The organism is Jannaschia sp. L-14R, from assembly GCF_056857695.1.
Genome location: NZ_JBSXNP010000009.1, coordinates 1 through 56,054 on the forward strand (window position 1 = coordinate 1; position 56,054 = coordinate 56,054).

Sequence of the window (56,054 nt, forward strand, 5' to 3'; positions counted from 1 at the left end):
CGACAGCCACGATCAGCTCCGCGGCCATATCGCGGACTTCCTGGACGCTTACAACTTCGCCCGTCGTCTCAAGACTCTCAGCGGGCTCACACCCTACGAATACATCTGCAAAATCTGGACTTCAGAGCCAGACCGCTTCATCGTCGATCCGATCCACCAGATGACGGGACTAAACACCTAAGGAACATCTGAAAAACCTCGGCATGGCGGCGTGATCTGGTAGGTTCGGATCGAACGACAAAGGAACCCGCCGATGCCCAAACAGATGACATTTGCCGCCCTCGCCCGCACCACCAAGAAGAAGGTGACGCGGCGGGAGAAGTTCCTGATCGAGATGGATGCTGTGTGCCCTGGTCGCTGCTTTTGGCATTGATCGAACCGCATTACCCGATGGTGGGCAGCAAGGGTGTGCGACCGGCTATGCCTTTGGGCCGATCGGTTCCGGTCCAATCTCGCCCAAACCAGCGGAGCGTTCCTGCATCCAAGTCGCGTCCCAGTTCGCAGCAGCGACCAAAAGGAGTGTGCCTGCCCACACGGTCAATTTTGATGGAATGGAATTCCCCCGGTTTTGTGGAAACTTTTCATTAGATGAAGGAGAGTGTTTTACATGCCGAGAACAAGGAACCCGTACCCGACGGAATTCAGGGATCAGACACCGAAGAGATCTGCATCCGCATCGCTCTCCTCAACCGCTTCAACGCCCAAGGCACCGCCGAAATCGTCCGTTTGGACTGAGATCAACAGGATAAGGGAAAGGGAAAGTCATGCCTCAAGCCGGGTTCTGCAATAACGCAGATACTATCCCTCAGGCTCCATGCTGCACTCGCCCACCGGTCGGGCGACCGAATGGCGCGCGCGCCCTGCGCGCTTGGATGCGTAAAGCGCGCTGTCGGCATCCGAGACCAGCCGCTCTGCATCCAGCGTGTCATAGTAGCTGGACATAGTGATGCCGATGCTGGCCGATATCCTGCATTCCTGTCCCTGCCAGTCGATAGGTAATTCCAGCCGCTGAATAATCCGGCCAGCAATCTGCTGCAGCAAACCGACGTCGGCGCAATTCTCGAACAGCAGCATGAACTCGTCCCCCCCGACACGGGCCACCATGTCGCCGCTCCGAACCTCTTGGCGAAGGATCCGGGCAACCTCCTCCAGCACGCGGTCGCCTGCGGCATGGCCCATCGTGTCGTTGACCGATTTGAAGTAATCCAGGTCTATATTCATCAGACCGAAGGCAGGCCCCGCATCAACGGTCAGACGGCCCAGATGGTCGTCCATTGCGCGGCGATTGCGAAGGCCCGTCAGCTTGTCCGTGACGGCCGCTTCCTCCGCCGCCGTGCGGGCCTGATCCAATCGTTCGCTCAACCGCTCGAATTCTGACAGCACCATTGCATGCGCTTCGATAAGATAAAGAAAATCGACCATCGGATCGGTTGCCGTGAAATCGCGCGACGTCAGCCTGTGCCGCTTGAGCGCGACACCTGGATCGGCCCCCAGCGCCAGGTTGATAAGCCCGCGCCGATCCGAGAGCGGCACGACAGTGCCGCGCAGAGTCGACAGCCCCTCGCCCGGTGGAATGTTCGCCTCGTGCCGAAGTTCCACCCGAAGCTTGCGACCGGAATATCGAAGCACGTCTGCGCAGCTTCCTGACAATTGCGGGTGAACGAAATTCATCACCCCCGCCAAGCCTTTGCCAACGGCACCGGGTGCTATCTTCTCGAACGTCGGCCCGACATGGGTGACAGTACCGCATGCTTCGAACAGAAGCGCCATAGGCAAGGCATGGTCCAGCGTGGACGTTTCGACCGAAATCACGCTCATCGGACACCCCCGAGGGTGAATTCGCGCGGCTCATGAAAGGTGTTCTCGATCACGCGCACGGAAATCGTCTCGATCACGGTGTCACCGTCCTGCGACAGCCCGCCACGCTCAATGATCGCCAGGGTGCCGTAATCGTCGGCCATCGCCCGCAGCATGCCGGTCAAAACCGCCGCCGCCCCAGGCACCATCCATTGCGACGTCACGACGAATTCATCCGATGCCGTAAGTTCGACCCGAAACTGCGGCAGATGCAGGTTTGGAAGCGCAATGCGTGCCCGGTCTTCGATCTCCTCGAGCGAGAAGAGAAGATCAACGAAACTGGTTCCCGAAAACCGGATCAGCCGTCGGACAGGTTCCAACGGCGGATGGGTGCAGATCCAATGCCCGATATCCTCGAGCAGCGGAGACTGACGACGGTCCAATACACCGCCGGTGGCGGCGACCAGATCCATCAGGACGGCATCGTCGTAGATGCGCAACGCTTCGAACCTCTCGAACGGAAGCCTGGCCGCGCGACGAATGCGTTCCCATTGCAGATCCCCGTGCTGATCGCGCACGAATCCTTCCAGCGATTTGCAGATCAGACCCAGCATTCACGTCTCCGGACACCACCGGGCCGTTCAAACAGACAAATCTGAAGATGCGGTTAAGCTGTGCGCCAGGTTGCGAAATCAGGCGGCCGGCACTCCGATACCGCGTGTGGCCAGCCATGCGGGCAATCCGGTGATGTCCGGCAGAACGGCCTCCGCCAATGGTGACAGATCCGCGTGGCCCAGCGTACCGGTCAGCACCGCCACCGGCACCAGCCCTGCCCCCTTCGCGGCGGCCATGTCGGTCCGGCCATCCCCGACCAAGGCCACCGAGCTGCGCGGCAGCTCCAGCGCATCCGCAAAATCCGCCGCGCCGCGGGGATCGGGCTTGGCGCCGAAGCCGCTGTCGCAGCCGATCACCCGATGCAGAAGATGTCCGATCCCCATGCCGATCAGATGACGATGGGCCTCGGCTTCGTCCGCGTTTGTCAGGATGCCGATCGGCAGGCCGGCGGCGTGCAGCCGCGCCAGAACCTGTGGCACGCCGGGGACCATGACTTGCCGGACAACGTGCGACCTCGGTGCGAGCCAGCGCGACAGCCGCGCCGTCGGCCAGCCGATCACGGATGCGACGCCTGCGGTAACGACATGACCGGGGGCCGTCACGAACAGGCCGTCCGCCGGTATACGCCCGGTCGCCAGATCGAACCCGAAAGCCTTTGCGACGGTATCGGCCTCGGCCCCGCTCTCGTGCGCAAGGGCGTGTATCATGGTCGGCATCCACGCCTCCCACGTGGCGCGGAAGTCGGTCAGTGTGCCATCCTTATCGAGGAGAATCGCGCGAATCATGGAGCGGACATAGACGGCACCGGCATTCGGGGTCCAGCCGGATCAGTCCAGTTTGACCGCGCCGATGATCGGCCCCGGTCGCCCATCGACTTGCGCCTGCGCCAGAACCGCGCGATGCAGACCATTGCCCAGTTGTGGAACGTCGATCGCACCGGGCGCACCGTCCCAATCGCCCAGCACATCCCAGGAATGAACGACGTTGTAATAGGTAATGACCTTACCTGCATTTTCGCCATACAGCACTTTAACGGTCGCTTCGGACTGGTATCCGACAAGGATCAGCTGACCGCCGGTCGCATGTTCCGAAAGCGTGACCCGCCGACCCTCGCTGCCGGGTTCAATGCCCAGCACGTCCGTCGCAGAGGAAATGGCGACATTCTTCTGGACAAGGTCCCAGAGCTGCATTCCAGACGGCCCGGCCAAACGATCCGTTCCATTGACGATGAACTGGGGCGTATAGCGAACGCTGGAATTCTCCGCCTCGCTATACTGCAGCTGGCGTTCGCTGAACGCCGGGTTGCCGAAAGTATCCTTCCAGCCGATCCAGTCCCAGTAATCGACGTGCAGAGACAGGGCGAGAACATCCTCGCGTTGTGTCAGTTGTCCCAGCATCTCGTCAGCGGGGGGGCAGGCCGAGCAGCCTTGCGAGGTATAAAGCTCGACCACCGTCGGATCGGCCAGCGCGGCAGGGACGGCGGCAAGGCAGGATACGGCAAGGATCGGAGCAAAGGCAGCGCGCATCGGGAACCGTGGTCAGGAAAAGATGAGTGGTAAACGGATCGTAGACTCTTCATTAGCCTTTGAATACCGCCGCCGCCAATCACCCCTTGGTTACATCATCCCGCGGGCAAGACCCGGCGCGGACGGCCATGCCTGAAAAGGACGGCACCCGGAAAAGACACCGTCCCTTGATTTCGTCCCTTGATTTCGTCGCCTGATGCTGCCCCCGAAGGGCCGCGGCAATCAGGCCGCGACGAGGCTGCGCAGCACGTAATGCAGCACGCCGCCGTTCTTGATGTAGTCGATCTCGACTTCCGTATCGATCCGGCACTTCAACGTGACCGATTTCTCGGTGCCGTCGGCCATGATGATCGTCGCCGGAACCTCCTGCAACGGTTTTACGTCTGCCAGACCCAGGATGTTCACCGTCTCCTCGCCGGTCAGGCCCAGCGACGTGCGGGTGTCGCCGCCGGTGAATTCGAACGGTATGACCCCCATGCCGACAAGGTTGCTGCGGTGGATGCGCTCGAAGTTCTCGGCAATGACCGCCTTCACACCCAGCAATGCCGTGCCCTTGGCCGCCCAGTCGCGCGACGATCCGGCACCATATTGTTCGCCCCCGAAGACGACCAGCGGCACGCCCTTCTCCTGCCATGCCATCGCGGCATCGTAGATCGAGGTCTGCTGACCGTCCGGACCTTTGGTATAGCCGCCTTCGACCCCCGACAGCATCTCGTTCCTGATGCGGATGTTGGCGAAAGTGCCGCGCATCATGATCTCGTGGTTGCCACGGCGCGACCCGTAGGAATTGAACTCCCGCACCGGAACCTGCCGCTCGATCAGGTATTTTCCCGCGGGCGAGGTTTCCTTGAACGATCCGGCCGGAGAGATGTGGTCGGTCGTAATCATGTCGCCCAGCACGGCGAGGACGCGCGCGCCCGCGATATCCTCGATCTGACCGGGCTTCGGGTCCATGTTCTGAAAATACGGCGGATTCTGCACGTAGGTCGATGTGGCAGGCCAGTCATAGGTTTCCTGTTCGGGCACCTCGACGCTCTGCCATTTCTCGTCGCCCTTGAAGACATCGGCGTATTTGTCGAGGAATGCCTCGCGCGTCACGGTCTTTTCGACCAAATCCGCGATTTCCTTCGCGCTCGGCCAGATATCCTTCAGATAGACGTCCTGCCCATCCTTGCCCTTGCCCAGGCTGGCGGTCGAGATATCCACGTTCATGTCGCCGACCAGCGCATAGGCCACCACAAGCGGCGGCGACGCCAGATAGTTGGCACGCACGTCCGGACTGATCCGGCCTTCGAAGTTGCGGTTGCCCGACAGGACGGAAGTCGCGATCAGGTCGCAATCGTTGATCGTCTTGCTGATCTCCGGTGCCAGCGGACCGGAGTTGCCGATACACGTGGTGCAGCCATAGCCCACCAGATTGAACCCGATGGCGTCCAGATCCTCCTGAAGACCGGCGGCCTCCAGATAATGCGAGACGACCTGGCTGCCCGGCGCCAGAGATGTCTTGACCCAGGGCTTCCGGTTCAGACCCAGTTCCCGCGCCTTGCGGGCGACCAGACCGGCCCCGATCATGACGTAAGGATTAGATGTATTCGTGCATGATGTGATCGAGGCGATCACGATGGACCCGTCATGCAACTGCATCCGGTCCGCTTCACTGCCATTTACATGACCGCGCGCGTGATGCCCTTCATCGCCCGGAATATCGACCGGCTCAGGCGCACCGCCCTCGCCTTCCCAGCGCACTTCGGCTCGCGGCGATGCATCCTCGCCGGACCGGATACCCTTGACGTATTTGCCGAATGCCGACGCGGCTTCGGTCAATGCGATGAAATCCTGCGGTCGCTTCGGTCCGGAAATGGCAGGCACGATCGTCCCCATGTCCAGCGTCAGGGTGTCGGTATAGACCGGCGCATAATCGTCCCCCCGCCAGAACCCGTTCTCCCTGGCATAGGCTTCGACCAGCGCGATGCGGTCCTTGTCGCGGCCGGTGTTCTCCAGATAGCGCAGCGTCTCGCCGTCAATCGGGAAGAAGCCGCAGGTCGCGCCGTATTCCGGCGCCATGTTGGCAATCGTCGCCCGGTCCGCCAGCGGCAGGTGATCCAGCCCCGCGCCATAGAACTCGACGAACTTGGACACGACACCCTTTTCGCGCAGCATTTCCACGACCTTCAGCACCAGATCGGTGCCGGTCGTGCCCTCGACCATCTGGCCGGTCAGCTCAAAACCGACAACCTCGGGGATCAGCATTGAAATCGGCTGCCCCAGCATCGCGGCTTCGGCCTCGATTCCGCCGACGCCCCAGCCCAGAACCGCGGCACCGTTCACCATCGTCGTGTGGCTGTCCGTGCCGACCAGCGTATCCGGGTAGGCCACCAGTTCGCCGTTCTGATCCTTGTCGGTCCAGACCGTCTGCGACAGATACTCCAGGTTCACCTGGTGGCAGATGCCCGTGCCCGGCGGCACCACGCGGAAGTTGTCGAACGCGGTCTGGCCCCACTTCAGAAACTGATACCGCTCCATGTTGCGCTCATATTCGCGGTCCACGTTCAACTGGAAGGCGCGCGGGTTGCCGAACTCGTCGATCATGACCGAGTGGTCGATCACGAGGTCCACGGGGTTCAGCGGGTTGATCTTCTGCGCGTCACCGCCCAGCGCCTTGATCCCGTCGCGCATGGCGGCAAGGTCCACGACCGCCGGAACACCGGTAAAATCCTGCATCAGGACGCGGGCCGGACGATAAGCGATTTCCCGCGGGTTCTTGCCGCCCTTGGTGGCCCACTCGGCAAAAGCCTTGATGTCGTCGGTCCTGACCGTGCGGCCGCCGTCCTCGAACCGCAGCATGTTCTCCAGCACGACCTTCAACGCGGCCGGCAGCCTGGAGAAGTCACCCAGCCCCGCATCTGTCGCCGCGGCAATGGAATAATAGCTGACGCTCTGCGCGCCGACCGACAGCGTGCGCCGTGTCTTGGCGGTATCGGTTCCGACTTGGACAGTCATGAAAGGCCTCCGGGAAGTGTTACGGGATTTGCCCGCGTCATGCCCGAAAGGGGGACGAAGTTCAAGGGTATACCGTGGTATGCAATGTCGCCCGACCCTGCCATGATGCCAAGGTCGCCCTGCGCCTTGTCGCACCCGGCCAGATCGGTCCGACGTTTAGGTCAGCCCTTCCGGCATCACGGTTCGATCTTCCGTCCGACGGATCGTCGCGGTTATAGCGGAAGAGGAACAGCGCGGCCTTCGGGTCGATCACCCGATGATCCAGGTTGCCTGCATATCGCCCGAAAGGAAAGTCCGTGCCGCTCTCATCCTCCGATTACGTCGTCCTGCTGGGCACCAAGGGCGGCCCCGCGATCCGCCCCGGATCGACCATGCCGACGTCCAGCCTGCTATGCCTCGACGGGCAACTGGCGGTCATAGACTGCGGTCTGGGGGTCACACGTGCACTTTGCGACCAGAACATCGCCCTGCCGTCACTTTCGGCGATCTTCATCACCCATCTTCATTCCGATCATTATCTGGAACTGGGACCGCTTCTGCACACTGCGTGGACGGCAGGGCTGTCTGCGCCGGTGAATATCTGGGGGCCAAAGGGACTGGACCTTTACTGGAGCGGTTTCCTGACATCCATGCAGGCCGATATTGATCTGCGCATCGCCGACGAAGGACGCCCCGATCTGCGCGACCTGATCCGCGTCAACGCCATCGACGCCGGTGACGTGACAATGCTCGGACCGACCGCCGTCACCGCCATGCAGGTCGATCATCCGCCCCTCATCGACTGTTTCGCCCTGTCCTTCCGCGGCAGCAGACACCATGTCGTCTTCTCGGGCGACACCGCATATCACCCCGGGCTGGCCGATTTCGCACGCGGTGCCGACCTTCTGGTGCACGAAGCCATGCTCATGCCTGCGCTCGCGGCACTCGTGGCACGCGTCGGCAACGGCGATGACCGGTTGATGCGACACCTGCGGCGATCACACACCACCGCAGACGACGCCGCGCGGATCGCGCAAGCAGCAGACGTCGGCGCGCTGGCACTCCATCATCTGATCCCGTCTGACGATCCCGAATACGGATCCGCCGACTGGGCCGCAGCCACAGCCCCTATCTGGTCCGGGCCACTGCACATCGGGACGGACGGACTTCGGATAGACCTCTGACGCCTCTTTCCCCGCGCCCGAACGCCCCCTAAACCTGCTCCATGACATTTACCGTCACCGACCTGTCCTGCCGCCGGGGCGAAATCACCGTTCTGCGGGACGTGACGTTTTCCGTCGCGGCGGGTGAAGCGCTGGTGCTGCGCGGCCCCAACGGCGCCGGCAAAACGACGCTGCTGCGCACCCTCGCCGGATTGACACCCCCGGTCAGGGGCGCTGTCGATGCGGACGTCTGCGCCTATGCCGCCCATGCCGACGGGCTGAAATCACAACTGACCGTGGCCGAGAACCTTATCTTCTGGGCGCGTGTCTTCGGACGCCGCGATATCGCGCCCGCCGTTCATGCCTTTGACCTGCGCGCCCTGCTCGACCGCCGTGCCGCCGACCTGTCCGCCGGGCAGAAGCGCCGTGTCGCCCTTGCCCGCCTGCCGCTGACCGCCCGTCCGGTCTGGCTGATGGACGAGCCGACGGTATCGCTGGATGCCGCCAATGTCGCGTTGTTCGGTCGCGCGGTCGCCGTGCATCTGCAAACCGGAGGTTGTGCCATCCTCGCCACCCACATCGACCTTGGCCTGCCGGACACCCGCACCCTCGACGTGACACGCTTCACCGCGACGCAGACCGACGACACGACCGACCCTTTCGCCGAGGCGTTGGAATGACGGCGCTCCTGCTTCGCGACCTGCGGCTGGCGATCCGGGCGGGGGGCGGCTTCGGTCTGGGGCTGGCGTTTTTCCTGATCCTCGCCACACTGGTGCCCCTCGCCGTCGGGCCACAGCCCACCCTGCTCGGGCCGATCGCACCCGGCATCCTGTGGCTCGGTGCGCTGCTGGCCTGCCTGCTCTCACTGGACCGCATTTTCGCGCTGGACCTCGAGGACGGCTCCCTCGACCTGATCGCCACCGCGCCCTTGCCGCTGGAAGGCGTGGCGACCATCAAGGCCCTGACCCACTGGCTGACAACCGGCCTGCCCCTGACAATCATCGCCCCCGCCCTGGGTCTGCTGCTGTTCCTGCCCTCCTCCGCGACCCTCTGGCTGGTGATTGCGCTGCTGATCGGAACCCCGGCCCTGTCATGGCTGGGCACTTTCGGCGCGGCGCTGACAGTGGGCCTGAAACGCGGCTCGCTGCTTCTGTCGCTCCTTGTGCTGCCGCTCTACATTCCCACACTCGTCTTCGGGGCCGAAGTCGTGCGCCGCGGAGCCGAAGGCCTGCCCACCGCCACCCCCCTCGCCCTGCTGGGCGGCATCACGCTGGGCTGTATCGCGCTTCTGCCCTTTGCCACCGCCGCCGCGCTTCGCGTCAACCTGCGATAACGCGACGGCCAACCGGTGCGCCCCGCCGCCGCCCGGCGCGAAATGGACAGAGGCGGCCTGCGGAGGGTATCGTCCTTACATCCCGCGCAGCGGTATGCCCCAAAAAGGAAGCAAGGAAGACCATCCGATGTCCTTCCAACTCTCCGGCTCCGGTCCCGATATCTACGAAAGAACCCTTGTGCCCCTCTGGTTCGGACGCTGGGCCGAGGCGCTGCTGGCTCAGGTCTCGCTGGCACCCGGAGAGCGTGTTCTGGACGTGGCCTGCGGAACGGGCATCACCACGCGACTGGCAAAACGGGCTGTCGGCGATGACGGACATGTGACCGGGTTGGACAACAACGCCGGTATGCTGGCGATGGCGCGCACCCTTGCCGCCGAACTGGACATCACCTGGGTCGAACGCGATGCGGTGGACACCGGGCTGCCGTCAGACAGTATCGATGCCATCATATCCCAGCACGGATACCATTATTTCCCGGATCAGGCCGCAGCATTGGCGGAGTTTCACCGCATCCTTGTCCCGGGCGGCCGCATTGCTGTGTCCATCTGGGACGGACACAGCGTATATACCAAGGCACTGTGCGCGGCCCTCGAAATGCACATCTCTCCGCGGATCGCCCGAAAGCAACGCGCCCAGAGACAAACCCCGTCGGCCCGGACGCTGGAGGACAGCCTGTCAGCAGCCGGGTTCCACGATGTTTGCGTGGTGCGGCAGGAATTGTCGATCAACGTCCCGCTGGCCGCGGACTTCGTTCCGCTTCATCTGGCTTCCATGCCAATAGCGGCCGCCTTCCATGACCTTGCAGACCAGAACAGGACCGCCTTGATCGCCGATGTGTCCCGCGCGCTCCGCGACTACGTTGTGGGCGACCGGATGATTTATCCCGATGCGGTGAACGTCCTGACCGGGTTGAAACGGCATCCGATGACATCTCAGGGCGATGGCACTTTGCCGTCACAGGTATAGGTGATCGCGACGGGGCGCGCGCCCTGCGCCAGTGCCTGACCCGAATATCGTCGGTGCAGGACAGACGCCCCCGGCAGGGCCTGTTGCACGCATCCCCTGCCGCAACCGGAAAACCGGGCCTTCACCCTTGCGCGAGGTCGCTTGCGACCCCCGGCTACGCCCCATAGAACGCGCGTAATGTCGATATGGGAATACGCCAATCCGCGCCGCTTCATGGCGTTGTCCGCCAGGGTTCAGCCATGGATCTGGGGCGTGGCGATCGTGTTGTCGGGCAGCGGCCTGATCTGGGGGTTCTTCTTCACGCCCGAAGACTTCCGCATGGGCTATTCGGTCAAGATAATCTACCTCCACGTTCCCTCCGCCTTCCTTGCCATCAATGCGTGGTTCATGATGCTGGTCGCCTCGCTGATCTGGCTGATCCGCCGCCACCACGTCTCCGCACTGGCCGCCCGCGCCGCTGCACCCATCGGTCTCGTGATGACCGCCGTGGCGCTTCTGACCGGCGCGATCTGGGGCAAGCCGATGTGGGGGACATACTGGGAATGGGACCCACGCCTGACGTCTTTCCTGATCCTAGGACTGTTCTATCTTGGCTATATCGCACTCTGGTCGGCCATCGAAAACCAGGATGCCGCCGCCGACCTCACGTCGATCCTCTGCCTTGTCGGCACGGTCTTCGCAGTGCTGTCGCGCTACGCCGCGCAGTTCTGGAACCAGGGCCTGCATCAGGGCGCATCGCTGTCGCTGGATGCACAGGAGAATATCTCCGACGTCTTCTGGCTGCCGCTGGTCGTAACGATCGCCGGGTTCGTGGCCCTGTTTCTCGCGCTGGTCCTGATGCGCACCCGAACGGAGCTGCGCCGGCGCCGTCTGCATTCCCTTGCCGCAAAAGCCCGTCTCGCATGAAGGATCGCCCATGATCGACCTTGGCAAATACAGCTTCGATATCCTGCTGGCCTATGGCCTGTCGGGCATCCTGATCGCGGGCCTGATCTTGCAGTCCGTCGTCGCCTCTCGCCGTACCGCGCGCCGCCTGAAGGAGATCGAACAATGAAGATCCTCGCCCTCATCCCCCTCGCGATTTTCGCGGCGCTCGGCGGATTCTTCGCGTCCGGTCTGTTCCGCGACAACCCCAGTGCCCTGCCGTCGACCTTCATCGGCAGGCCCGCCCCGGCACTGGAATTGACCGCTCTGCCCGGAAAACCGGCGCTGACCTCCGCTGTCCTGACGGACGGAGAGGTCAAGCTGATCAACTTCTGGGCCAGCTGGTGCGTCCCCTGCCGGGTCGAACATCCCCAGATCCAGGCCCTGTCGGAGATCGTTCCGGTCTATGGCATCAACTACAAGGACCAACGCGATGCCTCGCCCGACGCGGCGCTGGGCTTCCTCGAGGAACTGGGCGACCCCTATGCGGCCATCGGGGCCGACGATACCGGCCGCATCGGTATCGAATGGGGGCTGTATGGCGTGCCCGAAACCTTCATCGTGGACGGCGCGGGTATCGTCCGCCTGCGCTATGCCGGGCCGATCACGGCGTCGGTCATGCAAGATCAGATCCTGCCCGCCATCGAGGCCGCGCGCACGCCCTGACGGCACCACAGACAGGCGATACCGCTGGTCTGCACTGTCGGGATGCGCGGCCTGCGCTCTGCCAGGTCTCTTCCCTGCGCCAGACAGGTCACGGGCGTGCAGCTTTCTTCTGCTAGTGGCCCGCTCGGCCTCTCCGTCGCCTTCACCGCAATCCGGTCCATCGGCATCCCGACCTTTACTTCAGCAAAGCGGCCGACATTGGCCAGGCTCCGGTGTCGGTTGCATGGGGCAAAGATGACGCGGCGCGCACGCGGCAATGCGGCTGGAACTTCGCTTTGCAGCCCGGAACCGACTTGGGATTGGGCACCTTCGCGCCAACGGATCCACACATGTGTCCATACCGGACCGATGCATCACACTTACCGCACACACCCTTTCCCCACCCCCGCATCTCGCCTATTCTGTCCGTGAGCACACAAGATAGAGCAGCCAATGCCCGAAGACCTTCTCAACAGCGCCGCCTCCAAGGATACCTACGACGCCTCCTCCATCGAGGTGCTGGAGGATATGGAGCATGTGCGCCTGCGCCCCGGCATGTATATCGGCGGCAAGGACGAACGGTCGCTGCACCACATGGTCGCCGAAATCGTCGACAACTCGATGGACGAAGCCGTCGCGGGCCACGCCACCTGGATCGAGATCGAGCTGCACGACAACGGCCACGTCTCCGTGCGCGACAACGGACGCGGCATTCCGACCGATCCGCACCCCAAGGACCCGTCGAAATCCGCGCTCGAAATCATCTTCTGCACCCTGAACGCGGGCGGCAAGTTCTCGGGCGACAGCTACCAGACCTCGGGCGGTCTGCACGGCGTCGGCTCGTCCGTCGTCAACGCCCTGTCCGACCACCTGCGCGTCGAAGTCGCCCGCAACCGCGAACTCTACGCCATGGAATTCTCCAAAGGTGTGCCGCAGGCCCCGCTGGCCAAGGTCGGCGCGGCCCCGAACCGACGCGGCACCGCCGTCACCTTCCACCCGGACCCCGAAATCTTCGGCGCCCTGACCTTCAAACCGTCCCGCCTGTTCCGCATGGCACGCTCCAAGGCCTACCTGTTCTCGGGCGTCGAAATCCGCTGGAAATCCGGCATCGACGACGGCGAAACCCCGACCGAGGCGACATTTCACTTCCCCGGCGGCCTGTCCGATTACCTGCGCGAAACCCTCGGCACCGCCAGCACCTATGCCGACGCCCCCTTCGCCGACACCGTGTCGTTTGAAAAGTTCGGCGTGCCGGGCAAGGTCGAATGGGCGATCAACTGGACCCCCTCGCGCGACGGCTTTATCCAGTCCTACTGCAATACCGTCCCCACCCCCGAAGGCGGCACGCACGAGGCCGGGTTCTGGGCCGCGATCCTCAAGGGCATCAAGGCCTACGGCGAACACGCCAACAACAAGAAGGCCGCGCAAATCACCCGCGACGACCTGACCACCGGGGCGGGCGCGCTGGTATCCTGCTTCATCCGCGACCCGGAATTCGTCGGCCAGACCAAGGACCGCCTCGCCACCGTCGACGCCCAGCGGATGGTCGAAAACTCCGTCCGCGACCGCTTCGACAACTGGCTGGCGGGCGACACGAAATCCGCGGGTGCGATCCTCGACTTCCTCGTCCTGCGCGCCGAGGAACGCCTGCGCCGCCGCGCCGAAAAGGAAACGGCCCGGAAATCCGCGACGAAAAAACTCCGCCTGCCCGGCAAACTCGTCGACTGCTCGCAGAACGCCCGCGACGGCACCGAATTGTTCATCGTCGAGGGCGACAGCGCGGGCGGCTCCGCCAAGATGGCCCGCAACCGCAAGACGCAGGCCCTCCTGCCCCTGCGCGGCAAGATCCTGAACGTGCTGGGCGCGGCCTCCGGCAAACTGACGTCGAACGCGGAAATCAGCGACCTGTCACAGGCCCTCGGCGTTTCGCTCGGCACCCGGTTCAACATCGATGACCTGCGCTACGACAAGGTCATCATCATGACCGACGCCGACGTCGACGGCGCGCATATCGCGGCGCTCCTGATGACGTTCTTCTTCACCCAGATGCGCCCGATGATCGACGCGGGCCACCTCTACCTCGCCTGCCCGCCCCTGTTCCGCCTGACGCAGGGCGCGAAACGTGTCTATTGCATCGACGAGGCGGAACGCGACGCCGCGCTGGCCCGCGGCCTCGGCGGCAAGGGCAAGATCGACGTCTCCCGTTTCAAGGGACTGGGCGAGATGGACGCCAAGGACCTGAAAGAGACCACCATGGACCCGGCCTCCCGCAAGCTGATCCGCATCACGATCAACGAAGAGACGCCGGGCGACACCGGCGATCTGGTCGAGCGGCTGATGGGGAAGAAGCCGGAGATGCGGTTTCAGTATATTAGTGAGAACGCGCAGTTCGCGGGGGAGTTGGATGTTTGACAACTCTAGTTTCTGGGATAGTGTTCACTAACCGTTCCAAAGGAATTATTCATGCCAGACGCTCAGTATTTCCCTCAGCTCCCTTCAACTGTCTGGTGGGGGGTGAGGGAGTTGCTTTCGGTGAAACCAACAGCAACTTTTACCGATACCTTGCTTGCGACCCACTTGGGCGTTCAGCAGACTGCGGCTAAAGCTTATCTCAAAGAACTTCGCACTCTCGGTATACTAACCGACGAAGGCAAGGCCACAGACGTAGCTTTGAAGTGGCGAACAGATCCGGCTTATTCGGAAGCAGTTTCTGAGATCGTTTCGCAGGCTTATCCGGAAGAGTTGCTTACAATTTCTCCGCCGGAAAATCCTGATAGATCTAAAGCGAAACAATGGTTCGTGATGAGCGGACTAGGCACAGGTTCGGCGGGCAATAAAGCCGCTACATATATTTTGGTGAGCAGCCCGACCCCCGGCGGTGCAACCGAAAAAACCACAATGACAAACGAGAAATTTAAACCAAAAGTGAAGGCCAAAACTAATTCTGAAAAAATCAAGAGTGACGATTCAAAAACGGTGACACAAAACAGCAATGATAATTCGTCGTCAAAGAGTGAAAAAATTACACCGCCAAATGTTCCGTTAAACGTTAATGTACAAATACATATAAGCGCTGACGCATCAGCAGATCAAATCGATGCCATATTCAAATCGATGCGAACGCATTTATACAATGACACTCTTTAATCGCGCGAAGTCAATCCAAGCAGACGCGGACGCTGCCGGCCTTGGTTCGACAAATATATTTGCCAAAAAACTTGTATCAACTATAGACCCTGCTGAGTCTGAGGAAGGCACGTTAGCCGAGGCACTATTTTCGCAACAGGTAACTGAGAACGAAATTCTCACCGCCTGCCGAGATCTATTCTTTAGTGGATTCTATAGTCAAGCCATTCAAGAGAGCTTCAAAGCTCTTGACCTTTTTGTTCAAAAGAAGTCCGGCATCTCAAACTTATCGGGAACCAAATTGATGCGAACTGTCTTCGCAGCAAACGACCCAAAGTTTACCTGGTCCAACCGTATTAGCCAAGCAGAAAAAGATGAACATGAGGGATATCAACATTTATTTGCTGGAGCAATGCTGGGAATTCGTAATCCAACTACACATGAGTTCAACTGGAATGATGATGCAGAAAGGTCATTGGAAATAATTCTGTTCGCCCAGCATCTAATAAGAAGAGCTAAGGAAGCCGAGCTATCAAACAGCAAATTGTAAATAGCAGGTATGACATAGTTCATTCTGTAGCCGCCCTATTCCCCTGCTAGTCAGGCCTCGTTCACACCTCTAACCTGCCGGCATGCGCGCCCTCTTCCTCCTCGCCCTCCTCGCCGCCTGCACCCGCCCGCTGACCCCGGCGGAAACGGCCCTCCTCGCCCCGATCCACGGCCCGTCCCTCGACACGTCGCAGGTCCGCCTGACTCGCGCGCCCATCGTCGGGGCCTTTCCGATCACCTATGACGCCCGTCCGCGTGCCACCTGCCGCGAACGCATCGGCCCGCCCGAGGTCGGGCGCGTCATCGCGCGCACCGGCGGCATCGTCCTGTTCGAAAATCTGTTCCTGAGCGGCGAGGCCTGGCGCGACGATTATGCTGCAGACAAGCCGCTCGACCTCGCCTACGCGATGTTCCTCGTCCACGAGACGACGCATGTCTGGCAATGGCAGAACCGCGCGTGGACCGGGTATAGCCCGATCAAGGCCTTCACCGAACAGGTGACATTCGACGACCCGTATCTGCTGGACCCCGATCCCACACGCGCCTTCCTGGATTACGGATACGAGCAGCAGGCGTCATTGGTCGAGGAGTATCTGTGCTGTGCCACCCTCGACCCGGCTGGCGGGCGCACAGACGCTCTCCGCAACCTGCTGTCGCAGGTCATGCCGGTGGCCGGGCCCGAAGCATTCGCCCGCCCGGTCGTTGTCCCCTACGCCGAAGATCTGAACGGCATCTGCGCCTGAGCCAGTGCAGAAACCGGTATGTACGGGGGGTGTACAGGGGGTGCACGGGGGGTGACACCCGCCTGCCCGCCCGTCAGACAAGTTTTCCTTAACCGGCGGCAGCGTCGGATTCGGCCCGTTCCGACAACGTCAGCCACTCTTCCTCGACAGCCGCCAATCTGGCATGCCGCGCGACGAGTGCATCGGTCGCCTTCTGAAATTTCGCGGGCTGGCTGGTGAACAGCTCGGGGTCGGACATCAACTCTTCCAGCTTGGCGATCTCCGCTTCCAGCCGGGCGATCTCGGCGGGCAATTCGTCCAGCCGGTGCTGTTCGGTATAGGTCAGGCTGTCGGTCTTTTTCGACACTGATGCAGACCCGCCACCCCTTGCGGACTGCTTCGCCGTTTTTTCTTTTACCGTGTTATTTTCGATAGTTGCGCCGCGTTGTTCAACCATGTCGGTCCAGCCGCCGGGATAGACCTGCGCCCGCCCGTTGCCTTCCATCGCGATGGTCTGCGTCGCCACACGGTCCAGAAAATCCCGATCGTGACTGACCAGAAGGACGGTGCCGTCATAATCGCCCAGCACGTCCTGCAACAGGTCCAGCGTCTCGATATCCAGGTCGTTCGTCGGTTCATCCAGAACCAGAAGGTTCGATGGCATCGCCATGATCCGAGCCAACAAAAGCCGCGCCTTCTCGCCCCCTGAAAGCGACTTCACCGGCGCCTTGAACTGCTTGTCATCAAACAGAAAATCCTTCAGGTATCCCGCCACATGCTTCGGCGTCCCGCGAACCATCACCTGGTCACTCGCCCCCGAAACCCCGAGGAGCGGATCAAGTGTCAGCGAGTCCCAAAGCGTCGCATCCGGGTCCAGTTTGGCCCGCGCCTGATCGAACACCGCGACTTCCAGATTGGTGCCCAGCTTGACGCTGCCCGCATCCGGTTTCACTTCGCCCAGAAGCATCTTCAGAACGGTCGTCTTGCCAACGCCGTTCGGACCGACGAACGCAACCCGATCGCCCCGCAGCACCCGCAGGTTGAAGTCGCGCACGATCAGCTGTTCGCCAAAAGACTTCGTTATATCAAGGGCCTCTATGACACGCTTACCGCTGGCCTGCCCCGCATCCAGTTCCAGAGCCGCGGTTCCCGCGCGGCGAATCTGGGACGATCGCTCGGCGCGCAGTTCGGACAGTGCACGCACCCGGCCCTGATTGCGTTTACGGCGGGCCGAAATGCCTTCGACGGCCCAGCGCGCCTCGGATTTGATCTTGCGGTCCAGCTTGTGCCGCTGCTGGTCCTCCTCTTCCCAGGTCTTGTCGCGCCACGCCTCGAAGCTTTCGAAACCTTTCTCTTGACGGCGGGTCATGCCACGGTCGATCCAGAGGGTTGCGCGGGTCAGCGACCGAAGGAATGCACGGTCGTGCGAGATCAGGACAAAGGCCGCGCGGGTCGATTTCAGCTCTGTCTCCAGCCAGGCGATGGCTTCGATATCAAGATGATTCGTCGGCTCGTCCAACAGCATCAGCTCCGGCGCCTCGGCCAGCAATTTCGCCAGGGCCGCACGACGACATTCGCCGCCCGATGCGGCTTCGGGGTCGGCTTCAAGGTTCAGCTTCAACCCTTCGGCCACTGCCTCCACACGCCATGATTCCGATGGATCGAGGTTCGACGTGGCATAGTCGCCCAGGGTCGCAAAACCCGACAGGTCCGGCTCCTGCTCCATGTATCCGACCGATGTTCCGGGGGATAACACTCGCGTACCCTTGTCGGATTCGACCAGACCGGCCATGACCTTCATCAGGGTCGATTTGCCCGACCCGTTGCGGCCCACCAGGGCAACGCGGTCGCCTTGCTGGACGACGAGGCCAAGCTCGGAAAATACCGGTGCACCCCCGAACGTGAGGGAAATGTCGGAGAGTTGAAGAAGGGGTGCGCGTGCCATGTCGCGCCGCCTATCGCTGCGGGCGCGCAGGGTCAATCGCCCGTGGCCCGGCGCCGATCAAACGGCGTCCAGCATCCCAGTCAGCAGCCGGGCACGCCCGGGAGAGATTGCTTCGATGGGCAGCGCGGTGAAGACATGAAGGGTTCCCAGGTCGCGGTCGACAACGGCATGATCGGACACCACAGCGCCAAATGACAGGTAAGACCGGAGCAGCGACGGCAGCGGGCCGGGAACCCGCGACAGCGATTGTGTCAGGAGAGCTTTGCGGCGGGGGGCCCATGCATCTGGGGCCTGCCGGTCGGCCAGTCGCGCCATGCCTGCACCATTCGCCGGAAAGGACGAACACCCATAAAGAACGGCGGTCCCTTCGACCCCGACAATCCGGGCGAGCGATGCCAGTAAAAGGCGCGGCACGTCCAGGTCACGGCACTCGGGCGCAAGACAGACCCGTCCGACCTCGAGCGCCGAGGCGAAACCTGCCGAAAAGGCTGACAGATCATAATGTTGTGCCGTATATCCGGTCAGGACATCCGCGCCCCGCTGAACGGTCAGCCGGGCGCAGGCGGCGATACCGGTCGCATCCTCGATCAAAAGATGCCTGGCCTGCGCATCGTAAGCATCGGCATCGCAGGCCCCTGACCGAAAAACCCGCGCCCGAAGGTCCAATGCAGCCTCTGCCTGTGCCAAAGACACGATACGCGCCCGCCAGCGTCCTGCCTTGATGTTCACCGTAGCCTCCGGGCTTGGCGCAAGGGTGTCGCGCGCCTAGATCAAGTCTCGCACCGCACCTTCGCGGTGTCCACGGAAAGGCATGCACAATGGACAAGGTCGTCAAGTCGGACGCGGAGTGGAAAGAGCAACTGGGACCCGAGGCCTTCAAGGTCCTGCGCGGTCACGGGACCGAGCGTGCCGGCACGCACGAGGATTTCCCAAAGGGTGCCGGGACCTATCGCTGCAAGGGGTGTGGTGCACCGCTGTTCGATCAGGCGCACAAGTTCGAGAGCGGGACCGGATGGCCGTCATTCTGGCAGCCGGTCGATGGCCTGCAATCCGAAACCGTGGACGAAAGCGTGGACAATTCGTGGTTCATGAAGCGGACCGAAGTGCATTGCGCCCGCTGCGACGGCCATCTGGGGCATGTGTTCCCCGACGGGCCGCAGCCGACCGGCCTGCGCTATTGCATCAACGGTGTCGCCCTGGCGTTCGAGGCAGAGGACTAGATCGCGTTCTGAACGGGGCGTCGCAAGGGCGTCCTGGACGACAGGAACCGGTGCCAGACCTGCCCTGTCCGTGTCACATAACGATAGGACGGGTCGCCATGTCAGGGACTGTCGTCCAGCGTCTGACCGACATTGATGCGGCCGAAGTTACGGATGATCTGCTGGATCAGGCCAAAGTCGCGAATCGAGGTTTCGGTCACGCGCCGCGACAGCGGGACGACCCGGCCCCGCTCCAGCCCGAAGCGTTCGATATTGGCCAGTGTGCCGTTTTCGGAAAAGCTGATCGCGACCAGTTCCCGGCTTTCTACCTTGGGTGCCCGATAGGCAAAATTCTTGACCCGGCTCTGGATATAATACCAGGAATCGTCCCGCTCTACCCCGTTGGTGGACGGTCGACCGATGGTCTGCTCGACAGTGGCGCGGGTGTCCCGTCCTACGACAAGCGACTGAAGATCGACCTCTGTCGGGACATATCCATGATTGCGATACGTCGCGGCGCAGGCAGACAGGCCCACCATAAGAAGGGCCGCGCACAGCGCCTTTACGATCTTGCCCATTGCCAGCCCCTTATCGCCCATGTCCCGCAGCCCACCGTTGCCCGGAGGAACCATTCGGAATATGGCTTAACCGTCCACGCCTGCTCCATCAAGGGTGGGTGCGTGTCGCCATCAAACTGGTCTGCCTGTTATGAAACCCGTTCTGTCCCATCCCGTCCGCTTTGCCGACATGCCGCAACGCAAGGTTTCGCGTATACGCCTTGTCCCCGATGTAGGACAGCTTGAGGCGTTGGCCGATCGTCTGGACGTCGATGCGTTTCGCAAGGTTCTGCTGGATGTTGAGCTTTCGCCCGGACCGGGACGCGACTGGACGCTGACCGGCAAGCTGGGCGCGACGGTGGTGCAACCGTGCCGCGTCACCACGGAACCCGTTGTCACCCGCATCGATGAGCCGGTCGTCCGCCGCTATACTCCCGACCTGACGACGCCTGAAGGCGAAGAGGTCGAGATGCCGGAAGACGACAGTCTGGAGCCTCTGCCGAAGGTTCTGGATCTGGGAGATGTACTGGAGGAGGCGCTGGCGTTGATGATCCCGGAATTTCCCCGCGCCGAAGGAGCAGAAGACATTGATCTGACTGTCCAGCCACCTGGAGCCGAGCCGTTGAGCGACGAAGCCGTCAAGCCGTTCGCGGGTCTGGCCGCATTGAAGGCGCGAATGGAAGGCGGCGAATGACGCAGCCTTCGGGATCGCCGACTTAGCTGGCGACCGTCAGCATCGCTTCTATTTCGATCATGCGGTCGGGTGTGAAATGCGTATTGAAGTCGCGGTTCGGCGTGACGTCTGCAGTTGCCAGCCCGAGGATCAGAACAGGGGCAGCGATGAGGGTAAGTATAAGCGGGATGTGGCGCATCTTTGCGCTCCTTCACGGGTGGGTGGCCAGTTGGCCGGGCCGCTGAAGCGGCGGCGGATACATACAGAGACGTTCAATATACCATAAAAGTTGCAAAATCGCGCCTGATCATTTCGAGAGACCCGATGTGTGAAATTCACGCGGACCACCGAGCCGGATGATTCTGCGGCATTATTTCAAGCCGCCGGGTCGCCCTTGCATTTTGCTGCAATGACTGTATGACGCGCGCTCCGGTCGGGAACGCCCGGAAAGCGCTGGACCCTTCGCGCGAATGCCACTAGGGACCGCAGGCAAGATTCACAGATACCCGGGGGCGTCGATACCCCTGTTTCAGTTAGACCGAGGTTGAGCCATGGCTGTTCCGCAGAACAAGATCACCAAGTCCCGCCGCAACAACCGGCGCTCGCACGATTTTCTCGTGCCCGGCAATCCGGCCGAATGCCCCAACTGCGGCGAGCTGAAGCGCCCGCATCACGTTTGCGGTGCCTGCGGCCACTATGCCGACCGCGAAGTCATTGCGGCGGATGCCGTTGATCTGGATGACGACGTCGCCTGATCGGTGTCGCACAAGGTAAGGAAGGGGGCGATTCATGTCGGATAAGACCGGCATGGCCCCTATCCGCGATGCAGCGGCCACCGGCGTGCTGTCCATCGACGCCATGGGAGGCGATCTTGGCCCCGAAGCCGTGGTCTCCGGGCTTGCCCTCGCGGTCAAGAAAATCCCTGCTATCCGTTTCATCGTTCACGGCGACAAGCCGACCCTGGATGCGCTGATTGCCAAGCGTCGCGGCCTGTCCGATCATTGCACCGTGCGCCATGCCGATGACATCGTCGCCATGACCGACAAACCGTCGCAGGTTCTTCGCACCGGCAGGGACACGTCGATGTGGTCCGCCGTCGAAGCCGTCAAGTCGGGCGAAGCCACTGTCTGCGTCAGCTGCGGCAACACCGGTGCGCTGATGGCGGTGTCGACGATCCGCCTGCGCAAGCTGCCGGGTGTGAATCGCCCCGCGATCGCGATCCTCTGGCCGTCGCGCAACCCGTCGGGTTTCAACGTGATGCTGGACGTCGGGGCCGATATCAGAGCCGACGCCGAAGATCTTGTGCAATATGCGCTGATGGGCATGTCCTATGCCCGCAACGGGCTGGGACTGGATCGTCCCCGCGTCGGCTTGCTGAATGTCGGCACAGAAGAAAACAAGGGCCGGACCGAGCTGAAGGATGCGCACGATCGCATCGAAAAAGTCGCGGTCGACAACGGATTCGATTTCGTGGGTTTCGTCGAGGGCGGCGATATTCCGGGCGACCGCGTCGATGTGATCGTGACCGACGGATTCACCGGCAATGTCGCGTTGAAAACCGGCGAAGGCACGGCCCGTTTCGTCCGCGACATGCTGGCCGAGGCGTTCCGCGCCACGCCCCTCTCCAAGGTCGCGGCCCTGTTGGCGATGTCCTCTCTCAAGCGCCTGTCGCGCCGCATCGATCCACGCCGGGTCAACGGCGGCGTCTTTCTGGGCCTGAACGGTACGGTCGTGAAATCCCACGGATCGGCGGATGAGACCGGCATCGCAGCGGCTGTCGGGCTGGCCTGGAACCTCTCGGAAGCTGGGTTCAGCGAACGCCTGAAGGCACGCGTCGCTGCCGCGACAGCCACGCTGGAACAGACCGCCCCCGAGGCAGAGACATGATCCGCGCGCAGGTCCGTGGCATTGGCCATTATCTGCCCGAACGGGTCGTGCCGAACGACTGGTTCACATCTTTTCTGGACACATCGAACGAGTGGATCGTCTCCCGGTCCGGAATCGAGCGGCGGCATTTCGCGGCCGAGGGTCAGACCACTTCGGACTTGGCCATCCGGGCGGCCCGCGCCGCGCTTGACGATGCAGGACTGGTTGCGGATGACATCGACTCCATCATCCTCGCCACCTCAACGCCCGATCTGACGTTTCCTGCGACAGCGACCATTGTACAGGCCGGGCTTGGCATGACACGTGGCTTCGCCTTCGACGTCCAGGCGGTCTGCGCCGGGTTTGTCTTTGCCCTGGCCAATGCCAACGCGATGATCCAATCAGGTCAGGCAAAGCGTGTTCTGGTGATCGGAGCGGAAACCTTCAGCCGGATCATGAACTGGGAGGATCGGGGCACCTGTGTACTGTTCGGCGATGGTGCAGGCGCGCTGATTCTGGAAGCGGCCGAGGGCGACGGCACGGTCGAAGACCGGGGTATCCTGGCGACCGATCTGAACTCCGATGGACGATACAGGGATATTCTTCAGGTTTCCGGCGGCGTGTCGTCATCGCAGACCACGGGGCATCTGATGATGGCGGGCAAGGAAGTCTTCCGCCACGCCGTCGATAAACTGGCGCAGACCACCGTGGCGGTGATGGAAAAGGCCGGAGTGACAGCAGAAGATATCGACCGCGTCGTGCCGCACCAGGCCAATATCCGCATCATCACCGGAACCGCCCGCAAGCTGGGCCTGCCGATGGAAAAGATCGTGGTCACGGTGCAGGACCACGGCAATACCTCGGCCGCATCGATTCCCCTCGCCATGTCGGTCGCCAAGGCCGAAGGCCAGTTGCGCCCCGGTCAACTTGTCGTAACGGAAGCGATCGGTGGTGGCCTGGCCTGGGGGGCCGTTCTGCTGCGATGGTAACCTAACCCCCGGATGACATTGCACCTTTCTAATTTTCCGGATACGCCGACAACTGGCGGTCTTTTGCATGAACTTCGCCCTGCAACCCCCTCTCGTTGACTTGTTTTCTGCCAAGGCCCAAAGCTTGCGCAGGATGCGGAAGAACCAATTTCGAAATCGAGGATATTCATGACTGACAAAACGCTGACACGCATGGATCTGAGTGAAGCTGTTTTCCGCAATGTTGGGCTGAGTCGTAATGAAAGCGCGGCTTTGGTCGGGCAGATTCTGCAGCATGTCTCGGACGCTCTGGTCAACGGGCAACAAGTGAAGGTGTCGGGGTTCGGCACGTTTTCGACCCGTGACAAATCGGCCCGTGTGGGCCGCAATCCGAAGACCGGCGAAGAGGCACCGATTCCGCCTCGCCGCGTACTGACCTTCCGTCCATCGCACCTGATGAAGGACCGCGTTGCTGTCGGGAACGCCACCAGGAAGAGCTGATCCTTGGCAGGCCCTGAAAAATCAGACGGCGCGTTCCGTACGATCCGCGAAGTGGCGGACTGGCTGGGTGTGCCGACGCATGTCCTGAGGTTCTGGGAATCGAAGTTCAGCCAGATCGCGCCGGTCAAGGGCGCGGGCGGACGACGTTATTACCGGCCCGAGGATATGCGCCTGCTGGGGGGCATCAAGGTGATGCTGCACGATCAGGGTCTGACCATCCGGGGTGTCAGCCAGAAGATCGACGATGACGGCATCAAGGTGGTGATGGAATTGTCGCCCGAACTGGAGACGGTCGAGACAACCTCTCCGGCGCGGCCCCGTCGCGTTATCCGCAGCGGCGAAGATGCCGAGACCGGTCGCGTTCTGGCCTTCGACCGGACGACGCCGAAACCGGTGCCCGCCCCGGATGAAGACGAGCCTGCGGGTGCGGACCAACCCGGTGAGCAGGACATCGATGCGGACCCGATGCCGGACCAGCCAGGCGAAGAGGTCGAGTCTGTGCAACCTTCCGACCTGCCGCCGGACGCGCCCGAGAAGCCGTCGCAGCCGGATGTGATCGAGATGCCTGCCGCCCCCGAACCGGACCCTGATCCACCGGCGGATCCGAAAGAGGAGCGGGGCGTCGAAGGCAAACCGCATGCGACACCGTCGAAGGTCGCCAGGCCCGTGACAGCGCCTCCCCCACGGGGCATCGCGGGTTCGACGGTCTATGTTCCGGTGCTGTCACCTTCGGATCATCGCAAATTCCGCCGGATCGTTCGCAAGCTGCGTGGCCTTATCGAAGAGGTCGAGGCAGAGCTGACGGACGGGGACCAAAGCTGACCGGTATCGCAAAGCTTTCGGCTTGCGCGCCCCGGCGAAAGCCGTATGAAGGCGCTCAAGTCGGGCTATGGCGCAGCCTGGTAGCGCGTCCGTCTGGGGGACGGAAGGTCGCAGGTTCGAGTCCTGCTAGCCCGACCAAATCGCAACGCCTCTCCCCTCGCGGGGTGGGGCGTTTCGCTTATCAGGGGGGCCGATGAGCCATTCACAGAATACGCTGCCGACAGGCGTTCTGGCCAGTCAGCAGATCGAGGCACTGGTTGCCTCCGGTGCGATCGCAGCCCCTGCACTGGTACCCGGTCAGGTTCAGCCTGCCAGCCTGGATCTGCGACTGGGCAGCGTCGCCTATCGCGTTCGCGCCTCCTTCCTGCCGGGGGCCGGTCGCACGCTGGAAGATCGGCTGGCCGAATTCGAAATGCACCGGATCGATTTGACCCAAGGCGCAGTGCTGGAAAAGGGCGCAGTCTATCTGGTGCCGCTACAGGAGCGTGTGGCCCTGCCCGTTGGTGTCTCTGCGGTCGCCAACGCCAAATCGTCTACCGGACGTCTGGACCTTCTGACCCGGACGGTCACCGATGGCGGGACCGAATTCGACCGCATTCCCGGTGGCTATAACGGGCCGCTCTATGCCGAAATCTGTCCGCGCAGCTTTTCGGTTCTGGTCCGTCCCGGAATGCGCCTGAACCAGATCCGCTTTCGCGTGGGCGAAGCGATGCTATCCGACGACGCCCTGCGCAACCTGCATGCCGCCAGTCCGCTGGTCGATGGCACCCCTGTGATCGACGACGGATTGGGTTTCAGCGTCGATCTGACGCCCGGTCCGCAAAACCTTGTCGGATGGCGCGCCAAGCCCCACACCGGAGTCATCGACCTGGATCGACTGGGACATTACAGCCCGGATGATTTCTGGGAGGCGATCCGCACCGATCAGCGTCGCATCATCCTCGACCCCGGCGCGTTCTATATCCTCGTCTCGCGCGAGGCGGTCAGCATCCCGCCGACGCATGCCGCCGAAATGGCGCCCTATCTGGCCATGGTGGGTGAATTCCGGGTGCATTACGCGGGCTTTTTCGACCCAGGCTTCGGGCATGGTACGCCCGCGCGCGGCGTGCTGGAAGTTCGCTGCCACGAAGCGCCTTTCGTTCTGGAAGACGGGCAGATCGTCGGGCGGCTGGTCTATGAGACCATGTCCGAGACCCCGGCACAGCTATACGGACAAGGTATCGCGTCGAATTATCAGGGTCAGGGTCTGAAGCTGTCTAAACACTTCGCCGCGCCCTGACGTCAGACGACCGGGCAGCGCGCCCTCTGTTCAGGCGTCAGATTTTCCAGCGCGACGACCCAGGTATGCACGGCGAACAGGATTGCGCCCGTTTGCGGCAGACGCAGAACCGTCTGCCGTTCGGATCGCAGGTATCGCGGCGGCCGGGCCGTTGACCTGGGTGCGGCTTCGGGCTTGGGTTGATACAGATCCGGCTCGGCGTAGCCAAGGGCATTTGCGCGCCACATCGCCCGGCCTATGGGGACCCGGTCGAAAAGACGCTGCACCTGCCCTGCCAGCCGCGCGTCATAGTCGGGGACCGGGCGGTGGATACGGGTCAGGGCACGGCCGATCTTTTCCGCCAGGATCCAGGACGCGGGAAAGCACAGAAGGCCCGCGGTCAAGACATGTTCGTCGCCTTGGCGCTCCAACAGCAGCAGATCCTCCTGTAACAGATGGCCCAGCACCACAAGCGGCTCGCCGGTCAGCGACACGATTGCGCCATCGGGCCGGACGATCGTTTCGCCCCGGCGCGCGAACCCAGGCGGCAGAGTGTTCAGGATAAAGGCCAAAAGTTCTGCCTGCGCACGCCCCGAGCCGTCGCAGGTTCGCAGCACATCCACTCGCCGATCCCGCAAAAGGCGTTCGCGTTCCGCCATCTGCGGCCCATAGGCATCGTCGACCCTGACCCAATGCCCGGTTACAGGCATCAGGCCTGGCCTTCGCGACAGGCCCGGATCATCCCAAGGCGTATGCGGCAACATCGCTTGCAGAATTGGCGCGCCCTGCCCCGGATCCGTCATTCTCGCGGCGCGGCAGGGCTCAGCAGATCGGCATCACCCTCGGTGCGACGCTCGTCCTCGACCATACGCTCAATCGTGCGATCCGGTGCAACCTCTTCGGCCCTGAGTGGCTCCGGTGGAGGTGCGGGGTCCGCTTCGGACATCACAAGCGCTTCGGGACGGCTTTCGGAGTCCGGCAAATCCACTACGGGTAACGCGCCACCTGTCAGGTTAAGGCGGTAGGTCGGCTCCGGCATGCCGATCCCGGCACTGGTCAAAGCGCCCATGACCACGCGCAGCGCTTCACCCCGTGCGGCATTGAAATCGGCCTGTCGCTGATTGAGCCAAGCGAAGAATTCCACTGTCACGGTGCTGTCGCCCGCATCCTTGACCCAGACCTGAGGCGACGGATCGGTCAGCACGAACTCCAGACCGGACAGGGTCTCAAGGCCGATGCGCTTGGCTTCGGCCAGGTCGTCGTTCGGGTCGATCCCGAGCACGAAGCCGAAACGCCGTTCATCGTTCCGTGTGTAATTTATGATCTTCGCCTTGAAGACAAAAGCGTTCGGCAGGCGGACGTGATTGCCGTTCGGATCCAGCAGGATGGTCGCGCGGCTGGTCAACCGGATCACCGAGCCGATGGAGCCTTCGATGTCCACGACATCGTTGGGCCGGAAGGGTTGTCGCAGTGACAGCATGATCGACGCGATAAAATTCTCGACCGTGTCGCGAACTGCAAAGCCTACGGCCAGACCGACGATGCCGGCCGCCCCGAACAGGCCGGTCAGGATCGCCGTCGCGTTCAGGATATCGAGCGCCACGACAACCCCCGCAATCACGAAGACCAGGCGCAGCACGACGCGGTAGATTTCCGCGATGAAAGCATTCGGCGCCAGACTGTGCCACGGACGTTCCCAGCGGGCCAAGGCAAACCCCGCGACCATCACAAGCCCCCCCACCAGTATCGCAATCAGCAAAAGCGGCAGATAGCTGATGAACTGGCCGATCCGGTCCTGAAACCTTTCCAGAACGGGGTCCAGACGGGTGGCCACATCGGTCGTTTCGGTCACGTCGTTCTCGATCGCGACAACGCCGTCGACCCGTGCCGCGATTTCATCCAGCCGCGGCACGGCAGCGGCCTCGACCACCTCGCCCGAGAAGGTGACGATGCCTTCGCGAACATCGACGCTCACTCCGTCGTAGCCGTCCAGTTCGGCGATGATCGCCTCGATCCGGCGGTCGATGGCGGCGTCACCCAGGCTATCCTGCGCAGTCGAAATGGTGCCGGAAGGCTGCACCGGCTCCTGCGCGAATGTGGGAGAAGCAAGGCACAGGAAAAGCAGAGCGGTGCGAAACATCGCTACACTTTCGAGCACGATGCACATCGGATCAAGTCCTTGCCGCGCATCTGTCAGAATGTCTGATCGTAGTCACCGACATTCGGCTCCACCCTGATGATCGCGTCGAGGTCTTCGAAGATCGCGCGCAATTCTTCCTGAGAAGTCGGGCTTTCGCAGACGACGACAAGGTTCGGGGTATTGGACGATGCCCGAACCAGACCCCAACCGCCGTTCTCCAGCATGACACGCGCGCCGTTGACCGTGATTACATCCACGATCTTCTGACCGCCCAGCGTGCCCTGCCCCTTCATCGGCACGATCCGGTCGACGATACGTTGCAACGTATCGTATTTTTCCAGATCGGGGCAGTACGGCGAAAGGGTCGGCGTGTTATAGACCTTGGGGAGCGCTTTGCGCAGATCGCTCATCTTCATATCGGGGTTACGATCCAGCAGTTTGCAGACCTCGACCGCCACCCGCATGCCGCAGTCGTAGCCCCGCCCGATGGGTTCAGCCAGAAAGTAGTGCCCAGATTTCTCGAACCCGGCCAGGGCGCCGATCTCGTGGACGCGACGCTTCATGTGGCTGTGGCCGGTTTTCCAGTAATCCGCCTTGGCGCCATTGGCCTGCAGTACCGGGTCGCTGGCGAACAGGCCGGTAGATTTGACGTCGGCCACGAATGTCGAATTGGGATAGAGCCGCGACAGGTCGCGGGCCATGATGACACCCATGATATCGGCGAAAATCTCTTCCCCCTCGTCGTCGACCACGCCGCAGCGGTCACCGTCACCGTCGAAACCCAGCGCAAGATCCGCGCCGCTGGCCTTAACCGACGCCGACATATCATGCAGCATTTCCATCGCTTCAGGGTTCGGATTGTAGTGCGGAAAAGTATAATCCAGTTCGTTGTGCGACGGCACGACCTCAACCCCGATCCGGCGCAGCACTTCGGGCGCGAAGGCTGAGGCCGTTCCATTGCCTGTTGCGCAGACGATCTTGAGCTTCCGGCTCATCTGGAAATCACCGCAAAGGTCGTCGAGGTAGGCCTCCATCACGCCGTCCACACGCTCCCAAGTGCCGCCGGGTTTTGCCTCACCCTCACCATTCAGAACAATGTCACGAAGCTCGTTCATTTCGTCCGGGCCATGCGTCAATGGGCGCTCAAAGCCCATCTTCACGCCGGTCCAGCCGTTGGGGTTGTGCGAAGCGGTCACCATTGCAACGGCAGGCGCATCCAGATGGAACTGCGCGAAATAGGCCATCGGCGACAAGGCGGGACCGATGTCCTGCACATGGATGCCGGCCTGTGTCAGGCCCAGGATCAGGGCGTTCTTGATGGCGACGGAATAGTCGCGGTAGTCGTTGCCGACAGCAATCCGCGGTTCGATGCCACGTCGCGTCATCTGGGTGCCAAGGCCCAGTCCCAGCGCGGTCACACCAGGCAGGTTGATCCCTTCGGGATATTTCCAGCGGGCGTCGTATTCCCGGAATCCGGTGGGCGCGATCATCGGGTCGCGCAGAAAAGCCCAAGTATTGGGCGTGACGTCGGCAAGCGGCTTCATGGTAATCCTCGGGCATGGACAGGGCGGTCGCGACACAGCTAGCCGTGCAGACCCTTAATGCAAACCGGAAGTTAGCCAGACACCTGTTCGCGCAGGATTGCCGCTGTCAAAGAGACCATAAGATAGATGCCGGCAAAGACCAGAAACGCCAAAATTGTATTCTCGAAACTGCGTGGATAGGTCGGACGATCGGGCGCGATCGGCGGCACGGGCGTAGACAAATAACGCACCTGACGGTTCGCCTCGATCCGCGCCAGCTCCAGCTGCTGTGCCGATTGCTGAAGCAGAAGCTGCCGCGTCACAAGATCCTGTTGCGCGACCTGTAATTCGGCGGTGACCCGCGCAAGGCTGACTTCGTCTTCCACTCCGACGGTCAGACTCTTGCGGAGGGCATCGATTTCAGCTTGCAGACTGTCGACATTGGACTGCGCGACTTCGACCCGCGTGGCGTTGGGGCGCGCGTTGGACCGCAGTTGATCCAGGCGCAGACGCTCGGCCCGGACCTCGGTCTCCATAGCACCGATCTGGCTGTAAATCAGGGATTCCTCAGCGGTGGCAGAGACCACTCCGACACGTTCCTGCAAATCGACGATCCGGCTCTGTGCCTCCAGCATACGCTGTTCCGCTGCGGCGAAACTGTCCTGTGCCCCGGACATCTGATCGGTCCGCAAGCGAGAGGTCAGGTTATCGACCTGTTCTTCCGCATATCCGATCAGCGCCTTGCTGAACGCCGCGGACAACTTTGGATCTGCCGCCACGACCTCCATCTTGACGACACCTTCTGTCGGGTCATACCCAATCTGCACCATCCGCTTGTAGAGCTTGTAGGCCGCATCGCGCGAACCGTCAGCCTCCAGCCGCTGTAACGGGTCGATGCGGTCCTGCGAGAAATGTTCGGTGAAACCCAGGTCGCTATCGAGGCGGTTCAGTGCGTCGCGTGACAGAAGGTAGGACTGGACCGAGATGCTGTCCTGTTGCGTGGCCAGACCAGTGCCCGAAAATAACCCGCCCAGCCCCGTGGCCCCGGCGGAGGCAGCATCGGCTTGCTGGATGATGAATTCGGACTTGGTGGCATACATGGGCGTGGCGATGGTGTAGAAATAGAACGCGGCGATCGCTGTCGGCAGACCGACGAAAAATGTCAGACGCGTTGCCAGAAGGGCCAGCCTGCGTCGGCGGCGGCGGGCAATGTCGCGCTGAATGTTGACGATTTCACTGGCCCGGTGATCGGCATCAATCGTCGCCGGGATCGGTGTCGCGGGGGACGGTGCCGAGGGCCGCGCGATGGCGGGCACCTGTGCGGTTGGGTTGGCCTGCGCGCCTGCTCCGCCCTTGGCCGGACCTGGCACAAGCTGCAGCATATTGGACCGCTCGAAGGGGTCGATACCCCTGGCGCGCAGTGCCTCGACGGCTTCGCGGTCGGACCCTGCGCTTATCCCGTGTTTCTGGGCAATGCGTCGGGCCATGCGAAGCTGACGACCAGTGGGCGACGGCCCATCCGCTGGACGTGGCGACGGATCGTTGGCTGCCGCGACCTGTGCGCCCGGTGGGATATCGGGCACGGGCATGGTCGCAGGCACCTTGGCACCGGGGCGATTGAAACCTGCATCCGGGCGGGTTCTGAACTTGAGGGCTTTAGGCATCGTATTCGTAAAGCCTCCGGGCCTCTTCCAGGGTGTCGAACTGATACAGGCGCCCATCGCGCAGCACGGCCGCCGTACTCGCGAACCGTTCAAGGATTTCCGGCTGATGACTGACGATCACCACCGTCGCTTCTTTCAGACGATCCTTCAAGATCGACCCTGCCTTGCGATTGAATTCCGCATCCGTTGTAGATGGCATTCCTTCGTCGATCAGATAGATATCAAATTCCAGTGCCAGCATCAGCGAAAAACTGAACCGCGCCTTCATACCCTGGCTATAGGTACCGACGGGCATGTCGAAATATTCTTCGATGCCACACAGATACCGGCAGAACGCTTCGACATAATCGGGGTCGAGACCATAGAGCGTCGCGATATAACGCGCGTTCTCGGTCGCCGTGTTCTTGGAGATGATACCCCCCATGAAGCCCAGTGGAAACGAAACGCGGCTGGTCCGGCGGATTTCTCCCTCGTCAGGTCTTTCAAGACCCGCCATCATGTTGATGATCGTCGTCTTGCCGGTGCCGTTCGGGGCAAGCACACCGACCGATCGCCCCGGTTCCACGCGAAACGAAGCGCGGTCAAGGATCACTTTGCGCTGCTTGCCCGTCCAGAAGGACTTCGAGACGTTGTCGAATTCTATCATCCGCCCAATAGGCCCCCGAATCGTTAATCCCGCGTAAACCGGATTCGGAGTTCACGGAATGCTTTGGTAACCAGACAATCGGACTTCAATATGGTGCTCTGCCCCCGATTGCCATGATCAGGGGCAGATTCTGCGGCCATTTTACGGCAGGTCGGGCCGTCAGCCCGGCTGTTTCTGCACCTTCGTCAGCTTGCCTACGATAAGGCTCAGGCCTGCCGCGCCAAAGCTCAGCAGCGCGCCCATCTTGGCTGCATCCTGAACCGGTCCGTTATCAAAGGCGACCGACGCGACAAAGAGCGATACGGTAAAACCGATGGCCGCGACGCAACCGATTGTAAACAAGTCCACCGTACGCATCCCTTCGGGCAGACCCAATTTCAATGTATGCGCCCCGACATAGCCAAACAGAAGGACGCCCAGCGGCTTGCCGATAATCAAACCGGCCAGAACAAGCCAGGTCGGCTCGGAGATCGAGGAAAACGCTACGCCCGCATTCATCAGCCCGAACAGGAACAGCACCACTTCGACAGGATGTTTCAACAGGTGTTCTGTGTGGTTCAGAAGATCGGTCAGATATTGTTCCGCCTCGGCGAACAGGCCGAAAGCACGGTCGGCGTGTGGAAGTGTCGGCACGATGGGCAACAGACCCAGGGCCGGATTCAGCCCGGATTGCGCAAATCCAAACCACGACAGCGCTCCGGCAATCAGATAGGGCCAGAACGACAGTTTCTGACGCACCCAGGTCGATGTAGGCCGTAGCTGATTGCCGCGGTCCATCTTGCGCGGAAGCCAGTTGAACAGGATGAATACGCCAACCGCCGCCGTCAGGGATAGCAACAGCCAGATCGGCGCCAGCTCGCCTGACGGGTAGAAGATGGCAAGGATTATGAGGCCGACCGCGTCGTCTGCGATGGCCAGCAGCAGAAGAAACCTTACAGCAGGATGGCCCGCGCCGAACACCAGACGCCCGACCAGATAGCTGAATGCGATGTCTGTGGCCGTGGGAATGGCCCAGCCATTGGCGACCAAGGCGAACTTGTCCGGCCCCATCATCCAGGCCAGTCCCAAGTAGACGGTAATAGGCCCGATCATGCCTCCGGCCGTGGCGAAGAGCGGCGTTGCGGCCTTCTTGCCGCGCAGGCTGCCGTTTTCCAGAATAACAGCTTCCCAGACTTCCTTGGCCGCTATGGCGAAGAAAAATGCCATCAGGATTTCGTTCACGAAATAGTGTGCCGTCAGAACCTTGGCCGTCTCGGTATAACCGTACGCATCGGCTTTCTCGCCGACCAGTTCTTCCCACTCACGAAGTTCGATTCCGATCCAGTCGTTGAACCAGATCGGGTAATCCACGAGCGCGTGATAGCTGTAAACGTCGGTATTGGCCCAGATCAGCGCGATCACGGCACCGATTATCAGGAGAAGCGAATAGTTGGTGACGAAATTCCAGACCCGATACATGCGCTCTCCCCAGTTTACATTGCCGGTTTAGCTAGCCGAGGGCGGGCGGTGCGGCAAGGTGGTGTCTGCGAAAATACGGGACGTCCTGCAGGTCCGCACAGGATCGGTGGCTCGGGGGGGCGTGATGCGGACAGAAGTTCGCAGCCTGAATGCTCCTTCTTCCGCTTCATAAGCCGTGTCACGGTCATACCCCAACGTGCTATATGAATGTGTCGCGAAACTTGTAATCGTGCCCGATGCCCCCCATCACCGCTTCGTCCCTGACGCCGAATGCAGGCTTCAGATCGGCGACAAGGCAACGTCTTTCCATGGCCGACAACAGAACTGTCACGGGCAACTTCGCAGGTGTGTCACAATATGACTCTCTGCCGCCGGTCTTACGACAGATCATGCGGGGTCTTGACGGCCCCGTGTGCGTTGAATGGCTTGGGCAGTTGCAGCGCCCGTACGACGCGCGCTGACGTAAGGGGCAAATGCCCTTCTTTTTTGGGATCGCAGTCAACATAAAGGCCCCCGAAGGGGCCTTTTGCTGACTACAGGTCTGGCTGAACGTCAAATCCAGTACGGTGCCAGGCCATAACTCTGATAGGTTCTGGTCTCCCAGTCCCGATCCCGTTCCCAGCCTTCTTCAGCGGCAGGGGCATCATTCAGTTGGTCTTCGGTGATCGACGTTCGGAAACCGCCAAGGCTCTTGTCGTAGGTCAGCGTTTCCCATGGAACAGGCCGCTCATCGCCACCCATCCCCAGCAATCCGCCGAAGCTCATCACAGCATAGGCGACTTTACCGGACGACTTGTCGATCATTACCCGATCGATCGTACCGACGTTCGAGTTGTCGGCGCCATAGACCGTTGTTCCGGATACATCGCCGGCAGCGACCAGATTCGCATCATCATGTACCATTGTTTCCTCCGTTTGCAGGTTTCGACCCCTTGCAGAGATCTTGAATGAAAAACGAAAGACCCCCCTGCGCGGTTCCCTCGGGCTTCCTGCCTTCGGCATGGTTCCGCGTGTTCGAAGAAATGAATTCAGGCTGGTCGAGATGCCGGAAGCTTTCACGACAAAGGCCCCCGTGACGGGGGCCATTGCTTTGCGCCAATCAGCGCGATTTCATTTGACCGGCGGGCGGCTTTCGCGCCCCGGCATGGCCGGGACGCTGCCGCCGCATCGACAGACTTTCCTGTGGAAAGCCGTCTTACATCATGCCGCCCATGCCGCCCATGTCGGGCATGCCGCCGCCGCCGCCACCGGCACCCGGCTTCTCGGGTTTATCGGCAACCATGGCTTCCGTGGTGATCAGCAGACCGGCGATCGAAGCCGCATCCTGCAAGGCGTGACGAACGACCTTGGCCGGGTCGATGACGCCGAACTTGAACATGTCGCCATATTCTTCGGTCTGCGCGTTGAACCCGAACTTGGGATCGTTGCTTTCACGAACCTTGCCCGCAACGACCGAGCCATCGACACCGGAGTTTTCGGCGATCTGACGCAGCGGAGCTTCGAGAGCCTTGCGCACGATCGAGATGCCGACCGTCTGATCGTTGTTCGCACCGGTCATATCCACCAGCGTCTTGCCGGCCTGAACCAGAGCAACACCACCGCCAACGACGATGCCTTCCTGAACCGCAGCACGGGTCGCGTTCAGCGCGTCATCGACACGGTCCTTACGCTCCTTCACTTCGGTCTCGGTCATGCCGCCGACGCGGATGACAGCAACGCCGCCTGCCAGCTTGGCAACACGTTCCTGCAGCTTTTCACGGTCGTAGTCCGAGGTGGTTTCCTCGATCTGCTGACGGATCTGGCTGACGCGGGCTTCGATCTCGGCTTTCTCACCGGAACCGTCCACGATGGTCGTCGTGTCCTTCGTGATCGAGACGCGCTTGGCGGAGCCCAGCATGTCCATGGTCACGTTTTCCAGCTTCATGCCCAGATCTTCCGAGATGACCTGACCACCGGTCAGGATCGCGATATCCTGCAGCATCGACTTGCGACGATCACCGAAGCCCGGAGCCTTGACGGCCGAAATCTTCAGGCCACCGCGCAGCTTGTTCACGACCAGCGTGGCCAAGGCCTCGCCTTCGACGTCTTCAGCAATGATCAGCAGCGGCTTCTGCGACTGAATCACCTGCTCCAAAAGCGGAACCATCGGCTGCAGCGACGAGAGCTTCTTCTCGTGCAGCAGGATAATCACGTCTTCCAGTTCGGCGGTCATCTTGTCGGCATTGGTCACGAAGTACGGCGACAGGTAGCCACGGTCGAACTGCATGCCTTCGACGACATCGGTCTCGGTCTCGAGGCCTTTGTTCTCTTCTACGGTGATGACACCCTCGTTGCCGACTTTCTGCATTGCGTCGGCGATCTGACGACCGATTTCCGCTTCGCCGTTGGCCGAGATGGTGCCGACCTGTGCGACTTCGTCGCTGTCGGTCACGTCACGGGCGGCGGCCTTGATGGCCTCGACGACCTTGGCAGTGGCCAGGTCGATGCCGCGCTTCAGGTCCATCGGGTTCATGCCCGCTGCGACCGACTTCATGCCTTCCTTGACGATGGCCTGGGCCAGAACCGTCGCGGTGGTGGTGCCGTCACCGGCCTCGTCGTTGGTCCGGGAGGCGACTTCCTTGACCATCTGCGCGCCCATGTTCTCGAACTTGTCCTCAAGCTCGATCTCTTTAGCGACAGACACACCGTCCTTGGTGATGCGGGGGGCACCGAACGACTTGTCCAGAACCACGTTACGACCCTTGGGGCCCAGCGTGACCTTGACAGCGTCGGCCAGGATGTTGACGCCTTTCAGAATACGATTGCGGGCATCGGCGTCGAATTTCACGTCCTTAGCAGCCATGTTATTCTCCTAGAATTTTAATGTTTTACAGGACGTTCTTCAGGCCATAATGCCGAGAATGTCCGACTCTTTCATGATCAGCAGGTCTTCGCCGTCGATCTGAACTTCGGTGCCCGACCATTTGCCGAACAGGATCTTGTCGCCGGCCTTGACCGACGGGGCGATCAACTCGCCCGAATCCTTGCGGGCGCCTTCGCCCACAGACACGATCTCGCCCTCGGCGGGCTTTTCCTTGGCGGTGTCTGGAATGATGAGACCGCCCTTGGTCTTTTCGTCGGATTCGACACGGCGGACCAGAACGCGGTCCTGCAGCGGTTTGAAAGCCATTGCGTCAGCCTTTCAGTTAGATGTTTCTCTTTGTCACTCACCTGTAGGGAGTGCCAACGACGGGTAGGTAGGCGCTTGAAATCAGGGTGTCAACGGGTCCGGATACCAAGACATTTAATTAAAGACCCAAGCTCGCTTCAGGCTTTGTTCATGACCCCGTCCGAAGGTGTTCTCAACGGAGGGCCCGGTCATGACAGGCGAGAATTCCAGGGGCAGCGCGAAGTCCGATCAACACGAAAGCGAAGATGGTGGCAAAGGCAACGACACCATCAAGGGTGGGGATGGCAACGACAGATTGCGCGGAAACGGCGGTCACGACTCGATCCGGGGGGGCCGTGGCAATGACACGCTGGAAGGCGGCGATGGCAACGACACCGTCTGGGGCGAGGATGGCAATGATTCCATCGACGGCGGCGAAGGCGATGATGCGCTTGTCGGCGGACATGGTGCGGACACGATAAAAGGCGGCAATGGCGATGATCGGATATGGGGTCAGGACGGCCGCGACAGCATCGAGGGCGGCGACGGCGACGACAGCGTTGCCGCCGGATCGGATGACGACACAGTTCGCGGCGGCGGCGGAAACGACCAGCTCTGGGGCGAAGCGGGCAACGACAGTATCGACGGCGGAGAAGGTGACGACGGTCTCTCGGGCGGGGATGGCAGCGACACGCTGGATGGCGGTGCGGGCAGTGACATTCTCATGGGTGAAGGCGGCAACGACTGCATTCGTGCAGGCGATGGGCGCAATTCCGTCGACGGCGGCGCGGGCGATGACACGATTACTGCCGGAGACGGAGACGATACGATCCGTGGCGGCACCGGCAACGACGACATTGACGTGGGCGGCGGCCAGAATACCGTCGATGGCGGCGATGGCGATGACACGGTCCTGGCCGGCGGCGGCGATGACAGTATCGATGGAGGTTCGGGCCGCAACAACCTGGCGGGCGGCGGTGGCGACGACACCATTCACGGCGGCACGGACGACGATACGATTGAGGGCGGGTCCGGCCAGAACGAACTCTCCGGCGGCGGCGGCGACGACCGCATAACCGGCGGGGATGACAATGACACGATCTACGGCGGGGCCGGAGGCGACAGCATCGTCGCCGGGAATGGTGACAACTATGTCGACGGTGGCAGCGGTAATGATCTGATCGAATTCAACGGCACCGGTGGCGGCATCTCCACCATCGGCTGGGGTGACGGATACGGGAATGACACGGTTACCGGCTTCGATCCGGCAACCGATTTCATCGACCTCTCCGACGGGATGAATCAGGATGACCTGATCTTCACGGCGACGGAAAACCCGAAAATCTGGAAGATCACGATCAGGGACGGCAATCCCGACGACAGCCTGACCCTGGATTTCACTCAGTATCAGCACACCAACATCACCGAAGAGGACCTGCGCGCCCGCGTCAGCGGCCACGAGGCTTCGGACCCGGACGAGGCGCATTCCACCCCCGCCTGCTTCACGCCCGGCAGCCGCATCCTGACCGATGAGGGCCCATGCCGGATCGAGGATCTGCAGGTTGGCGACCGCATCGCCACCCGCGACCACGGTTCCCTGCCCCTGCGCGCGCTGCTGCGCACCCGGCTGACAGCCGAACAGATCGCCGACCGGCCTGAATTGCGGGCCGTCGTCCTGCCGCGCGGATGTCTGGGCAATGGTCTTCCCCTAAGGCGCTCGGTCGTATCGGCCCAGCACGGTCTGCGCTGCGATCTGCCGGACGGGCCTGCCCTGATCCGTGCGCGCCATATCGTGGAAATCGGGAAATGTGGTCATCGGTCGCGTGGCGGCGCGCAAGGCCTGACCTATCTCCATCTGCTTCTGGACCGGCATGCGCTGGTCTCGGTCGACGGCCTGTGGTCCGAGTCGTTCCGCCCCGGCCCCAACACGACGGCAGGGCGGGCTCTCCTGCAAATGCTCCCGGCAAGCGCCGCCTTCGTCCAGACGCTTCGAACTGCGCGGCGTTCGAACCTGCGCCAACTGTCGCGACAGGCCATCCGAACGGGACTCTGCAGTGCCGCACAAGCCGTGGCGGTGGCTGGCACATCCTGACACGACCTCGTCGCAAGTCTTTCGCAGCCGACTTGTCTATCCCCCTGACGCCGCTAGCTGTCGGCGCATGGATTTACCCGATGAGATCGCCGCCTGCCGCCACTGCGCAGAGCGCTTTGCCGCTACTGCGACGGCGCATTTGCCTCGTCCCGTTGTCTGGTTCCGGCCCGGCGCGCCGATCGTCGTGGCCAGCCAGGCACCCGGACTGCGCGCGCATACATCCGGCAAACCTTTTGACGACCCATCTGGCGTGCGGCTGCGCGACTGGATGGGGGTGGATGGCGAGACGTTCTGGAACCGCGACAAGGTGGCGATCGTGCCGATGGGGTTCTGCTTTCCCGGTTACGACATCAAGGGATCGGACCTGCCGCCACCTCGCATTTGCGCCAGAATGTGGCGCGCCGCTGCCCTCGACCATGTCGGCTCGCCAAAGGTCACGTTGCTGATCGGCGGTTATGCGCAGGAATGGCATCTGGGAAAAGGCCGTGTCACCGACCGGGTTCGCGACTGGCGCAGCCGCGCGCCCGGCATCTTCTGCTTGCCCCATCCGTCATGGCGCAATACCGGATGGCTCAGACGTCACCCCTGGTTCGAGGCCGATACCTTGCCTGCCCTGCGCCGCGCCATCAAGGATGCCCTGACATGACCCCCCTTGATCGCGCCCATCTCGCAGCGGAAGACGACGGCACCGACACCGCCCGCCTGACCTTTTTCGAACGTCTCGCCGAAGCAGAGCTGCACCTGTTGCTGGACGACGGCGATAGCCGCGACGGCACGATCACCCCTCGCCTGTTCGAGATCGAGGGCACGCGCTATGTCCTCGCCTTCGACCTTCCGGACCGCCTGACCGATTTCGCCGGGGCCGCAGCCACCGCCACGCTGTCTGGCCGTCGGTTGGCGACCATGCTGGCCTCCGAAAACCTGGGTCTCGGCCTCAACCTCGAAGACGCGCCATCGGCTCAACTGCTGGACCCTGAGGCCCTGCGCTGGCTGAACAGGACGCTCGCCCATCAGCCCGAAGAGACCGAAGCCCGCATTCAGGAGGTCTCCTCCCCCGGTGACATCCCCGACGCCCTGCTGACGGCGTTGGACGGCAAACTGGGGCTGGCCGTCGGATTGGCCCGCACCGGATACCTGGCCGGTGTCGCCTATGAGGGCGGCGCGCGGGGTCACATTCTGGGATTTGTCGATGTCGTGCCGGGGGCCGAAGGCGATCTGGCGCGCGCGGTGTCCGAGGCGCTGGTGTTCTCAGGTCTCGATGCCGGCCAGATCGACGTGACCTTCCTGCGCGCTGCGCACCCCCTGGCCGCAACACTCGCCCGGCATGGCCTGCGGATAGATCTGCCGGTGCCGGACGCGCCCGCGACGCCCACGGCACCCGGCACGGATGCGCCGCCGCGTTTGCGTTAGCGCCCGCTTCGTCATTTCAGAATATCGCGGTCACGATGGGCGGTGTCCCTGCATCGGGGCCAGCGTGATGCCTTCGGTCTCCAGCCCGGCGCGCACGGCTCGGGCAATGGCAACCGCATCGGGACCGTCGCCATGCAGGCAGATAGAGTCGCAGGCCGCAGGGATCTGTCGGCCCGAATTGGCGATGATCGCCGCGGACTTCACGAAGGCCACCATCCGCGCAGCCGCATCATTCGGGTCATGCACCATTGCACCCGGTTGGCCGCGTGTCACCAGCGTGGCATCGTCGTTGTAGCCCCGGTCGGCGAATATCTCGCCCGCCCAGCGTGCGTCCAGTGATCTGGCCGCCGCCTCCTGCGCCGTGCCCGCCAGAACCAGCAGGATGACGTCCGGATCGACGCGCAAGGCCGCGGAATACGCCGCGCGCGCCATCTCGATGTCTTCGGAGGCCATGTTCGCCATCGCACCATGCAGTTTGAAATGACGGACCTGTGTGCCCAACGCCGCCGCCATGCCGCGCGCCGCGCCGAATTGCCATATGACAAGATTGGCAAGGCTCTCTCCGGGCATCGACATGCGCCGCCGACCAAACCCCTGAAGGTCGGGAAATCCCGGATGCGCCCCGATGCCGACCCCCCTGTCGCGGGCCTGCGTCATCGTCCGTGCCATCACGTCCCAGTCCCCGGCATGCGCCCCACAAGCGACGTTGGCCGAGGTCACGATGTCCAGCAACGCGCCGTCGTTCCCCATCCGCCAGTCGCCGAAGGCTTCGCCCATGTCGGCATTCAGATCGATGCGCATCAGCTATCTCCGTCGCGGGCGGACATCACGCCGCCGATCAGTTGCAGGCTTAGCAGGTCCGTGATCTCGGACGGATCGCGGACCAGCGGCGACACCTCGGGGCGTTTGGACCGGGCCGCGCGCGCCTCGGCCAGTGTCACGAACCGGAACCGCAATTTCGCCCCCGGCACTGCCTGCATGGCCCGCGGCATGTCAGCGGAAATCACCGTGCCGATCCGCGGATAGCCGCCGGTCGTCTGACATTCTGGCCCAAGGATATACGGCACGCCATCGCCGGTCATCTGCACATCGCCCGGCAGGATGAAATCCGACAGCAGGTTCAGCTGTGCTTCGGTCGCGAAGCCCGGTCCATTCATCGACAGCCTGACGCCCTGCCGATTGCCGCGCATATCGCGGGTAAATGCCGTGTCGGCGAAGCGGGCCAGTTCCGCTTCGGGAAACAGCCGTGTCTGCGGTGTCGGCAGCAGCCGCAGAAGCCCGCCGCCCAGCCGCTCGCTCGCCGCGACCTTCCGGGGCCGCAGCACCTGTGGCATGCCGGGCAGACGGTCGCCCGCGGTCAGCGGTTTGCCGATATTGGCAATCAGGTGCGCGGCGCGACTGCCCAGCATCGTTTCGGTCTGGAAACCACCGGGAACGTGGACGTAGGAGTATACCCCCTGCCCGCTTGGCCGCAGGTTCAGCGTTGCTTGGTCCTCCAGCGTCTGGGCGGTATTCCAAGCCACCGCGCGGCCATCCATGTCGGCGCGCATCGGTGCCCCGGTCAGCGCAACGGTCGTGGCCCCGTGGGCGCGCAGACACAACGGCGATCCCGGTGTCTCGATCCCCGCGCCGACCTGACCCAGAAGGGCGTCGGCATCGTCCAGCGCATGCTGGTCGGCGGCCCCGCCATGGGCCAGCCCCTGAGTCAGATAACCCGCGCGGCCGCGATCCTGAATTGTCACCATCGGGCCGCAGGACAGAACTTCGATCATGGCAAAACCTCGAACGTCGCACCGCCGTGGCGGTCGGGATCAGCGGCAGCCTCATCCCGCAATTCCGACATGGAAACGGCGGGAAATATCACTTCATCCCCCGGTGTCAGCGCGATGGGACGGTCCCGCGACGGGTCGAAACACACGAACAGCGTGCGACCGACCTGACGCCAGCCCGTCGGTGCCTCGGTCCCGAACAGGACAAGCTGCCGGACCGCCGTGACCAGCGCGCCTTCGGGAACCTTCGGCGTCAAGCCCGTCTGACGCGGCAGGTCCCATTCAGGCGGTAATATTCCGGTGTAGGGCATGCCCGGCACGAACCCCAATGCCAGAACCCGCACCCGCGCTGACGACAGCGCCGCAATGGCATCGGCCTGCGACAGTCCGGCCATCGCGGCGGCCTCCTCCAGCTGTGGGCCATCGTCGCCGCCATAGCTGCAGGGGATGCGCCACAAGCGGCGGGCGGGCGGCGCGATCTGCGACCAGTCGCGGGCGTTCAGGCGATCGGTGAGCGCAGCCTCCAGCGCCTCAGGGTCACCTTCGTATCGCACCAGCACCGACCCGAGGGACGATGCGGTTTCGACCACACCTGTTATCGGCTCGGCCTCCAACCCGGCGCGAAAAGCGACGCAGGCGCGATTGGCGCGGTCATCCAGCGTTGGGGCGAAACGCAGCAAAAGTGCCGCTTCGCCCAATGGCTCGATCCGGGGGAAATGTTCTGACATCCGGCCATGGGTCGCTTGCCGTGCAGGCCGCGTCAAGCCTTGCACCGCCGGGCGGCCCGTGGAACCAAGGCCCATGCGCCTTGCCTATACCATGACCGAAGGTCGCGGAGAGCTTGATCCCCTTTTACATCGCGTGGCCCTGGCGGCCATCGCGCAGGGCCATCGCGTCGCCGGGATCGTGCAGATCAACAGCGACCGGCCGGGCTGCGCCCGCTGCGACATGGACGCGGTCGTACTGCCCGATGGCCCGGTCATCCGCATCAGCCAATCGCTGGGCCGCGAGGCACGGGGCTGTCGGCTGGATGCCGAAGGGCTGGAAACCGCCGTCGCCGCTGCCGAAGCATGTCTGGCACAGGGTGTGGACCTGCTGATCGTCAACAAGTTCGGCAAACAGGAAGCCTCGGGCCGCGGGTTCCGTCCGGTGATCGCCGCCGCGCTGGAGACAGGCGCCGACGTGCTGGTCGGGGTGAACCCGCTAAACCTCGACGCTTTGCAGATGTTCACGGGGGGGACGGCGGATGCCTTGAAGGCGGACGCAACGGTGTTGCTTGACTGGATCGCGGCGCGACAGGCCTGACAGACCATTTCGAAAGGCCTTGATCTGCAGTGCGAACGACCCGTCGCGCTCGACACACAGAAAAGTCGATCCCGAATGGGTATTCGAAGGCCGGTGGCAGTCCGAGCGAACCCGGCATCGAATACCCATTGGGCGCGAAATACGGTGAACCCGTCTGGCCGCGACCTCGCCCAAGGTGTCGATCAATTGCGCCACATTTCAGAAGCCAGACGTGTGACGCCTCAGGCGGTCGGCAGTGCGGCAAAATTCTGCGCGGTCTGGAGTATTGCGCCATCGCCCGGCAGGCTGCCAAATGCCCTTGGCCCGGACCAGGAAAGGACCGTCGCAACGAGCGGCAGACTGCGTCTCGGCCAACTTCACCGCCCCGCGCGTCCAGGCGAAGATAGGCGGCAAGTCTGTCGACCATGCAATTGGAACATACCTGCAACCCGGATCGATGTACCGACACTTGATTCGCCGAACATCCGGCCCCGGCTTCCCCGCATTGCCCGAACATGGGATCTTGTCGCGCATTACAAACACGACACTTCGCCGCTCAGCCCTTGCGGCGGTGCCGCATGGAAGCCTAGGACGTGCCCACGATGCCATACCCCAGCCCTTCTCCCGCCGCGACGCCGATCAAGGCCTGGCACATCTGGCTCTGGCCTGTGCTGTTGGTCGTGATCGCCTTGGGCATGTGGTTGCTGCCTTGGGGCGACTGGGTTCCGATTCTGCGCGATTGGGTCAAGTCGCACGGCACATACGGGATCGTGGTTTTCGTCCTGGCCTATGTGGTTGTCGTAATCCTGCCGCTGCCTGCGGCGGCGATGTCGGTGGTCGGCGGGTTGGCATTCGGCTGGTGGGGATATCCGCTTTCGATGCTGGGCAGTATCCTCGGTGCGATTCCACCCTTTCTTATCGGTCGACACTGGCTGCGCGCGCCCCTGATGCGCCGGATCGACGGACCCCGCGTCCGCGCCGCCGACCGGGCAATCGCCCAGAACAGTCTGGTCTTCGTCGTGCTGCTTCGATTGACGCCGATCCTGCCGTTCACGGCACAGAACTGGTTACTGGGGTTTACGGCCGTGCGACCCTGGACATATCTTCTAGCGACGACGGCAGGACTGGCACCGGGCACTTTGGCCATGGTCTGGATCGGTGAAATGGGCGGGCTGGCCACTGTCGGGGCAAGCCGGGCACAACTGATGCTGGGCGGCGGCGGTTTGCTGGCCTTCGGATTGATGGTGATCTGGCTGGGCCGGGTCGCCACGCGCGAGATGCGGCGTGCCGGGTTTCACAAGACCGGACCGGCCCAGCCCCTTGCCGACAATGCCATACGTCCGGAATCCAAACCGACTCTCCCCGACAACTGAACGCCCCCGCCTTTCGACCTCCTGCGCAAAGCGCAACAGATTGGCCTCCGCAGGCACGGCGAAACATGTATTTTCACCACGGAAATTGCTGTGCCGCTGGCCGTGGCCGTTCTGATCGGATGCAAGACCCGGTCGAAACCGGCCGACCAAAGTTGCAACAGGGACTGAACTGTCCCCCCTGGCTTCAGCCTTCCTGTTCAGGCGGGGAGCGTTCGAACATGTCGTCGGTCGCGTCTTCTTCGGTGTCCGGCACATCGTCCGGGCGTGGGGAGCTGTCCAGCAAACCGGCGCCGCGCAATTCCTTCAGGCCCGGCAGATCGCGCGGGGACGAAAGGCCGAAATGGTCGAGGAAACCCCGTGTCACGACGAAAGTCACAGGCCGCCCCGGCGTGTTGCGGCGCTGGCCCAGCCTGATCCAGTCCAGTTCCATCAACTGCTCGACCGTGCCCTTGCTGACCGAAACGCCGCGGATTTCTTCAATCTCGGCGCGTGTGACGGGCTGGTGATAGGCGACGATGGCCAGCGTCTCGACCGCCGCCCGGCTCAGCTTGCGGGTCTCGACCGTCTCGCGCGTCATCAGAAACGCAAGGTCCGCCGCGGTGCGGATCGCCCAGGCATCGCCCACGCGCGCCACCCGTACGCCCCGTCCGTCATATCGTTTCGCCAACTGCTCCAACGCGGCGGGCGCGTCGCAGCCGTGCGGCAGGCGGGCGTGTAACTCGCCCACCGTGACCGGTGTGGCGGAGGCGAACAGGATCGCCTCGACCATCCGTTCCTGTTCGGCCAGCGGCGGTGCCTCGAACAGGGTCTCGGGTCTGGTGGTTTCACCGTCCCTCACGCCGTCCCCCGAATACGGATCGGTCCGAACATATCGGTCTGCTGCAATTCAAGCCGTCCGTTCTTGGCCAGTTCAAGCGTCGCGGCAAAGGTCGAGGCAGTGGCCGAGCGTCGCCGCGCCTGATCGCCGTCCCAGCCATCGGGTAAAAATGACATCAGGTCGGCCCAGTCCAGGGTTGCGCCGATCAGCGGACGCAGATGCAACAGCGCCTCCTCCATGGTAAAAACGCCGTCGCGGTCCATGACGAAGGGGCGGAAATCGTCTCGCGTCCTCAGACGGGCATAACCCTGCATCAGGTCCAGCAGTGTCGCCGTCCAGACCACCCTGCGCGATCGTTCCAACCCTTGCGGCTCGCCACGGGCAAAGACATCCCGGCCCAGCTGATCGCGGGCCATGAGTCGGGCGGCGGCAGTGCGCATCGCCTCAAGTCGTTCCAGCTGAAACGCCAGATGCGCCGCCAGATCTTCGGCGCTTGGCCCTTCATCCTCGGGGTCGGGCGGCAACAGAAGGCGCGACTTCAGGAAGGCCAGCCAGGCGGCCATGACCAGATAGTCGGCCGCAAGCTCCAGCCGCAATTCCCGCGCCTTTTCGACGAAAACCAGATATTGCCGGGCCAGTTGCAGGACCGAGATCGTGCGCAGGTCGACCTTCTGCGTCCGCGCCAGCGTCAGCAAAAGGTCCAGCGGCCCCTCGAACCCATCGACATCGACGATCAGCGCCTCGGCGGCCAGACGTTCGGCAACCGTGTCCGGATCGGGGTCACGGGCCGGGCCTTCGATGAAGTCGTCTGCAAGTTCGTCGGCCACGCGCGTCCCCTCAGGACATGAGGGCGTCAAGTTCCGCATGGGCTGCCTTGATGTCAAGCTCGACCGGGGCAGCACGCATCGACAGGGCGCGGTCGGCGCGGGTCTGACCCATATCCGACAGGCAAGGCGTGTTTTCCGCCACCGCCGCCATGTCGTCCCATTCGCCGTTGCAATGCAGGATCACGTCACACCCCGCCGCGATCGACGCCTTGCACCGGCTGGCCATGTCACCCGGCAGTGCCGCCATGCTGATATCGTCGGTCATCAGAAGGCCGTCAAACCCGATGCCACCGCGCACTTCAGCGATAACAGCGGCGGAAATCGTGCCGGGGGCGGTGTCGATGTCGGAATAGACGACATGCGCCGACATTCCCAACGGCAGGTCGTTCAGTCGGCGGAAGACCTCGAAATCCGTAACGCGCAGGTCTTCACAGGAGGTATCGACACGCGGCAGACCCAGATGGCTGTCGACATTGGCACGCCCGTGCCCCGGAATATGCTTCATCACCGGCAGAACGCCCCCCTGAAGGCAGCCTTCGGCGTTGGCGCGCGCGCGCGCGGAAACGGTTTCGACGCTATCTCCATAGAGCCGGGACAACAGGAAGGGATGCGTAATCTCGGTTGCGATATCGGCGGTCGGCGTGCAGTTCACGTCGATGCCGACGTTGCGCAATTCGCGCGCGATCAGCGTGGCGCGAAGGAACATCGCGCGCTCCGGGTCCGAGGCCCTGCACATCTGCGTCAGAGGTCGGGACCAGCGCGTCCAGAACGGCGGGCCGAGGCGTTGAACGCGTCCGCCTTCCTGATCGATCAGGATCGGGGCATCGCGGCCCAGGGCGTCGCGGAGGGATGCCGTCAGGGCGCGCAACCGATCCGGGGTATCGACATTGCGGGCGAACAGGATGAAGCCCCAGGGGTCGCAATCGCGGAAAAATGCCGCCTCCCTGGCATTTAGGTCGGGGCCTTCACACCCAAGGATAAAGGCCCCGGCGGGCATGTCAGCGGACAGTGACGGGGATGCAGGCGGCGTCTTTTGCCAGCAATTCGGCACAGAACCGGCGCGCGTCCGAACTGTCGTCGAACCCGACGACGCGCAGCCGCCAGAAATCGCGTCCGCCCGAGTTGGCCTTCTGGATCATCCGACCCTTGCCGACCATGTAGGCGCGAAAACGACCTTCCAGACGGTCCCATTCGCTGCGCGCGACGCTCTCGCTGCCAAAAGCACCGAGTTGTACGACGCGCGTGCCCGGCTTGATGGTGGACGGGTCGACATCCCGCGAGGACACGACCGGGGCCGGAGCCGAAGCCGGAACAGAGGTTTCGATAGACGCGACACGCGTGCCTTCCGACTGCGCCGGGGCCTCGGTCGGGACCGTGGCGGGACCGTTGCGCAGGGCAGCAGGTCGCTGACCGGCGGGACGCTGGCGGGGGCGCGACGACTGGGAGATGCCGGATGCTTTTGCTGACACAACAGCGGCCACGGGCTCGGACGGTGCGGTCGTGACAGCCGGTGTCACAACAACCTGCTCGACCGGTGCGCTCGCCCCGACAAGCACCTGATCCGCATCGGCCTCGACCGAGGCCAGTTCAAGACTTTCCAGTCGCTCGGGCGCGGCGATTTCAGCCGTCTGACCAGGGGTCACCTGTGGCTCGTCGGCCTCGGATGCTGCAACGGCAGCCGCGTATGCCACACTCTGTGAAGCTTCGGCGGTGGCCATACGCTCAGCCAGGGCCGGCGCGTTCAGCGTGACGGGCGGCGGGGCCAGCACGATCTGGTCCGGGGCCGGGGCCGCCACGCCACCGGACGTGATGTCGGACAGGGCCATACCCTGAAACGGGGCAACTGTGCCGCCTGGGTCTTTCGGGGCCACGCGCATCGGACCCTCCAGTGCCGCGATGACGGGCACGCCCGACACATCACGGAACGTCAGGTCGATAGCCCAGACCGCCATTCCGGCTGTCAGCCCCAGCGAGGTCAGCGCCCCGGCCCAGTTCGCAAAGCCGAAATTGCGCACGGCCTCCATAACGCGAGAAGGCTCTTCCGCGCCGTAGTCGGCGCCGTAATAGTCGAAATCCGCCATGTGCCTGCCCTCCACCTTCCGACGCGGCGTTGCCCCGGAGGTTGTGTGTCACTGCCATCAAGATCCGGCTGCTACCCGAATCTCATCTCACCGATGGACGCGGGGTTGACCCCGCTGTCCGCCTCTCAATCGCCTGCGACGCTCAGCCCTTTCAGGGTCTTCAGCGCATTTCATTCGCAGGTTCGACGCCCAGAATACCCAGACCAGCCGCAATTACAACGGCCACGGACCGGGCCAGTGCGATCTTTGCGCGACTGACATTGGCGTCATCTTGCAGGAATCGCAGTGACGGATCGTCATTGCCGCGATTCCAGTGACCATGCAGCGCGGACGCCAGTTCATATAAATAGAAGGCCACACGGTGCGGCTCGTGGGTGCGCGCGGCGATCTCGACCAGCCGGGGCCATTCCGCCACCTTGGCCGCCAACGCCTGTTCAGCTTCGTGGCGAAGATGTGACAGGTCGGCGGATATGAGCGCAGCATCGGACACGTCCATCCCCGACTCGGTTGCCTTTCGCAGCACCGAACATACGCGGGCGTGGGCATACTGGACATAGAAGACCGGGTTGTCCTTCGACTGTTCCAGCACCTTGTCGATGTCGAAATCCAGCGGCGCGTCGTTCTTGCGGGTCAGCATGACGAATCGGGTGACGTCCCGACCGACCATGTCGACCACGTCCGCCAGCGTCACGAACGTCCCTGCCCGCTTGGACATCTTCAGCTGCTCGCCACCGCGGGTCAGCTTCACCAGTTGCGTCAGCTTGATATCCAGCGGCACGCGCCCGTCGGTCAGCGCCGCGACCGCCGCCTTCATCCGTTTGACATAGCCGCCATGATCCGCCCCGAACACGTCGATCAGCGCGTCGAACCCGCGCTGCGTCTTGTCGTAATGATACGCGATGTCGGGCGCGAAATACGTCCAGCCACCATCGGATTTCCGGATCGGACGGTCGACGTCGTCACCGTAGTCAGTCGATCTGAACAGCGTCTGCTCCCGCGGCTCCCAGTCTTCGGGCAACTTTCCCTTGGGCGGCTCCAGAGTGCCGCGATAGATCAGGCCCTTGGCGTCCAGCGCGGCGATCGCGGCTTCGATCTGTCCGGTGCCATAGAGCGCCTTCTCGGACGAGAACACGTCCATCTCGACGCCCAACAGCGCCAGATCGGCGCGGATCAGCGTCATCATGGCATCGGTCGAGAATTCGCGGATTTCGGCCAGCCAGACCTGTTCGTCCTTGTCTACATAGGCGTCGCCAACCTTGGCCTTGAGCGCCTCGCCCACTTCGATCAGGTAGTCGCCCGGATATGTGCCTTCGGGCCAATCCACGCTGAGATCATGCGCCTCGAGATACCGATTATAGACCGAGCGTGCCAGCACATCGACCTGCGCACCCGCATCATTGATGTAGTATTCACGGGTGACGTCATGGCCCGAAAATGCCAGTAGAGAAGCCAGCGCATCGCCGAATACCGCGCCCCGTGTGTGCCCGACGTGCAGCGGCCCGGTCGGGTTGGCGCTGACGTATTCGACATTGACCCGCGCGCCATTTCCCATGTTCGACCGCCCGAAAGCCGTGCCCTGCGCCAGCACCTCGCCCACGATCTGCATCCAGACCGACGGATCCAGCCGGATATTCAGGAACCCCGGTCCCGCCACCTCGGCACTGGCCACGCGGGGGTCGGCGGTCAGCCGTGTGGCCAGATTACCGGCGATATCGCGCGGCTTCATTCCCGCCGGTTTCGCCAGCACCATCGCCGCATTGGTCGCCATGTCGCCATGCGCCGCATCGCGCGGCGGCTCCACCGTGACGTTCGCGGTATCAAGGCCGTCGGGCAGGATGCCGTCGCGCGTCATCGCGGACAGGGTGTCGATGGTCAGGGCACGAATATCGGAAAACAGGTTCATTGCAGTCGGTCCTAGCGGGGTTCCGCCCCTTTACCGCCGCTTGCGGCCGTTCTCAATGGTCGGGGCGAATCCGCAAAACTTCGCCCATGTTCCCGTGGTTCTTCGCGCTCAGCCGATCAGCGTTTCATGACTTTGCAATGCGAACCGATCCGTCATGCCGGCGATGTAATCGGACACGATGCGGGCCAGCGCGCTTTCGTCGTCGGCTTCCTCCACGTCCTTGCGCCATTGCTTGGGCAGATCGTCCGTATGCGCCATGAACCACGGGAACAGGTCGTCGACCACCTGCGTCACCTGTTCGCGCATCGCAATAACCGTGGGCGCGCGATACATCCGTTCAAACAGAAACGCGCGGATGACCTTCAGGTCGGACCAGAGCGCGGGCGAGAACTGCACCATCATCCGACCCGCCGCACGGATATCTTCGGGCGATTGCGGTGCCAGATCGCGAAGGTTGCCTTCGGTCACGCGGATCACATCCTCGACCAGGACACCGAAGAACCGGCGCAGGGCTTCATGTCTGCGGCGATAGTAGTTCAGACCGGGATACTTGATATCCACCTCGGCAAAACAATCCCGCAGGATCGGCAGTTCGGCCAGATCGTCGGTTGAAAACAGCTCCGCCCGCAACCCGTCGTGCAGGTCGTGGTTGTTATAAGCAATGTCATCGGACAGCGCGGCGACCTGTGCTTCGGCGCTTGCATGCGTGTGCAATTCCAGATCGTGCAGCGCGTCGTATTCGACCAGCGCCCATGGCACCGGGTCCAGCACGGGACCGTTGTGCTTGGCGATGCCCTCAAGCGTTTCCCATGTCAGGTTCAACCCGTCCCATTCGGCGTAATGCCGCTCCAACCGCGTGACGATCCGCACGGCCTGCGCGTTGTGATCGAAGCCGCCATAGGGCGTCATAAGCCGGTTCAGCGCCTCCTCTCCGGTATGACCGAACGGCGTGTGGCCAAGATCGTGGGCCAGCGCCACGCCCTCGGTCAGTTCCATGTTCAGACCAAGGTGCTTGCTGATCGTGCGTGCCACCTGCGCCACTTCGATCGAATGCGTCAGGCGGGTGCGGAAGTAATCGCCCTCATGTTCGATGAAGACCTGCGTCTTGTGCTTGAGCCGCCGGAACGCGCTGGCATGGATGATCCGGTCGCGATCCCGCTGAAACGGCGACCGGAATGTGCTTTCCTCCTCGGGATACAGCCGCCCGCGGGTGCGGGCAGGATCGCAGGCAAAGGCAACTGTCACAAAGGGCTCACTTGGCAGGGAAGGTTGGCGACCATATATCTATCGCATAACGGATGCACAGCCCCGAGGCCAAGATGGACCTGTCCCTTCCCCCCCGCGTCACCCCCCGCGCTTTCGAGCGTCTGTCCGAAATCGGTGCAGGCGGTCAGGGCAAGGCCCTTCGCGTCGCGGTCGAGGGTGGCGGATGTTCCGGGTTCCAGTATCAGATCGAGTTGGATGACATTGCCGAAGGCGATACGGTGCTGGAGGGCGCGGGCGAAAAGGTCGTGGTAGACGAAGTGTCCCTGCCCTTTCTCGGCGGTGCGACCATCGACTTTACCGAAGAACTGATCGGCGCGCGGTTCACGATCCAGAACCCGAATGCCTCCAGCAGTTGCGGCTGCGGCGTCAGCTTCTCGATGTAGCCAGATCCGGTCGCGTGATCCGCACGAAGCGGGTCATCAGCGCCACGGTTGCCGCCGCCAGCCCGACGACCAGACCCAGCCAGATACCATCCGGTCCCAGCCCCAGCGGAAAGCCCAGCAGATAGCTGGCCGGTATACCCAGTACCCAATAGGACACGATCGCATAGATCATCGGCCGCCGCGTATCCTGCACTCCGCGCAGGAACCCCAGCGCCATGACCTGCCCCGCGTCCACAAGCTGGAACAGTGCCGCCAGCACCAGAAGATGCGTCCCCAGCGTCAGGATCGCGGCGGCATCCGGGTCGGTCGGGTCAATGAAATTTGATACGATCCACTCGCCAAAACCCAGATACATCACCAGCGACAGCGCCACGACGATGCCCGACAAAAGGCCCGCCGCAATGGCCGCACGCCGCAAGGCGCCCGCGTCCCCCATGCCCCAGGCCCGCCCGACCCGCACCGTGGCCGCGGACGACAGGCCCAGATGGACCATGAAGGTCAAAGCCGCGATCTGGATCGCCACGCCATGCGCGGCCAGCGGAACCGTCCCCAGCCAGCCCATCATCAGGGCCGATCCGGTGAACAGGCCGGATTCGGACAGATGCGTCAGACCGATGGGCCAGCCCAGCCGAAATATCTCGCCGAAGGCGGGCCAGTCGGGTCGGTGGATGTTCCGCAGCAGATCGAACCGCGCCATGTCCGGACCACGCGTCGCATAAAGCGCCAGCACCAGCGTCGTCAGCACATGCACCGCTACCGAAGCCAGCGCCGCCCCGCGCAAACCCATTTCAGGAAAGCCCAGGTTCCCGAAAATCAACAGCCAGTTCAGCGCGATATTCAGCCCGGCGGCCACCAGCGTCGCGACAAGAACAATCCGGGTGCGTTCCAGCGCGCTCAGGTGGCTGCGGAACGTGGCGGTCAACAACGCCGGGATCATGCCGAAACCTGCCACGCGCAGATAGCTTTGGGCGTCCGCCGCGACCGAAGCCCTCTGCCCCAGCGCCAGCAGGATCGGTTCGGAAAATATCATCAGGGGTGCCATTGCAAGGCCCGTCGCCAACGACAGCCACAGCCCCATTCGCGCAATCCTGCGCACCCGCACCTCGTCGTCTCTGGCCAGCGCGATGGCCGCCATGGGCATGCAGGCCACGGCAAAACCCGACCCCAGCACGAACATCGCGAAAAAGAACGACGTGCTGAGGGTCGATGCCGCCAATGCCGCGACCGAATAGCGCCCCAGCATCAATGTGTCGGTCAAGCCGATCAGAATCTGCGCCAGCTGGCTGCCGACAAGCGGCAGACCCAGAATCAACGTGCGCCGCAGATGAAGTGAAAGCCGGTCTGACATGCCCAGCCGCTACGCCGACGCGAACGGCGCGGCAATCCCTGCAAGGGCAGAACCGGGTTTGCCTTAGGCGTCCAGTCTGTCCTGCGCGTCGTTCACACTCACAACAAGACGTGCGCGCTGCCGTTCCAACACGTCGCGAATGCGCGGCTCGGAGGCGGCCTCGATGCCGTCGGCGATCAGGTCCAGCAGGCGCGTGCCATCCTTGACGACATCGGGCAACCCGCCTTTCGACAGCAACGATCGGACTCCTTCGATCAGTCCGCCACCCTCGGCGGGCAGACTTCCGCGGGAAATCAGAAGGGCCGAGATGTCCTCTTCCAAAGCGCGCAAGGAATCGTGCCAAGCCAAAAGTATCTCAACGTCTTCAGCGGGCTGGCCCTGGATATCGATGTGATCCAGCGCCGCCTCGCATGTCGACAGCAGGTGGCGCAACACATCGGACTGACGGTCGGGGCGACTGATATCGTCATTTTCAACGGTTTCAGTGGCTACCATGTGATTTGCCGCCATTTGCGGGGGCGTCGCCGGGTTTTTCATAAAAGACCCTCCTGACCGGACAAACAACCGGGTCATCCTCAGGGTTCCGCACATCAAAAAAGGCGTCCCGAAGGACGCCTCGTTATCAGATGCTCGCGGTGTGTCAGCCGACCAGTTCGAGACCGGAAAAGAAGAACGCGATCTCTTCCGCGGCGGTCTCGGGCGCGTCGGACCCGTGAACCGAATTTTCGCCGATCGACAGCGCGTAGTCTTTGCGGATCGTGCCCGCATCTGCATCGGCCGGATTGGTCGCGCCCATGACGTCGCGGTTCTTGGCGATGGCATTTTCACCTTCCAGAACCTGCACCACGATGGGTTCGGAGACCATGAATTCGGTCAGCTCACCAAAGAACGGACGATCCTTGTGGACGCCGTAGAATTCCTGAGCCTGGGCCAGTGACAACTGAATACGCTTGGAGGCAACGACGCGCAGGCCCGCCTCTTCGAACCTGGCGGTGATCGCGCCGGTCAGGTTGCGCCGGGTGGCATCGGGTTTGATGATCGAGAAGGTGCGTTCGAGGGCCATGTCGGTCTCCGGTCAGGTTACGTTTGGCGGGCCTCTAGCAGCGTCGCAGACCAAAGGAAACCGGGTGTTGACGGCGGGCGTCGCAGCCGCCATGGCACCGCCCATGCTACAAATCACCGACCTCAACTATTCCGTCGCCGGACGGCCCCTGTTCGAAGGCGCCAGCGCCACCATTCCCGAAGGTCACAAGGTCGGCCTTGTGGGACGCAACGGCACGGGCAAAACGACGCTTTTCCGTCTGATCCGGGGCCAACTGGCCCTGGACTCCGGCGACATGTCCCTTCCGTCCCGCGCCCGCATTGGCGGCGTCGCGCAGGAGGTGCCGTCGTCCGATGTCACCGTGTTGCAGACCGTTCTGGATGCCGATACCGAACGTGCCGCGTTGATGGCCGAAGCGGAGACCGCCACGGACGCGCATCGTATCGCCGAGGTTCAGGCCCGCCTGCAGGACATCGATGCCTGGTCCGGCGAGGCACGTGCATCCAGCATTCTCAAAGGTTTGGGCTTCGAAGTTCATGAACAGTCGCGGCCTTGTTCGGATTATTCCGGCGGCTGGCGTATGCGTGTCGCCCTGGCGGGCGTGCTGTTCGCGCAGCCCGATCTGTTGCTCCTGGACGAACCGACGAACTACCTCGATCTTGAAGGCGCATTGTGGCTGGAAAGCTATCTTGCCAAGTATCCGCATACTGTCATCATCATCAGCCACGACCGCGAGTTGCTGAACCGTGCGGTGGGCGGCATCCTGCATCTTGAAGACAAGAAACTGACTTACTATACAGGAACTTACGATCAGTTTGTCCGCGCCCGCGCCGAGAAACGCGCAGGTCAGGCAGCCGAGGCATCCAAGCAGGCGGCGCGGCGGGCGCATCTGCAAAGCTTCGTGGACCGTTTCAAGGCGAAGGCCAGCAAGGCGAAACAGGCGCAGAGCCGGGTCAAGATGCTGGAAAAGATGGAGACCATCCGGGCGCCCGAGGACGCCGCGCGGACTGTGTTCACTTTCCCCCAACCCGAAGAAATGTCGCCGCCGATCCTGCGGCTGGATGCGGCAGCTGTCGGGTACGGCGGCGACCCCGTGTTGCAGCGCCTTAATGTTCGAATAGATCAAGATGATCGCATCGCGCTGCTGGGTCGGAACGGTGAAGGAAAATCCACGCTTTCCAAGTTGTTGTCAGACAGACTTAAGACGTCTGATGGCAAGCGCATCGCGTCGAAGAAGTTGCGGATCGGCTATTTCGCGCAACACCAAGTGGACGAGCTTTTCGTTGACGAGACGCCCCTCGAACACCTCAAGCGCGAACGCCCTGACGATGCCCCACCCAAGCTGCGCGCGCGGCTGGCCGGATTCGGGCTGGGTGTCGATCAGGCGGAGACTGTGGTGGCCAAGCTGTCGGGGGGGCAGAAGGCCAGGTTGTCGTTGCTTCTGGCCACGCTGGACGCGCCGCACATGCTGATCCTGGACGAGCCGACGAACCACCTGGATATCGAGAGCCGCGAAGCGCTGGTAGATGCTTTGACGGCCTATACGGGCGCCGTGGTTCTGGTCAGCCACGACATGCATCTGCTGAGCCTTGTTGCGGACCGTTTGTGGCTGGTCAAAGGCGGCACTGTCGGCCCGTATGAGGGCGATCTGGAGCAGTATCGCAAGCTGCTTCTGCAGGGTGAAGACAAGCCTGCAAAGCCTGGACGCGAAAAGGAAAAACCCAAACCCGTCAGCCGTGACAAGC

57 protein-coding genes, 1 tRNA gene and 2 pseudogenes (1 of these 60 running past the window's edge) are annotated in these 56,054 nt (G+C 62.6%); 30 read left to right on the forward strand and 30 right to left on the reverse strand.

Features of this window, described 5'->3' with window-relative positions:
* From AC13C2_RS04335 to AC13C2_RS04345, 3 genes and pseudogenes are all read left to right on the forward strand, one after another.
* A pseudogene (locus tag AC13C2_RS04335) lies at window positions 1-181 on the forward strand (IS481 family transposase); the annotation flags it as partial.
* Window positions 182-253: 72 nt separating this feature from the next.
* A pseudogene (locus tag AC13C2_RS04340) lies at window positions 254-429 on the forward strand (IS5 family transposase); the annotation flags it as partial.
* A 159-nt stretch (window positions 430-588) separates the two neighbouring features.
* Window positions 589-735 carry a hypothetical protein gene (locus tag AC13C2_RS04345; protein ID WP_482886049.1) on the forward strand — a complete coding sequence of 49 codons (147 nt, stop codon included), beginning with the start codon at window positions 589-591 and terminating at the stop codon, window positions 733-735.
* Window positions 736-798: 63 nt separating this feature from the next.
* On the opposite strand, the gene AC13C2_RS04350 is transcribed toward AC13C2_RS04345, so the two are convergent.
* The 5 genes from AC13C2_RS04350 to acnA form a co-directional block, all read right to left on the reverse strand.
* On the reverse strand, window positions 799-1,818 hold the full coding sequence (locus AC13C2_RS04350) for a GGDEF domain-containing protein (RefSeq protein WP_092762656.1): 1,020 nt from the start codon (window positions 1,816-1,818) through the stop codon (window positions 799-801).
* Window positions 1,815-2,411, reverse strand: a complete 597-nt coding sequence (locus AC13C2_RS04355) for a heme NO-binding domain-containing protein (RefSeq protein WP_092762654.1) — start codon at window positions 2,409-2,411, stop codon at window positions 1,815-1,817. The genes AC13C2_RS04350 and AC13C2_RS04355 overlap by 4 nt, the downstream gene beginning before the upstream one ends.
* Window positions 2,412-2,489: 78 nt before the next feature.
* Window positions 2,490-3,197, reverse strand: a complete 708-nt coding sequence (locus AC13C2_RS04360) for an HAD family hydrolase (RefSeq protein WP_482886050.1) — start codon at window positions 3,195-3,197, stop codon at window positions 2,490-2,492.
* A 42-nt stretch (window positions 3,198-3,239) separates the two neighbouring features.
* Complete coding sequence (locus tag AC13C2_RS04365; protein WP_339642932.1) at window positions 3,240-3,938, reverse strand: DUF1223 domain-containing protein; 699 nt, start codon at window positions 3,936-3,938, stop codon at window positions 3,240-3,242.
* A 222-nt stretch (window positions 3,939-4,160) separates the two neighbouring features.
* Window positions 4,161-6,938 (reverse strand): aconitate hydratase AcnA, encoded by a 2,778-nt coding sequence (gene acnA, locus AC13C2_RS04370; RefSeq protein WP_482886051.1) that lies wholly within the window; start codon window positions 6,936-6,938, stop codon window positions 4,161-4,163.
* Window positions 6,939-7,234: 296 nt separating this feature from the next.
* On the opposite strand from acnA, the gene AC13C2_RS04375 reads away from it, so the two are divergent.
* From AC13C2_RS04375 to AC13C2_RS04425, 11 genes are all read left to right on the forward strand, one after another.
* A complete protein-coding gene (locus tag AC13C2_RS04375) occupies window positions 7,235-8,101 on the forward strand; it encodes an MBL fold metallo-hydrolase (protein WP_424337550.1) in 867 nt (288 codons plus the stop codon).
* Window positions 8,102-8,142: 41 nt separating this feature from the next.
* Entirely contained in the window at window positions 8,143-8,760 is a 618-nt protein-coding gene (ccmA, locus tag AC13C2_RS04380; RefSeq protein WP_482886052.1) for a heme ABC exporter ATP-binding protein CcmA, read from the forward strand.
* Window positions 8,757-9,413, forward strand: a complete 657-nt coding sequence (ccmB, locus tag AC13C2_RS04385) for a heme exporter protein CcmB (protein ID WP_092762645.1) — start codon at window positions 8,757-8,759, stop codon at window positions 9,411-9,413. Before ccmA ends, ccmB begins: the two co-directional genes overlap by 4 nt.
* Before the next feature lie 127 nt (window positions 9,414-9,540).
* Window positions 9,541-10,380, forward strand: coding sequence for a class I SAM-dependent methyltransferase (locus AC13C2_RS04390; protein WP_482886053.1), 840 nt, complete (start codon window positions 9,541-9,543; stop codon window positions 10,378-10,380).
* Window positions 10,381-10,557: 177 nt separating this feature from the next.
* Window positions 10,558-11,286: a heme ABC transporter permease CcmC gene (gene ccmC, locus AC13C2_RS04395; RefSeq protein ID WP_482886054.1), complete on the forward strand. Its 729-nt coding sequence runs from the start codon at window positions 10,558-10,560 to the stop codon at window positions 11,284-11,286.
* Between the two features lie 10 nt (window positions 11,287-11,296).
* Window positions 11,297-11,434 carry a heme exporter protein CcmD gene (gene ccmD, locus AC13C2_RS04400; RefSeq protein ID WP_092762639.1) on the forward strand — a complete coding sequence of 46 codons (138 nt, stop codon included), beginning with the start codon at window positions 11,297-11,299 and terminating at the stop codon, window positions 11,432-11,434.
* On the forward strand, window positions 11,431-11,970 hold the full coding sequence (locus tag AC13C2_RS04405) for a DsbE family thiol:disulfide interchange protein (protein ID WP_092762637.1): 540 nt from the start codon (window positions 11,431-11,433) through the stop codon (window positions 11,968-11,970). The genes ccmD and AC13C2_RS04405 overlap by 4 nt, the downstream gene beginning before the upstream one ends.
* A gap of 432 nt (window positions 11,971-12,402) precedes the next feature.
* Window positions 12,403-14,361 (forward strand): DNA gyrase/topoisomerase IV subunit B, encoded by a 1,959-nt coding sequence (locus AC13C2_RS04410; protein WP_482886055.1) that lies wholly within the window; start codon window positions 12,403-12,405, stop codon window positions 14,359-14,361.
* 51 nt (window positions 14,362-14,412) lie between these two features.
* The gene (locus AC13C2_RS04415) at window positions 14,413-15,096 is read left to right on the forward strand and encodes a hypothetical protein (protein ID WP_482886056.1); all 684 of its coding nucleotides are present in this window, start codon (window positions 14,413-14,415) and stop codon (window positions 15,094-15,096) included.
* Window positions 15,083-15,625: a TIGR02391 family protein gene (locus AC13C2_RS04420; protein ID WP_482886057.1), complete on the forward strand. Its 543-nt coding sequence runs from the start codon at window positions 15,083-15,085 to the stop codon at window positions 15,623-15,625. The genes AC13C2_RS04415 and AC13C2_RS04420 overlap by 14 nt, the downstream gene beginning before the upstream one ends.
* Before the next feature lie 82 nt (window positions 15,626-15,707).
* Window positions 15,708-16,367 (forward strand): hypothetical protein, encoded by a 660-nt coding sequence (locus tag AC13C2_RS04425; protein WP_482886058.1) that lies wholly within the window; start codon window positions 15,708-15,710, stop codon window positions 16,365-16,367.
* An 88-nt stretch (window positions 16,368-16,455) separates the two neighbouring features.
* On the opposite strand, the gene AC13C2_RS04430 is transcribed toward AC13C2_RS04425, so the two are convergent.
* Complete coding sequence (locus tag AC13C2_RS04430) at window positions 16,456-18,291, reverse strand: ABC-F family ATP-binding cassette domain-containing protein (RefSeq protein ID WP_092762714.1); 1,836 nt, start codon at window positions 18,289-18,291, stop codon at window positions 16,456-16,458.
* 57 nt (window positions 18,292-18,348) lie between these two features.
* A complete protein-coding gene (locus AC13C2_RS04435; RefSeq protein ID WP_482886059.1) occupies window positions 18,349-19,020 on the reverse strand; it encodes a GNAT family N-acetyltransferase in 672 nt (223 codons plus the stop codon).
* Window positions 19,021-19,109: 89 nt separating this feature from the next.
* Between AC13C2_RS04435 and msrB the strand changes: the two genes are divergently transcribed.
* The gene (gene msrB, locus AC13C2_RS04440; RefSeq protein WP_474520472.1) at window positions 19,110-19,511 is read left to right on the forward strand and encodes a peptide-methionine (R)-S-oxide reductase MsrB; all 402 of its coding nucleotides are present in this window, start codon (window positions 19,110-19,112) and stop codon (window positions 19,509-19,511) included.
* 101 nt (window positions 19,512-19,612) lie between these two features.
* Here msrB and AC13C2_RS04445 read toward each other — a convergent pair whose 3' ends face one another.
* Window positions 19,613-20,122: an outer membrane protein assembly factor BamE gene (locus AC13C2_RS04445; protein ID WP_339645989.1), complete on the reverse strand. Its 510-nt coding sequence runs from the start codon at window positions 20,120-20,122 to the stop codon at window positions 19,613-19,615.
* A gap of 76 nt (window positions 20,123-20,198) precedes the next feature.
* Between AC13C2_RS04445 and AC13C2_RS04450 the strand changes: the two genes are divergently transcribed.
* The gene (locus AC13C2_RS04450) at window positions 20,199-20,741 is read left to right on the forward strand and encodes a YceD family protein (protein WP_092762627.1); all 543 of its coding nucleotides are present in this window, start codon (window positions 20,199-20,201) and stop codon (window positions 20,739-20,741) included.
* Between the two features lie 22 nt (window positions 20,742-20,763).
* On the opposite strand, the gene AC13C2_RS04455 is transcribed toward AC13C2_RS04450, so the two are convergent.
* Window positions 20,764-20,919: a hypothetical protein gene (locus AC13C2_RS04455; protein ID WP_175495844.1), complete on the reverse strand. Its 156-nt coding sequence runs from the start codon at window positions 20,917-20,919 to the stop codon at window positions 20,764-20,766.
* A gap of 352 nt (window positions 20,920-21,271) precedes the next feature.
* Between AC13C2_RS04455 and rpmF the strand changes: the two genes are divergently transcribed.
* The 7 genes from rpmF to AC13C2_RS04490 all read left to right on the forward strand — a co-directional run bounded on the left by rpmF (window position 21,272) and on the right by AC13C2_RS04490 (window position 26,156).
* Window positions 21,272-21,475 (forward strand): 50S ribosomal protein L32, encoded by a 204-nt coding sequence (gene rpmF / locus AC13C2_RS04460; protein WP_092762625.1) that lies wholly within the window; start codon window positions 21,272-21,274, stop codon window positions 21,473-21,475.
* 34 nt (window positions 21,476-21,509) lie between these two features.
* Window positions 21,510-22,607, forward strand: a complete 1,098-nt coding sequence (gene plsX / locus AC13C2_RS04465; protein ID WP_092762623.1) for a phosphate acyltransferase PlsX — start codon at window positions 21,510-21,512, stop codon at window positions 22,605-22,607.
* Complete coding sequence (locus AC13C2_RS04470) at window positions 22,604-23,575, forward strand: beta-ketoacyl-ACP synthase III (protein ID WP_482886060.1); 972 nt, start codon at window positions 22,604-22,606, stop codon at window positions 23,573-23,575. Before plsX ends, AC13C2_RS04470 begins: the two co-directional genes overlap by 4 nt.
* 168 nt (window positions 23,576-23,743) lie before the next feature.
* Window positions 23,744-24,055, forward strand: coding sequence for an integration host factor subunit alpha (gene ihfA, locus AC13C2_RS04475; protein WP_339645997.1), 312 nt, complete (start codon window positions 23,744-23,746; stop codon window positions 24,053-24,055).
* Window positions 24,056-24,058: 3 nt separating this feature from the next.
* A complete protein-coding gene (locus tag AC13C2_RS04480; RefSeq protein WP_474520476.1) occupies window positions 24,059-24,877 on the forward strand; it encodes a MerR family transcriptional regulator in 819 nt (272 codons plus the stop codon).
* 61 nt (window positions 24,878-24,938) lie between these two features.
* A tRNA-Pro gene (locus AC13C2_RS04485) sits at window positions 24,939-25,015 on the forward strand.
* Window positions 25,016-25,070: 55 nt separating this feature from the next.
* The gene (locus tag AC13C2_RS04490; RefSeq protein ID WP_474520477.1) at window positions 25,071-26,156 is read left to right on the forward strand and encodes a 2'-deoxycytidine 5'-triphosphate deaminase; all 1,086 of its coding nucleotides are present in this window, start codon (window positions 25,071-25,073) and stop codon (window positions 26,154-26,156) included.
* Between the two features lie 2 nt (window positions 26,157-26,158).
* On the opposite strand, the gene AC13C2_RS04495 is transcribed toward AC13C2_RS04490, so the two are convergent.
* The 9 genes from AC13C2_RS04495 to AC13C2_RS04535 all read right to left on the reverse strand — a co-directional run bounded on the left by AC13C2_RS04495 (window position 26,159) and on the right by AC13C2_RS04535 (window position 36,735).
* Window positions 26,159-26,938 (reverse strand): heme-dependent oxidative N-demethylase subunit alpha family protein, encoded by a 780-nt coding sequence (locus AC13C2_RS04495; protein WP_482886061.1) that lies wholly within the window; start codon window positions 26,936-26,938, stop codon window positions 26,159-26,161.
* The gene (locus tag AC13C2_RS04500) at window positions 26,935-28,275 is read right to left on the reverse strand and encodes a mechanosensitive ion channel domain-containing protein (protein ID WP_482886062.1); all 1,341 of its coding nucleotides are present in this window, start codon (window positions 28,273-28,275) and stop codon (window positions 26,935-26,937) included. The genes AC13C2_RS04495 and AC13C2_RS04500 overlap by 4 nt, the downstream gene beginning before the upstream one ends.
* Window positions 28,276-28,328: 53 nt before the next feature.
* A complete protein-coding gene (locus AC13C2_RS04505) occupies window positions 28,329-29,819 on the reverse strand; it encodes a phosphomannomutase/phosphoglucomutase (protein ID WP_092762612.1) in 1,491 nt (496 codons plus the stop codon).
* 71 nt (window positions 29,820-29,890) lie between these two features.
* Window positions 29,891-31,462 carry a KpsE/RkpR family capsule polysaccharide export protein gene (locus AC13C2_RS04510; protein ID WP_482886063.1) on the reverse strand — a complete coding sequence of 524 codons (1,572 nt, stop codon included), beginning with the start codon at window positions 31,460-31,462 and terminating at the stop codon, window positions 29,891-29,893.
* Window positions 31,455-32,108, reverse strand: a complete 654-nt coding sequence (locus AC13C2_RS04515; RefSeq protein WP_092762608.1) for an ABC transporter ATP-binding protein — start codon at window positions 32,106-32,108, stop codon at window positions 31,455-31,457. The genes AC13C2_RS04510 and AC13C2_RS04515 overlap by 8 nt, the downstream gene beginning before the upstream one ends.
* Before the next feature lie 159 nt (window positions 32,109-32,267).
* A complete protein-coding gene (locus AC13C2_RS04520) occupies window positions 32,268-33,566 on the reverse strand; it encodes a Na+/H+ antiporter NhaA (protein WP_092762606.1) in 1,299 nt (432 codons plus the stop codon).
* Window positions 33,567-34,118: 552 nt separating this feature from the next.
* A complete protein-coding gene (locus AC13C2_RS04525) occupies window positions 34,119-34,469 on the reverse strand; it encodes a PRC-barrel domain-containing protein (RefSeq protein ID WP_092762602.1) in 351 nt (116 codons plus the stop codon).
* Window positions 34,470-34,761: 292 nt separating this feature from the next.
* A complete protein-coding gene (gene groL / locus AC13C2_RS04530; RefSeq protein ID WP_482886064.1) occupies window positions 34,762-36,408 on the reverse strand; it encodes a chaperonin GroEL in 1,647 nt (548 codons plus the stop codon).
* Window positions 36,409-36,447: 39 nt separating this feature from the next.
* Window positions 36,448-36,735: a co-chaperone GroES gene (locus AC13C2_RS04535; RefSeq protein ID WP_092762598.1), complete on the reverse strand. Its 288-nt coding sequence runs from the start codon at window positions 36,733-36,735 to the stop codon at window positions 36,448-36,450.
* 190 nt (window positions 36,736-36,925) lie between these two features.
* Here AC13C2_RS04535 and AC13C2_RS04540 point away from each other — a divergent pair, with 190 nt between their 5' ends.
* The 3 genes from AC13C2_RS04540 to AC13C2_RS04550 all read left to right on the forward strand — a co-directional run bounded on the left by AC13C2_RS04540 (window position 36,926) and on the right by AC13C2_RS04550 (window position 40,216).
* Complete coding sequence (locus AC13C2_RS04540; protein WP_482886065.1) at window positions 36,926-38,806, forward strand: Hint domain-containing protein; 1,881 nt, start codon at window positions 36,926-36,928, stop codon at window positions 38,804-38,806.
* A 67-nt stretch (window positions 38,807-38,873) separates the two neighbouring features.
* Window positions 38,874-39,452 (forward strand): uracil-DNA glycosylase family protein, encoded by a 579-nt coding sequence (locus AC13C2_RS04545; protein ID WP_482886066.1) that lies wholly within the window; start codon window positions 38,874-38,876, stop codon window positions 39,450-39,452.
* The gene (locus AC13C2_RS04550; protein ID WP_482886067.1) at window positions 39,449-40,216 is read left to right on the forward strand and encodes an SseB family protein; all 768 of its coding nucleotides are present in this window, start codon (window positions 39,449-39,451) and stop codon (window positions 40,214-40,216) included. The genes AC13C2_RS04545 and AC13C2_RS04550 overlap by 4 nt, the downstream gene beginning before the upstream one ends.
* Before the next feature lie 30 nt (window positions 40,217-40,246).
* Here AC13C2_RS04550 and AC13C2_RS04555 read toward each other — a convergent pair whose 3' ends face one another.
* Genes AC13C2_RS04555 through AC13C2_RS04565 form a run of 3 tightly spaced genes read right to left on the reverse strand, consistent with a single transcriptional unit; the run spans window position 40,247 to window position 42,713 of the window.
* Window positions 40,247-41,017 carry a LamB/YcsF family protein gene (locus tag AC13C2_RS04555; RefSeq protein WP_482886068.1) on the reverse strand — a complete coding sequence of 257 codons (771 nt, stop codon included), beginning with the start codon at window positions 41,015-41,017 and terminating at the stop codon, window positions 40,247-40,249.
* Window positions 41,017-41,988, reverse strand: a complete 972-nt coding sequence (locus AC13C2_RS04560) for a 5-oxoprolinase subunit C family protein (protein ID WP_092762588.1) — start codon at window positions 41,986-41,988, stop codon at window positions 41,017-41,019. The genes AC13C2_RS04555 and AC13C2_RS04560 overlap by 1 nt, the downstream gene beginning before the upstream one ends.
* Window positions 41,985-42,713 (reverse strand): 5-oxoprolinase subunit B family protein, encoded by a 729-nt coding sequence (locus AC13C2_RS04565; protein ID WP_482886069.1) that lies wholly within the window; start codon window positions 42,711-42,713, stop codon window positions 41,985-41,987. The genes AC13C2_RS04560 and AC13C2_RS04565 overlap by 4 nt, the downstream gene beginning before the upstream one ends.
* Window positions 42,714-42,786: 73 nt before the next feature.
* On the opposite strand from AC13C2_RS04565, the gene AC13C2_RS04570 reads away from it, so the two are divergent.
* Together AC13C2_RS04570 and AC13C2_RS04575 are read left to right on the forward strand one after the other, a co-directional pair.
* A complete protein-coding gene (locus tag AC13C2_RS04570; RefSeq protein ID WP_482886070.1) occupies window positions 42,787-43,290 on the forward strand; it encodes a DUF2478 domain-containing protein in 504 nt (167 codons plus the stop codon).
* A gap of 581 nt (window positions 43,291-43,871) precedes the next feature.
* Entirely contained in the window at window positions 43,872-44,642 is a 771-nt protein-coding gene (locus AC13C2_RS04575; RefSeq protein WP_482886071.1) for a TVP38/TMEM64 family protein, read from the forward strand.
* Window positions 44,643-44,826: 184 nt separating this feature from the next.
* Here the strand turns inward: AC13C2_RS04575 and scpB are convergent, their stop codons facing one another.
* The 6 genes from scpB to AC13C2_RS04605 form a co-directional block, all read right to left on the reverse strand.
* Window positions 44,827-45,480 carry an SMC-Scp complex subunit ScpB gene (scpB, locus tag AC13C2_RS04580; RefSeq protein WP_482886072.1) on the reverse strand — a complete coding sequence of 218 codons (654 nt, stop codon included), beginning with the start codon at window positions 45,478-45,480 and terminating at the stop codon, window positions 44,827-44,829.
* Window positions 45,477-46,286, reverse strand: coding sequence for a segregation and condensation protein A (locus AC13C2_RS04585; protein WP_423787137.1), 810 nt, complete (start codon window positions 46,284-46,286; stop codon window positions 45,477-45,479). Before AC13C2_RS04585 ends, scpB begins: the two co-directional genes overlap by 4 nt.
* 10 nt (window positions 46,287-46,296) lie before the next feature.
* Window positions 46,297-47,283 carry a glycoside hydrolase family 3 N-terminal domain-containing protein gene (locus AC13C2_RS04590; RefSeq protein WP_474520489.1) on the reverse strand — a complete coding sequence of 329 codons (987 nt, stop codon included), beginning with the start codon at window positions 47,281-47,283 and terminating at the stop codon, window positions 46,297-46,299.
* Between the two features lies 1 nt (window position 47,284).
* Window positions 47,285-48,367, reverse strand: a complete 1,083-nt coding sequence (locus tag AC13C2_RS04595) for an SPOR domain-containing protein (protein ID WP_474520490.1) — start codon at window positions 48,365-48,367, stop codon at window positions 47,285-47,287.
* Window positions 48,368-48,527: 160 nt separating this feature from the next.
* Entirely contained in the window at window positions 48,528-50,270 is a 1,743-nt protein-coding gene (gene argS / locus AC13C2_RS04600) for an arginine--tRNA ligase (protein ID WP_482886073.1), read from the reverse strand.
* A gap of 108 nt (window positions 50,271-50,378) precedes the next feature.
* Window positions 50,379-51,515: a deoxyguanosinetriphosphate triphosphohydrolase gene (locus tag AC13C2_RS04605; RefSeq protein WP_092762574.1), complete on the reverse strand. Its 1,137-nt coding sequence runs from the start codon at window positions 51,513-51,515 to the stop codon at window positions 50,379-50,381.
* 80 nt (window positions 51,516-51,595) lie between these two features.
* Between AC13C2_RS04605 and AC13C2_RS04610 the strand changes: the two genes are divergently transcribed.
* Entirely contained in the window at window positions 51,596-51,919 is a 324-nt protein-coding gene (locus AC13C2_RS04610) for a HesB/IscA family protein (RefSeq protein WP_092762704.1), read from the forward strand.
* On the opposite strand, the gene AC13C2_RS04615 is transcribed toward AC13C2_RS04610, so the two are convergent.
* From AC13C2_RS04615 to ndk, 3 genes are all read right to left on the reverse strand, one after another.
* Entirely contained in the window at window positions 51,903-53,267 is a 1,365-nt protein-coding gene (locus tag AC13C2_RS04615; protein WP_424338416.1) for an MATE family efflux transporter, read from the reverse strand. The two genes, AC13C2_RS04610 and AC13C2_RS04615, sit on opposite strands and share 17 nt — an antisense overlap.
* A gap of 63 nt (window positions 53,268-53,330) precedes the next feature.
* Window positions 53,331-53,804, reverse strand: a complete 474-nt coding sequence (locus AC13C2_RS04620) for a hypothetical protein (RefSeq protein ID WP_482886074.1) — start codon at window positions 53,802-53,804, stop codon at window positions 53,331-53,333.
* A 103-nt stretch (window positions 53,805-53,907) separates the two neighbouring features.
* Entirely contained in the window at window positions 53,908-54,330 is a 423-nt protein-coding gene (ndk, locus tag AC13C2_RS04625; RefSeq protein ID WP_339643453.1) for a nucleoside-diphosphate kinase, read from the reverse strand.
* 103 nt (window positions 54,331-54,433) lie between these two features.
* On the opposite strand from ndk, the gene AC13C2_RS04630 reads away from it, so the two are divergent.
* Window positions 54,434-56,054: the 5' portion of an ABC-F family ATP-binding cassette domain-containing protein gene (locus tag AC13C2_RS04630; RefSeq protein WP_482886075.1), read on the forward strand. Its footprint extends 230 nt past the window's final position; only the first 1,621 of its 1,851 coding nucleotides appear in the window; it begins with the start codon at window positions 54,434-54,436; its stop codon lies off the right edge, out of view.

Coding starts and splice junctions, on each gene's coding strand:
- ccmA (WP_482886052.1), top strand. CDS start 8,143: ATGACATTTACCGTCACCGACCTGTCCTGCCGCCGGGGCGAAATCACC.
- AC13C2_RS04500 (WP_482886062.1), bottom strand. CDS start 28,275: ATGTTTCGCACCGCTCTGCTTTTCCTGTGCCTTGCTTCTCCCACATTC.
- AC13C2_RS04415 (WP_482886056.1), top strand. CDS start 14,413: ATGCCAGACGCTCAGTATTTCCCTCAGCTCCCTTCAACTGTCTGGTGG.
- AC13C2_RS04430 (WP_092762714.1), bottom strand. CDS start 18,291: ATGGCACGCGCACCCCTTCTTCAACTCTCCGACATTTCCCTCACGTTC.
- ccmD (WP_092762639.1), top strand. CDS start 11,297: ATGATCGACCTTGGCAAATACAGCTTCGATATCCTGCTGGCCTATGGC.
- groL (WP_482886064.1), bottom strand. CDS start 36,408: ATGGCTGCTAAGGACGTGAAATTCGACGCCGATGCCCGCAATCGTATT.
- msrB (WP_474520472.1), top strand. CDS start 19,110: ATGGACAAGGTCGTCAAGTCGGACGCGGAGTGGAAAGAGCAACTGGGA.
- AC13C2_RS04345 (WP_482886049.1), top strand. CDS start 589: ATGAAGGAGAGTGTTTTACATGCCGAGAACAAGGAACCCGTACCCGAC.
- AC13C2_RS04520 (WP_092762606.1), bottom strand. CDS start 33,566: ATGTATCGGGTCTGGAATTTCGTCACCAACTATTCGCTTCTCCTGATA.
- AC13C2_RS04620 (WP_482886074.1), bottom strand. CDS start 53,804: ATGAAAAACCCGGCGACGCCCCCGCAAATGGCGGCAAATCACATGGTA.
- AC13C2_RS04405 (WP_092762637.1), top strand. CDS start 11,431: ATGAAGATCCTCGCCCTCATCCCCCTCGCGATTTTCGCGGCGCTCGGC.
- ndk (WP_339643453.1), bottom strand. CDS start 54,330: ATGGCCCTCGAACGCACCTTCTCGATCATCAAACCCGATGCCACCCGG.
- AC13C2_RS04365 (WP_339642932.1), bottom strand. CDS start 3,938: ATGCGCGCTGCCTTTGCTCCGATCCTTGCCGTATCCTGCCTTGCCGCC.
- AC13C2_RS04555 (WP_482886068.1), bottom strand. CDS start 41,017: ATGCGCATCGATCTGAATGCCGACATGGGCGAAGCCTTCGGCGACTGG.
- AC13C2_RS04575 (WP_482886071.1), top strand. CDS start 43,872: ATGCCATACCCCAGCCCTTCTCCCGCCGCGACGCCGATCAAGGCCTGG.
- AC13C2_RS04420 (WP_482886057.1), top strand. CDS start 15,083: ATGACACTCTTTAATCGCGCGAAGTCAATCCAAGCAGACGCGGACGCT.
- AC13C2_RS04565 (WP_482886069.1), bottom strand. CDS start 42,713: ATGTCAGAACATTTCCCCCGGATCGAGCCATTGGGCGAAGCGGCACTT.
- AC13C2_RS04560 (WP_092762588.1), bottom strand. CDS start 41,988: ATGATCGAAGTTCTGTCCTGCGGCCCGATGGTGACAATTCAGGATCGC.
- ccmC (WP_482886054.1), top strand. CDS start 10,558: ATGTCGATATGGGAATACGCCAATCCGCGCCGCTTCATGGCGTTGTCC.
- argS (WP_482886073.1), bottom strand. CDS start 50,270: ATGAACCTGTTTTCCGATATTCGTGCCCTGACCATCGACACCCTGTCC.
- ccmB (WP_092762645.1), top strand. CDS start 8,757: ATGACGGCGCTCCTGCTTCGCGACCTGCGGCTGGCGATCCGGGCGGGG.
- AC13C2_RS04410 (WP_482886055.1), top strand. CDS start 12,403: ATGCCCGAAGACCTTCTCAACAGCGCCGCCTCCAAGGATACCTACGAC.
- AC13C2_RS04455 (WP_175495844.1), bottom strand. CDS start 20,919: ATGCGCCACATCCCGCTTATACTTACCCTCATCGCTGCCCCTGTTCTG.
- AC13C2_RS04390 (WP_482886053.1), top strand. CDS start 9,541: ATGTCCTTCCAACTCTCCGGCTCCGGTCCCGATATCTACGAAAGAACC.
- ihfA (WP_339645997.1), top strand. CDS start 23,744: ATGACTGACAAAACGCTGACACGCATGGATCTGAGTGAAGCTGTTTTC.
- AC13C2_RS04570 (WP_482886070.1), top strand. CDS start 42,787: ATGCGCCTTGCCTATACCATGACCGAAGGTCGCGGAGAGCTTGATCCC.
- AC13C2_RS04550 (WP_482886067.1), top strand. CDS start 39,449: ATGACCCCCCTTGATCGCGCCCATCTCGCAGCGGAAGACGACGGCACC.
- AC13C2_RS04490 (WP_474520477.1), top strand. CDS start 25,071: ATGAGCCATTCACAGAATACGCTGCCGACAGGCGTTCTGGCCAGTCAG.
- AC13C2_RS04445 (WP_339645989.1), bottom strand. CDS start 20,122: ATGGTTCCTCCGGGCAACGGTGGGCTGCGGGACATGGGCGATAAGGGG.
- AC13C2_RS04350 (WP_092762656.1), bottom strand. CDS start 1,818: ATGAGCGTGATTTCGGTCGAAACGTCCACGCTGGACCATGCCTTGCCT.
- AC13C2_RS04510 (WP_482886063.1), bottom strand. CDS start 31,462: ATGCCTAAAGCCCTCAAGTTCAGAACCCGCCCGGATGCAGGTTTCAAT.
- AC13C2_RS04470 (WP_482886060.1), top strand. CDS start 22,604: ATGATCCGCGCGCAGGTCCGTGGCATTGGCCATTATCTGCCCGAACGG.
- AC13C2_RS04535 (WP_092762598.1), bottom strand. CDS start 36,735: ATGGCTTTCAAACCGCTGCAGGACCGCGTTCTGGTCCGCCGTGTCGAA.
- AC13C2_RS04540 (WP_482886065.1), top strand. CDS start 36,926: ATGACAGGCGAGAATTCCAGGGGCAGCGCGAAGTCCGATCAACACGAA.
- AC13C2_RS04495 (WP_482886061.1), bottom strand. CDS start 26,938: ATGACGGATCCGGGGCAGGGCGCGCCAATTCTGCAAGCGATGTTGCCG.
- AC13C2_RS04615 (WP_424338416.1), bottom strand. CDS start 53,267: ATGTCAGACCGGCTTTCACTTCATCTGCGGCGCACGTTGATTCTGGGT.
- AC13C2_RS04545 (WP_482886066.1), top strand. CDS start 38,874: ATGGATTTACCCGATGAGATCGCCGCCTGCCGCCACTGCGCAGAGCGC.
- rpmF (WP_092762625.1), top strand. CDS start 21,272: ATGGCTGTTCCGCAGAACAAGATCACCAAGTCCCGCCGCAACAACCGG.
- AC13C2_RS04595 (WP_474520490.1), bottom strand. CDS start 48,367: ATGGCGGATTTCGACTATTACGGCGCCGACTACGGCGCGGAAGAGCCT.
- AC13C2_RS04360 (WP_482886050.1), bottom strand. CDS start 3,197: ATGATTCGCGCGATTCTCCTCGATAAGGATGGCACACTGACCGACTTC.
- AC13C2_RS04355 (WP_092762654.1), bottom strand. CDS start 2,411: ATGCTGGGTCTGATCTGCAAATCGCTGGAAGGATTCGTGCGCGATCAG.
- AC13C2_RS04515 (WP_092762608.1), bottom strand. CDS start 32,108: ATGATAGAATTCGACAACGTCTCGAAGTCCTTCTGGACGGGCAAGCAG.
- AC13C2_RS04525 (WP_092762602.1), bottom strand. CDS start 34,469: ATGGTACATGATGATGCGAATCTGGTCGCTGCCGGCGATGTATCCGGA.
- AC13C2_RS04425 (WP_482886058.1), top strand. CDS start 15,708: ATGCGCGCCCTCTTCCTCCTCGCCCTCCTCGCCGCCTGCACCCGCCCG.
- AC13C2_RS04505 (WP_092762612.1), bottom strand. CDS start 29,819: ATGAAGCCGCTTGCCGACGTCACGCCCAATACTTGGGCTTTTCTGCGC.
- AC13C2_RS04590 (WP_474520489.1), bottom strand. CDS start 47,283: ATGCCCGCCGGGGCCTTTATCCTTGGGTGTGAAGGCCCCGACCTAAAT.
- plsX (WP_092762623.1), top strand. CDS start 21,510: ATGTCGGATAAGACCGGCATGGCCCCTATCCGCGATGCAGCGGCCACC.
- AC13C2_RS04450 (WP_092762627.1), top strand. CDS start 20,199: ATGAAACCCGTTCTGTCCCATCCCGTCCGCTTTGCCGACATGCCGCAA.
- acnA (WP_482886051.1), bottom strand. CDS start 6,938: ATGACTGTCCAAGTCGGAACCGATACCGCCAAGACACGGCGCACGCTG.